At 62.6% G+C, this 53,395-nt stretch carries 52 protein-coding genes and 1 pseudogene (1 of these 53 cut by a window edge); 29 read left to right on the forward strand and 24 right to left on the reverse strand.

What is annotated here, in order from left to right; all coding sequences use genetic code 11:
* The 9 genes from tssA to BUA41_RS12290 all read left to right on the forward strand — a co-directional run.
* On the forward strand, positions 1 to 1,028 hold the 3' portion of the coding sequence (gene tssA, locus BUA41_RS12250) for a type VI secretion system protein TssA (RefSeq protein ID WP_072823237.1). It extends 427 nt beyond the left edge of the window; 1,028 of the gene's 1,455 nt are visible here — the last part of the coding sequence; its start codon lies off the left edge, out of view; the stop codon is at positions 1,026 to 1,028.
* Positions 1,029 to 1,057: 29 nt separating this feature from the next.
* Positions 1,058 to 4,723 (forward strand): type VI secretion system membrane subunit TssM, encoded by a 3,666-nt coding sequence (gene tssM, locus BUA41_RS12255; protein WP_072823239.1) that lies wholly within the window; start codon positions 1,058 to 1,060, stop codon positions 4,721 to 4,723.
* The gene (locus BUA41_RS12260) at positions 4,707 to 5,297 is read left to right on the forward strand and encodes a GNAT family N-acetyltransferase (protein ID WP_072823241.1); all 591 of its coding nucleotides are present in this window, start codon (positions 4,707 to 4,709) and stop codon (positions 5,295 to 5,297) included. The genes tssM and BUA41_RS12260 overlap by 17 nt, the downstream gene beginning before the upstream one ends.
* A gap of 54 nt (positions 5,298 to 5,351) precedes the next feature.
* Positions 5,352 to 7,391 carry a type VI secretion system Vgr family protein gene (locus BUA41_RS12265; RefSeq protein WP_245791911.1) on the forward strand — a complete coding sequence of 680 codons (2,040 nt, stop codon included), beginning with the start codon at positions 5,352 to 5,354 and terminating at the stop codon, positions 7,389 to 7,391.
* Positions 7,388 to 8,314: a DUF4123 domain-containing protein gene (locus tag BUA41_RS12270; protein ID WP_072823245.1), complete on the forward strand. Its 927-nt coding sequence runs from the start codon at positions 7,388 to 7,390 to the stop codon at positions 8,312 to 8,314. Before BUA41_RS12265 ends, BUA41_RS12270 begins: the two co-directional genes overlap by 4 nt.
* The gene (locus BUA41_RS12275; RefSeq protein ID WP_072823247.1) at positions 8,311 to 11,856 is read left to right on the forward strand and encodes a toxin VasX; all 3,546 of its coding nucleotides are present in this window, start codon (positions 8,311 to 8,313) and stop codon (positions 11,854 to 11,856) included. Before BUA41_RS12270 ends, BUA41_RS12275 begins: the two co-directional genes overlap by 4 nt.
* Before the next feature lie 17 nt (positions 11,857 to 11,873).
* Entirely contained in the window at positions 11,874 to 13,010 is a 1,137-nt protein-coding gene (locus BUA41_RS19500) for a hypothetical protein (protein WP_072823249.1), read from the forward strand.
* A 129-nt stretch (positions 13,011 to 13,139) separates the two neighbouring features.
* Positions 13,140 to 14,201 carry a hypothetical protein gene (locus BUA41_RS12285; RefSeq protein ID WP_139249117.1) on the forward strand — a complete coding sequence of 354 codons (1,062 nt, stop codon included), beginning with the start codon at positions 13,140 to 13,142 and terminating at the stop codon, positions 14,199 to 14,201.
* Positions 14,202 to 14,209: 8 nt separating this feature from the next.
* The gene (locus BUA41_RS12290; RefSeq protein ID WP_175546964.1) at positions 14,210 to 15,418 is read left to right on the forward strand and encodes a DUF6708 domain-containing protein; all 1,209 of its coding nucleotides are present in this window, start codon (positions 14,210 to 14,212) and stop codon (positions 15,416 to 15,418) included.
* Between the two features lie 271 nt (positions 15,419 to 15,689).
* Here the strand turns inward: BUA41_RS12290 and BUA41_RS12295 are convergent, their stop codons facing one another.
* The 5 genes from BUA41_RS12295 to trmB all read right to left on the reverse strand — a co-directional run bounded on the left by BUA41_RS12295 (position 15,690) and on the right by trmB (position 19,155).
* Positions 15,690 to 16,115, reverse strand: coding sequence for an MAPEG family protein (locus tag BUA41_RS12295; RefSeq protein ID WP_072823255.1), 426 nt, complete (start codon positions 16,113 to 16,115; stop codon positions 15,690 to 15,692).
* 79 nt (positions 16,116 to 16,194) lie between these two features.
* On the reverse strand, positions 16,195 to 17,637 hold the full coding sequence (gene dacB / locus BUA41_RS12300; RefSeq protein ID WP_072823257.1) for a D-alanyl-D-alanine carboxypeptidase/D-alanyl-D-alanine endopeptidase: 1,443 nt from the start codon (positions 17,635 to 17,637) through the stop codon (positions 16,195 to 16,197).
* Between the two features lie 30 nt (positions 17,638 to 17,667).
* On the reverse strand, positions 17,668 to 17,997 hold the full coding sequence (locus tag BUA41_RS12305; protein ID WP_072823259.1) for a DMT family transporter: 330 nt from the start codon (positions 17,995 to 17,997) through the stop codon (positions 17,668 to 17,670).
* A complete protein-coding gene (locus tag BUA41_RS12310) occupies positions 17,997 to 18,413 on the reverse strand; it encodes a PACE efflux transporter (protein WP_072823260.1) in 417 nt (138 codons plus the stop codon). The genes BUA41_RS12305 and BUA41_RS12310 overlap by 1 nt, the downstream gene beginning before the upstream one ends.
* 58 nt (positions 18,414 to 18,471) lie before the next feature.
* Positions 18,472 to 19,155 carry a tRNA (guanine(46)-N(7))-methyltransferase TrmB gene (gene trmB, locus BUA41_RS12315; protein ID WP_072823262.1) on the reverse strand — a complete coding sequence of 228 codons (684 nt, stop codon included), beginning with the start codon at positions 19,153 to 19,155 and terminating at the stop codon, positions 18,472 to 18,474.
* A gap of 195 nt (positions 19,156 to 19,350) precedes the next feature.
* Here trmB and BUA41_RS12320 point away from each other — a divergent pair, with 195 nt between their 5' ends.
* The 3 genes from BUA41_RS12320 to BUA41_RS12330 all read left to right on the forward strand — a co-directional run bounded on the left by BUA41_RS12320 (position 19,351) and on the right by BUA41_RS12330 (position 22,126).
* Positions 19,351 to 21,252 (forward strand): beta-ketoacyl synthase, encoded by a 1,902-nt coding sequence (locus tag BUA41_RS12320; protein WP_072823264.1) that lies wholly within the window; start codon positions 19,351 to 19,353, stop codon positions 21,250 to 21,252.
* Between the two features lie 91 nt (positions 21,253 to 21,343).
* Positions 21,344 to 21,838 carry a pantetheine-phosphate adenylyltransferase gene (gene coaD, locus BUA41_RS12325; protein WP_072823266.1) on the forward strand — a complete coding sequence of 165 codons (495 nt, stop codon included), beginning with the start codon at positions 21,344 to 21,346 and terminating at the stop codon, positions 21,836 to 21,838.
* A 39-nt stretch (positions 21,839 to 21,877) separates the two neighbouring features.
* Positions 21,878 to 22,126, forward strand: a complete 249-nt coding sequence (locus BUA41_RS12330; RefSeq protein ID WP_072823268.1) for a YfhL family 4Fe-4S dicluster ferredoxin — start codon at positions 21,878 to 21,880, stop codon at positions 22,124 to 22,126.
* A 74-nt stretch (positions 22,127 to 22,200) separates the two neighbouring features.
* Here the strand turns inward: BUA41_RS12330 and BUA41_RS12335 are convergent, their stop codons facing one another.
* From BUA41_RS12335 to BUA41_RS12365, 7 genes and pseudogenes are all read right to left on the reverse strand, one after another.
* Positions 22,201 to 23,616, reverse strand: coding sequence for an alginate export family protein (locus BUA41_RS12335; RefSeq protein WP_072823270.1), 1,416 nt, complete (start codon positions 23,614 to 23,616; stop codon positions 22,201 to 22,203).
* 183 nt (positions 23,617 to 23,799) lie between these two features.
* A pseudogene (locus tag BUA41_RS19740) lies at positions 23,800 to 23,967 on the reverse strand (transposase); the annotation flags it as partial.
* Positions 23,968 to 24,007: 40 nt separating this feature from the next.
* Complete coding sequence (gene merB / locus BUA41_RS12345) at positions 24,008 to 24,646, reverse strand: organomercurial lyase MerB (RefSeq protein ID WP_072823275.1); 639 nt, start codon at positions 24,644 to 24,646, stop codon at positions 24,008 to 24,010.
* Positions 24,647 to 24,657: 11 nt separating this feature from the next.
* On the reverse strand, positions 24,658 to 26,298 hold the full coding sequence (gene merA, locus BUA41_RS12350; RefSeq protein WP_072823277.1) for a mercury(II) reductase: 1,641 nt from the start codon (positions 26,296 to 26,298) through the stop codon (positions 24,658 to 24,660).
* Positions 26,299 to 26,307: 9 nt separating this feature from the next.
* On the reverse strand, positions 26,308 to 26,538 hold the full coding sequence (gene merF / locus BUA41_RS12355) for a mercury resistance system transport protein MerF (protein ID WP_072823279.1): 231 nt from the start codon (positions 26,536 to 26,538) through the stop codon (positions 26,308 to 26,310).
* Positions 26,535 to 26,843: a mercury resistance system periplasmic binding protein MerP gene (merP, locus tag BUA41_RS12360; RefSeq protein ID WP_072823281.1), complete on the reverse strand. Its 309-nt coding sequence runs from the start codon at positions 26,841 to 26,843 to the stop codon at positions 26,535 to 26,537. Before merP ends, merF begins: the two co-directional genes overlap by 4 nt.
* Before the next feature lie 30 nt (positions 26,844 to 26,873).
* The gene (locus tag BUA41_RS12365) at positions 26,874 to 27,293 is read right to left on the reverse strand and encodes a mercuric transporter MerT family protein (protein ID WP_072823283.1); all 420 of its coding nucleotides are present in this window, start codon (positions 27,291 to 27,293) and stop codon (positions 26,874 to 26,876) included.
* Positions 27,294 to 27,373: 80 nt separating this feature from the next.
* Here BUA41_RS12365 and BUA41_RS12370 point away from each other — a divergent pair, with 80 nt between their 5' ends.
* The 5 genes from BUA41_RS12370 (at position 27,374) to BUA41_RS12390 (ending at position 32,237) form a co-directional block, all read left to right on the forward strand.
* On the forward strand, positions 27,374 to 27,772 hold the full coding sequence (locus BUA41_RS12370) for a MerR family transcriptional regulator (protein WP_072823285.1): 399 nt from the start codon (positions 27,374 to 27,376) through the stop codon (positions 27,770 to 27,772).
* 165 nt (positions 27,773 to 27,937) lie between these two features.
* Complete coding sequence (locus tag BUA41_RS12375; RefSeq protein WP_072823359.1) at positions 27,938 to 29,257, forward strand: MATE family efflux transporter; 1,320 nt, start codon at positions 27,938 to 27,940, stop codon at positions 29,255 to 29,257.
* Positions 29,258 to 29,371: 114 nt separating this feature from the next.
* Positions 29,372 to 30,682, forward strand: coding sequence for a short-chain fatty acid transporter (locus BUA41_RS12380; protein ID WP_072823287.1), 1,311 nt, complete (start codon positions 29,372 to 29,374; stop codon positions 30,680 to 30,682).
* 12 nt (positions 30,683 to 30,694) lie between these two features.
* Positions 30,695 to 31,210 (forward strand): acyl-CoA thioesterase, encoded by a 516-nt coding sequence (locus BUA41_RS12385; RefSeq protein WP_072823289.1) that lies wholly within the window; start codon positions 30,695 to 30,697, stop codon positions 31,208 to 31,210.
* A gap of 25 nt (positions 31,211 to 31,235) precedes the next feature.
* On the forward strand, positions 31,236 to 32,237 hold the full coding sequence (locus tag BUA41_RS12390; protein WP_072823292.1) for an ion transporter: 1,002 nt from the start codon (positions 31,236 to 31,238) through the stop codon (positions 32,235 to 32,237).
* 3 nt (positions 32,238 to 32,240) lie between these two features.
* Here BUA41_RS12390 and BUA41_RS12395 read toward each other — a convergent pair whose 3' ends face one another.
* Positions 32,241 to 33,284, reverse strand: a complete 1,044-nt coding sequence (locus BUA41_RS12395; protein ID WP_072823294.1) for a hypothetical protein — start codon at positions 33,282 to 33,284, stop codon at positions 32,241 to 32,243.
* A gap of 181 nt (positions 33,285 to 33,465) precedes the next feature.
* Here BUA41_RS12395 and BUA41_RS12400 point away from each other — a divergent pair, with 181 nt between their 5' ends.
* Both BUA41_RS12400 and BUA41_RS12405 read left to right on the forward strand, forming a co-directional pair.
* On the forward strand, positions 33,466 to 34,698 hold the full coding sequence (locus tag BUA41_RS12400) for an EAL and HDOD domain-containing protein (RefSeq protein WP_072823296.1): 1,233 nt from the start codon (positions 33,466 to 33,468) through the stop codon (positions 34,696 to 34,698).
* A gap of 132 nt (positions 34,699 to 34,830) precedes the next feature.
* Entirely contained in the window at positions 34,831 to 36,036 is a 1,206-nt protein-coding gene (locus BUA41_RS12405; RefSeq protein ID WP_072823298.1) for an EAL and HDOD domain-containing protein, read from the forward strand.
* 18 nt (positions 36,037 to 36,054) lie between these two features.
* Here BUA41_RS12405 and BUA41_RS12410 read toward each other — a convergent pair whose 3' ends face one another.
* Positions 36,055 to 36,375: an I78 family peptidase inhibitor gene (locus tag BUA41_RS12410; protein WP_084671520.1), complete on the reverse strand. Its 321-nt coding sequence runs from the start codon at positions 36,373 to 36,375 to the stop codon at positions 36,055 to 36,057.
* 204 nt (positions 36,376 to 36,579) lie between these two features.
* Between BUA41_RS12410 and osmF the strand changes: the two genes are divergently transcribed.
* Genes osmF through BUA41_RS12430 form a run of 4 tightly spaced genes read left to right on the forward strand, consistent with a single transcriptional unit; the run spans position 36,580 to position 40,529 of the window.
* A complete protein-coding gene (gene osmF, locus BUA41_RS12415) occupies positions 36,580 to 37,497 on the forward strand; it encodes a glycine betaine ABC transporter substrate-binding protein OsmF (RefSeq protein WP_072823302.1) in 918 nt (305 codons plus the stop codon).
* 28 nt (positions 37,498 to 37,525) lie between these two features.
* Positions 37,526 to 38,713 (forward strand): ABC transporter permease, encoded by a 1,188-nt coding sequence (locus BUA41_RS12420; protein WP_245791913.1) that lies wholly within the window; start codon positions 37,526 to 37,528, stop codon positions 38,711 to 38,713.
* Complete coding sequence (locus BUA41_RS12425) at positions 38,710 to 39,777, forward strand: ABC transporter ATP-binding protein (RefSeq protein ID WP_072823304.1); 1,068 nt, start codon at positions 38,710 to 38,712, stop codon at positions 39,775 to 39,777. The genes BUA41_RS12420 and BUA41_RS12425 overlap by 4 nt, the downstream gene beginning before the upstream one ends.
* A complete protein-coding gene (locus BUA41_RS12430) occupies positions 39,774 to 40,529 on the forward strand; it encodes an ABC transporter permease (RefSeq protein ID WP_072823306.1) in 756 nt (251 codons plus the stop codon). Before BUA41_RS12425 ends, BUA41_RS12430 begins: the two co-directional genes overlap by 4 nt.
* Positions 40,530 to 40,585: 56 nt before the next feature.
* Here BUA41_RS12430 and BUA41_RS12435 read toward each other — a convergent pair whose 3' ends face one another.
* The 3 genes from BUA41_RS12435 to BUA41_RS12445 form a co-directional block, all read right to left on the reverse strand.
* Positions 40,586 to 40,717 carry an entericidin A/B family lipoprotein gene (locus BUA41_RS12435; RefSeq protein ID WP_072823308.1) on the reverse strand — a complete coding sequence of 44 codons (132 nt, stop codon included), beginning with the start codon at positions 40,715 to 40,717 and terminating at the stop codon, positions 40,586 to 40,588.
* 130 nt (positions 40,718 to 40,847) lie between these two features.
* Positions 40,848 to 40,979, reverse strand: a complete 132-nt coding sequence (locus tag BUA41_RS12440) for an entericidin A/B family lipoprotein (RefSeq protein WP_072823310.1) — start codon at positions 40,977 to 40,979, stop codon at positions 40,848 to 40,850.
* A gap of 107 nt (positions 40,980 to 41,086) precedes the next feature.
* A complete protein-coding gene (locus BUA41_RS12445; RefSeq protein WP_072823312.1) occupies positions 41,087 to 41,833 on the reverse strand; it encodes a sulfite exporter TauE/SafE family protein in 747 nt (248 codons plus the stop codon).
* 111 nt (positions 41,834 to 41,944) lie between these two features.
* On the opposite strand from BUA41_RS12445, the gene BUA41_RS12450 reads away from it, so the two are divergent.
* Positions 41,945 to 42,370, forward strand: a complete 426-nt coding sequence (locus BUA41_RS12450; protein WP_072823314.1) for an HIT domain-containing protein — start codon at positions 41,945 to 41,947, stop codon at positions 42,368 to 42,370.
* A gap of 23 nt (positions 42,371 to 42,393) precedes the next feature.
* Here the strand turns inward: BUA41_RS12450 and BUA41_RS12455 are convergent, their stop codons facing one another.
* The 3 genes from BUA41_RS12455 to BUA41_RS12465 form a co-directional block, all read right to left on the reverse strand.
* Positions 42,394 to 42,753 (reverse strand): hypothetical protein, encoded by a 360-nt coding sequence (locus tag BUA41_RS12455; protein WP_072823316.1) that lies wholly within the window; start codon positions 42,751 to 42,753, stop codon positions 42,394 to 42,396.
* Entirely contained in the window at positions 42,750 to 43,316 is a 567-nt protein-coding gene (locus tag BUA41_RS12460; RefSeq protein WP_072823318.1) for a hypothetical protein, read from the reverse strand. The genes BUA41_RS12455 and BUA41_RS12460 overlap by 4 nt, the downstream gene beginning before the upstream one ends.
* 70 nt (positions 43,317 to 43,386) lie before the next feature.
* Positions 43,387 to 44,061 (reverse strand): Fe2+-dependent dioxygenase, encoded by a 675-nt coding sequence (locus tag BUA41_RS12465; protein WP_072823320.1) that lies wholly within the window; start codon positions 44,059 to 44,061, stop codon positions 43,387 to 43,389.
* A 109-nt stretch (positions 44,062 to 44,170) separates the two neighbouring features.
* Between BUA41_RS12465 and BUA41_RS19285 the strand changes: the two genes are divergently transcribed.
* Positions 44,171 to 45,148 (forward strand): 4-helix bundle domain-containing protein, encoded by a 978-nt coding sequence (locus BUA41_RS19285; RefSeq protein WP_072823322.1) that lies wholly within the window; start codon positions 44,171 to 44,173, stop codon positions 45,146 to 45,148.
* A gap of 152 nt (positions 45,149 to 45,300) precedes the next feature.
* Positions 45,301 to 45,774, forward strand: a complete 474-nt coding sequence (locus tag BUA41_RS12475) for a Dps family protein (protein ID WP_072823324.1) — start codon at positions 45,301 to 45,303, stop codon at positions 45,772 to 45,774.
* A 52-nt stretch (positions 45,775 to 45,826) separates the two neighbouring features.
* Here the strand turns inward: BUA41_RS12475 and BUA41_RS12480 are convergent, their stop codons facing one another.
* Entirely contained in the window at positions 45,827 to 47,278 is a 1,452-nt protein-coding gene (locus BUA41_RS12480) for a DNA recombination protein RmuC (RefSeq protein ID WP_245791914.1), read from the reverse strand.
* Between the two features lie 201 nt (positions 47,279 to 47,479).
* Here BUA41_RS12480 and BUA41_RS12485 point away from each other — a divergent pair, with 201 nt between their 5' ends.
* Together BUA41_RS12485 and BUA41_RS12490 are read left to right on the forward strand one after the other, a co-directional pair.
* Complete coding sequence (locus tag BUA41_RS12485; RefSeq protein ID WP_072823327.1) at positions 47,480 to 48,043, forward strand: type 1 glutamine amidotransferase domain-containing protein; 564 nt, start codon at positions 47,480 to 47,482, stop codon at positions 48,041 to 48,043.
* A gap of 97 nt (positions 48,044 to 48,140) precedes the next feature.
* Positions 48,141 to 49,247 (forward strand): App1 family protein phosphatidate phosphatase, encoded by a 1,107-nt coding sequence (locus BUA41_RS12490; RefSeq protein ID WP_072823329.1) that lies wholly within the window; start codon positions 48,141 to 48,143, stop codon positions 49,245 to 49,247.
* On the opposite strand, the gene BUA41_RS12495 is transcribed toward BUA41_RS12490, so the two are convergent.
* The 3 genes from BUA41_RS12495 to BUA41_RS12505 are packed head-to-tail and all read right to left on the reverse strand — an operon-like array spanning position 49,226 to position 52,813.
* Positions 49,226 to 50,725, reverse strand: a complete 1,500-nt coding sequence (locus tag BUA41_RS12495; protein WP_072823331.1) for an aminoacyl-histidine dipeptidase — start codon at positions 50,723 to 50,725, stop codon at positions 49,226 to 49,228. The two genes, BUA41_RS12490 and BUA41_RS12495, sit on opposite strands and share 22 nt — an antisense overlap.
* Before the next feature lie 43 nt (positions 50,726 to 50,768).
* On the reverse strand, positions 50,769 to 52,106 hold the full coding sequence (locus BUA41_RS12500; protein WP_175546967.1) for a sensor histidine kinase: 1,338 nt from the start codon (positions 52,104 to 52,106) through the stop codon (positions 50,769 to 50,771).
* A gap of 41 nt (positions 52,107 to 52,147) precedes the next feature.
* Positions 52,148 to 52,813 (reverse strand): response regulator, encoded by a 666-nt coding sequence (locus BUA41_RS12505; protein ID WP_245791915.1) that lies wholly within the window; start codon positions 52,811 to 52,813, stop codon positions 52,148 to 52,150.
* Positions 52,814 to 53,096: 283 nt separating this feature from the next.
* On the opposite strand from BUA41_RS12505, the gene BUA41_RS12510 reads away from it, so the two are divergent.
* Positions 53,097 to 53,309 (forward strand): hypothetical protein, encoded by a 213-nt coding sequence (locus BUA41_RS12510; protein ID WP_139249118.1) that lies wholly within the window; start codon positions 53,097 to 53,099, stop codon positions 53,307 to 53,309.
* Positions 53,310 to 53,395: the final 86 nt, after the last annotated feature.

Here is a 53,395-nt window from a genome sequence, read left to right on the forward strand (position 1 = left end):
TGGATTTCTGCGGCACCCCGACCGAGCATCGGCTTTGCGAGGAGGCCTGCCTAGCCCTGATCGACGCTGCGCAAGCCCGGGAGTTGCCGACAGAAAATCTTGACGAACTCAAGCGCACCCTCGAAGGCGCGAGGCAGTCCGAGCCGGCATCTGCCCAAGGCACGGCGGCGACTGAACGAGGTAGGGATAAAAGTCGCCATACCGGAACCTCTCATGACGACCCTGCCCCCTCGCGGGCGCCAGAAGGTCGCCTGGAAAGCAGCAACGAGCGGGGTAACCGCCAGGCACTGCTCAAGATGGCCGATTTTATCAACGAGCAATCCCCCGGCGAACCGCTGGGCTATCGCCTGCGCCGCCATGCCCTGTGGCATGCCATTCATGCCCTGCCCGGCACCCGGGACGGCGAACGCACGGAGCTTGTTCCGGTCTCGGCGGACCGCATCGCCAATTATCGCGACGCCCTGGCCCGTAATGCCGATTCGGCGCTATGGCGGCGCATCGAGGCGAGCCTGGCGGTCAGCCCCTATTGGCTCGAAGGCCATCGGCTGAGTGCCGAAGTCGCCAACGCCCTGGGGCATGCCGATTGTGCGACGGCAATTCGCGAGGAAGTCGTGCGTTTCGTCGAACGTCTGCCCGGTCTCGAAGCGCTGACCTTCAATGACGGCACCCCTTTCATCGACGACGCCACCCGGGAGTGGCTCGATAGGGCGCCCACCGGCTCAGGTCCGCGAAATTACCATGGCAGCGGCGACCCCTGGCAAATCGGCTTGGCAGAAGCGCACGACCGTCTTGCCGAGGAAGGACTGCAAGCGGCCCTCGGGGTGCTCGATCGAGGTCTCGCCGAGGCACGCTGGCCCAGGGATCGCGCCTACTGGCGACTGGCCAGCGCCGAGCTGCTCGAGGCAGCAGGACTCGACGCCCTGGCTCGACAACATTACCAGGCGCTGCAACACGCCCTGGCGGATATCGATCTGGCGCGCTGGGAGCCGGCCTTGGTGGCCCATCTCGACAAGTCGCTGAAGAACTGACAATAGCAAGGTACAGGGGAAAGACAACGATGTGGTCACGAGTCAAGAGCGGGTTGCGCCGCTTGGTGCCCGGGCTGGCGAAGGCAGACAGTCAAGCCGACCAGGTGAAGATGCAAGGCAATCGTACTCAATCGCTTCGCCAGGACGCCCGGCGTCTCTCGGTGATCCCATGGCTGCTGCTGGCAGGGATCGCCCTGGCGGCCATCTGGTGGCTGGGGCCATTGTGGGTGGTAGGTGAATCGCGGCCGCTGGTTCCATGGCACAATCGACTGCTGGCCAGCCTGGCCCTGGGCGTCATCGTCAGCGTGGTCTGGGGTGTGCGACTATCGCGTCGCTTGCAAGAGTTCCGCGATGCCGATGAGCACAAGGAGCTGCTGCAGCATGACCCGGTTCGAGGCGATGTCGAGCGGCAGGAAACCTCGCTCAATGCCACGTTGGCGGAACTCACCGCGAGTCTCGGTGGCGGCAGAAAGGCACGTTACAAGCTGCCCTGGTATCTGGTCATGGGCGTCGAGAATGCCGGCAAGACCAGCCTGATCAACCGTTCCGGCCAGAATTTCTCGCTGACCCACGTGCTGAAAGTCTCCGGCCAGGGCAAGCGCAACCGCCACGGCTTCGACTGGTGGATAGGCGATAAAGCAGTACTCATCGACCCGGATGGCGAACTGCTTACCCAAAAGGCCCTGACGGGTGGTGAACCCGCCGAGCCCGAGAGCCGTCTTTGGGATCACTTCATCACCTGGCTGGAGCGTGAACGCACTCGCCGCCCCCTGGACGGTATCGTTCTGGTGCTCGATCTGGCGAACCTGAGCCATGCCAAGGTTGGCGTGAGGAAGGCTTACGCCGCCCTGATGCGGGCACGCATGCGTGAGCTGATGGAACGACTGTCGACGCGCCTGCCGGTCTACGTCACCTTCAGCAAGATGGACCTGTTGCACGGCTTCGACGATTTCTTCCGCCACTATTCCCGTGACGAGCGCCGTGCCCCGCTCGGCTTTACCTTCAGTGCCGCGTCGCTGGATCAGCCGGAACGTTGGGAAGAGGAGTTCGCCACCGCCTACGACGGCATGCTCGAACGCCTCAACGCTCGTCTGCCGGCTCTGCTCGCGGAGTGCCGCGACGGCGAGGAGCGCCAATCCGTATTCCGTTTCGTGCGCCAGTTGGCCGGCTTGCGTGACGTGCTGCTCGGTTTCCTCCAGGAAGCCTTGGCCAGCGATCGCTTCTCCACTGCCGCCATGGTGCGTGGCACCTATTTCACCTCGGTCTACCAGCAGGGCGTGCCGGAAGACCCCTTCGTCGATGCGGCGGCGCGACGCTATGGCATGGCCGATAGCGTGCAGTCCGCCCATCGGGCGGCACGTTCAGCCCTGTTCTTCAGCGAAGAGCTGTTCGACAAGATCATCTATCCCGAAGCCGGGCTTGCGGGCGACAACGCCAGGGCCTCACGCCGTCGCCATCGCCTACACAGGGCCAGCGTGATGGCCTGCCTGTTCGGCGGCGCAGTGCTGGTCGGTGGCTGGAGTCACTTCTACCAGAAGAATGCCCTGGCCCTGGCAGCGGTGGAAGAAAAGGCGCACGACTTCACCACGAGCCGTCCTGCCGAATTGCAATCCGGGGCCCACACGGGCCACGTGCTGCTCGACACCCTAGACCGCCTGCGCGGTGCCACCCTGGAATTCGGCGATTTTCGGGCACATATGCCCGTAATTGCCGACATGGGGCTCTACCAGGGCAACAGGGTCGGTCGCGAGGTCGAGGGCGCCTACCTGGCGACCCTCGAGTATCGTTTCCTGCCGGCCCTGATGATCGACATCATGGACGAAATGAACCGCGCCCAGCCCAACAGCAACGAGAAACTCGCCTTGCTGCGCGTATTGCGCATGCTCTCCGACGCCAGCGGTCGCCAGCCCGAGCGCGTGCACGAGGTCATGGCCAACCGCTGGCGGCAGGAATTCCCCCACCAGGGAAGCGTGCAGCAACGCCTGCTGGCACACCTCGACTATGCCATGGCCTATACCGACCTGGAGGGGGACGCGAACGCAGGACAACCCGGCGCCATCACCGCCATGACGCCACTGCGAGGCAGTATCGAAGCCGCCCAGCGCGAACTTGCCCAAATCCCCATGGCAGAGCGCGTCTATCGTGCCCTGGCCGCAGGCAGTACCCAACGCAGCGCTGCCAGCCTCGATCTTCGCCAGGGAATCGGTCCCGCCTGGAGCACCGTGTTCCGGGCCCGCAACGACGACCCTCGAAACGTGCTCATCCCTGGCCTGGCGACTCGGGACGGGTTCGAACACTACTTTCTTCCCAAGCTCGACCAGGCTACCGAACTGGCGTTGATCGATCTTTGGGTACTGGGCCGCCGCGAGAACATCGATTTCAGCGACGCCGACAAGCGTCATCTGAGGGACGCCCTGCGCGAACTCTATGTCAGCGACTACAGCATCACCTGGCGTGAGGCCCTGGCCCAGGTAGAACTGGTGCCTTTTCAGGACATCGACCAGGCCGTGGTGGTCATGGACAGCCTGCTAGGCGCCAGCCGCCCGCTGGATCGTCTGCTTGGCGAGGTGGCCCGCAATACCGAGCTCTATCCGCAGTTGCCGATCGACGACGATACCGCGCGTCAGGCATTGGAGCGTTCGCTCCGCTATCAGTTGGCTGGTGAAATCGACAGGTCTTTCAGTGACCTCAACCACCTGATGACCGCCCAGAACGACAATCCTGCCGACATCGTCGAGATCAAGCGCGTCATCGCCGATCTGCGCGACTATCTACGCCAGGTGCAAGGCGCCAACGATCCCGGTCGGACCGCCTTCGTCATCGCCCGCGACCGTTTGGTGCTTGGTGGCGAGGACCCCATAGGTGCTCTCGGGCGCATCGCCAAGGAAACGCCCGCGCCGGTGGATCGCATGCTTGCCGAGCTGGCGGATCAGAGCTGGCAGCTGTTACTGAACGACGCCCTACGCCATCTCGAGCGCCAGTGGCTCGACGATGTCGTCGCCCCCTACGAGCAACGTCTCGCCGGCCGTTATCCGCTGGCTCCCGATGCTCGCCGCGATGTCGCTCTGGAGGACTTCGAGCGCTTCTTTGGCCCGAAAGGCATCCTGATCAGCTTCTATCAGGACAACCTGCGCCCCTTCCTGGAAGGCGCCTCGGAACAGCTCCGCGACAACAACGGCAACCCGCTCCTGCGTGACAGCGTGCTCGCCTCTCTCGAACGTGCCAAACGCATTCGTGAGGCCTACTTCGACACCGATGGCCTGCTCGATGTCGAGTTCAGCCTCGAGCCTGTCAATCTCACACCGGACAAGCGGCGCAGCGTGATCAGTGTCGACGGCCAGCTGATCGAGTATCTGCACGGCCCGCGCAGCAACGTGCCGATGATCTGGCCCAACAGCCTGCGCCACCTCAATGAGAGCCGGGTGACCCTGGTACCCAGCCAGATCAATCGCTCGCCCCGCAGCCTGCGCCGTCAAGGGGCCTGGGCCTGGTTCCGCCTCCTCGACGAGGCAGATATCACCGGGGCCAGCGAGCATGAACTGGAACTGCGCTTCAACGTCGACGGCGGCACCATGCATTACCGACTGCATTCCGATCGCTCCCCCAACCCGTTCACCCGGCCGTTGACGGCGGGCTTCAGCCTGCCCACCGCGCTCTATGGCCAAGGAGGCGTCAACGATGCTGACGAGACTTGAGCGCTTGTTGCGACGCCAGAACGGCAAACGTGCAGCCGGCCCCCTTCAACCCGCCGACCCGTCATTCGGACTGAACTTGCTGGAAAACGCCCATGGCGACGACATCGAGATCTTTCTCGTCGCCGCGCGACATGCTGCCGCGCTTGGTCAGGCCCCCTGGATACTTCGCGATCGAGCGCATCTCGACACCCTCGGGCGGGCACTCGCTTTCACCCTTCAGTACGGCCTCTGGCTACAGCGAAACGACATGGGTGTCGAGCACTGGCAAGGGCAGTTGCTTGCCTTGCGCCCTTCCGGCGCGCCGCCCATTGGACTGGTACTGGCTTGCCGGCCGGACGACGAGGCCGCTTGGCAGTTGCGCTTTTTCTGCATCGACACCCCCTGGCTGGGCAAGGGCTACGGCGCTCGCCTGTTGCGTGCCGCCCGTCGTAGCTTGAGCGGCGTCCCTCTGCATGCCCGCCTGCCCTTGTGCTGTGTTGCGGCAGTCAAGAGCCTGGAAGCCGCCGGTTTCCAGCGCATGCATGTCGATGCCACCGATATCGCCAGCTTCGAAGCCCCCGCCGAGTGGGATTGATCGATCATGAACGACCGAAGAATCAAGGGGGAACGACCCATGGGACGCAGGAGCATGCAATTCACCCTCACCCGGGGCGATGGCGCCTCGAATGATGCCGGCGCCGACCTGGCGGTCGTCGACTTCCATCTCGAGGAAGCGCTCTCCCGGCCCTTCGAACTCACGGTGAATCTGGCCAGCCCCCGGCCCGATCTTGCCGCCGACGACTGGCTCGAACGCGAGGTGACCCTCACCGTGTGGCAGGACGGCAAAGCCCTGCGCCGCGTGCATGGCGTGGTCGCCGAGTTCGCCCAAGGCGATCGCGGCCACCGCCGCACCTTCTACACGCTTCTCGTCAGGCCGGCCCTGTGGCGGCTCTCCCTGCGCCACAACTCGCGTATCTTCCAGAACGCCTCGCCGCTGACCCTCATCAATACCCTGCTTGCCGAGCGCGGCATCAAGGATGCGACCTTCGCGGCGACCCGGGAGCCCGTCGAGCGCGAATACTGCGTGCAGTACCGCGAGACGGACCTTGCCTTCATCGAGCGCCTGGCCGCCGAGGAAGGCCTGTGCTATTTCCACGAATTCGACGAGCGAGCGGGTGGCGCCCATCGCCTGGTATTCGCCGACGATCCCAAGAGGCTCGGGAACCTGGGGCCACGGACCTACCACAGCCGCGCCGGCGGGACGGCGCCGGTCCACCATGTGCGGCGACTGCGCCAGGTTGCCCGGGTGCGACCGGCCTCGGCCATGCTGAAGGACTACTCCTTCAAGCAACCGGCATATGCGCAATTACATGAACAGGTCGGCAGTGCTCTGGAAGAACACGCGCAAAGAACCGACTACGAGCACTTCGACTATCCTGGGCGCTACAAGGCGGATGCCTCGGGCCAGGCGTTCACCAAGACCCGCCTGGAACGCCTGCGCCACGACGCCCTCACCGTGAACGCCGAAAGCGATCTACCCGAACTGCGGCCCGGGACCCGTTTCACCCTCGCCGGGCACGATAACGACGCGCTGAACCGTGACTGGCAAGTCATCGAGGTGGTCCACGACGGCAGCCAGCCCCAGGCGCTCGAAGAAGACGCCGTCGGCGGTGACGGCATGACTAAATACACCAACACCCTGGTGCTGATGCCTGCCGACCGGGCCTGGCGGCCAGCGCAAGATACAAAGCCGCGCGTCGATGGCCCCCAGGTGGCCTTCGTGGTTGGCCCCGAAGGCGAGGAGATTCACTGCGACGAACACGGCCGGGTCAAGGTGCGCTTCCCCTGGGATCGCTATGCCAAACCCGATGACACGGCCAGTGCCTGGATTCGCGTCGCCCAGGGCTGGGCCGGCGGTGGTTATGGGTCGATCGCGATACCGCGCATCGGCCACGAGGTGATCGTTTCCTTCCTCGAGGGCGACCCGGACCAGCCGCTGATCACCGGGCGCACCTATCACGCGGTGAATACCCCGCCCTACGCCCTGCCGGAGCACAAGACGCGCACCGTAATTCGCACCCAGACTCACCAGGGCGAGGGCTTCAACGAACTGCGCTTCGAGGATGCCCAGGACAACGAGCAGATCTGGATTCATGCCCAGAAGGATCTGGAGCTGATCACCGAAAACGATCGCACCGAGGAGATTCGCCGCGACAGCCATCTCAGGGTCAAGCGCGACCGACTCACCGGGATCGAGCACGACGAGCACCTCCACGTAAACGGCGAACGGCGCGAGAAGATCGACGGCGATGATCACCGGATCGTCGGCCAGACAAGCCACGAGAAATATGGCCGTGCCCAGCTCATCGAGGCGGGCAGCGAGATTCACCACAAGGCCGGCATGAAAGTCGTCATCGAAGCCGGCGCCGAGATCACCCTCAAGGCCGGCAGCAGCTTTCTCAAGCTCGACCCCAGCGGGGTGACGATCGTCGGCGCCGCGGTGAAGATCAACTCCGGCGGTAGCCCGGGCAGTGGCAGCGGCCAGGGCGCGCTGGAGCCGCTGGTGGCGGCGGAGGTGGAGGCAGCGCCGCAGTTCAAACCGGTACAGGCGCCGCAGCATGCTGCTCTTCTTCAGCAACGCGCACTCTGCCCGGTCTGTGAACCCAGTGGAGACGAAGCAGCCTCATGAGCACGACCTGGCCATTGGTACATGGGTTGTCACCCTCGCACTGGCGCTGGCCCGCTGACCAAAGCGTGCTGTTACTGCTCGATGGTGTCCGTGTGAGCGGGTTGGCGCGCAAGCTCTACGAATGGTCGGATGGCGCGATGGACGCCGAGCTGCTGTATGCCGGCACGCCCTGGGCGACGGTTCAGGAGGTGTCCCCCTGGCTGATCGCATTGCCTCATTTGCATGACCCGATTATCGCGATGTTCCTTGAGGAGGGAGCAGGCGACGAAGGGGGGTATCTGATCGTCAGCGATGCGTCGCTGGTCGAGGTCGCCGATCATCTGCGGCAATTGATCCAGGTCCGTCACCCTATGGATATTCCCATGCTACTGCGCCTGGCCGATCCGGCGGTGATTCATGCCTTGCTGCCTGAAGAGCCTTCTATGGGTCTGGCCCCTTGGGGGCCCATCACCCAGATCGTGGTGCCGGATGCCGTGGTGGGCGTATGGCGGGCCTGGTCGCCAGACACAGAAGTCGCGCAGGTGTGCTCTCCCATCGAACCGCCAGGCTATCGGTTGAACGAGGCTCAGCTACAGCGCCTGCAGGCCTGTGATCGCCGCGCGGATATTCGCCAACTGGCGAGCTTCGTCGAGACACATTGCGCGGGCTGGCTGAGCGACCTCACGCCTCAGGCACGTCACGCGCATCTATCGGCGCTCGTGACGCAAGGGCGGTCCTGGGGCTTTACCTCGCTGCGCGAGTGGTCGCTGCTCTGCACCGTGCTGGCACGGCTCGACATTCCCTCGCTGGACGACGCCAGGCTTTCCGAGAGAACACGCCATCTGCTTGCAGCTGTGGGTACCGGTACAGGCCTGGAGCGGCTGGAAGCGGCATTGACGAACATGAATGACATAACCAATAACACCTCAAGGAGTCTGTCATGACATCCTTTCAGCGACCCGCCGACGACCGCCACGATGGCGCGTTGGCCGCCTACGAGCAGCCGTGTCGTGACAGCGAAGAAGGCGCCAACTGCCCATTGCTGGAGCGCAAGGTCCAGCTATTGCCGCTACGCTACGGGATCGTCGAGGAGCTCCTTCCCGGCATCGGCATGCCCTATACGCTCGACGCCCGCCCGCTGGGCATTCGCCTGCTGCGCAACGGCTATCTTTATGTGCTGGACTCGACCGACAACTCACTCGCGGAGTACGAATTTCGCGACCAAGGCAACACCATCAGCGGCAAGCTCGAGTACCAGACCGATCGCACACTGTATGTCGGCTTCTCCGAAGTCCCATGGACCGAACGCAAGCGCGCCCAGGTACGTAACAGCACCAAGGATCGCGATGCCTTCATGCAGATGGTCGATCTCTCCGGTGCCAATCCCATTACCGGGGGCGGGGCTCAGCTCATTACCACTTCCCAGGCCGAACAGTGGGTCGCCGAGTTTGCCGAAGACGTCCAACCCGCCGCCATCGAAGACGGCCATGAACAGGAAGGCGAGCCCTATCACTGGGAGAACGAGCCCTACTACCACAAGACACGCCTGGGCAAGCTACTCAAGCAGCACCGGGTCGCCGATCGCGATGAATGCCTGTGCCTGATCTTGCGTGATGACCTCGGCGTGATGCGCGATCTGGCGAACCACCAAGACCACGTGGTCGACTGGGTCGAGACCTGGGCGAATGAAAACGACGGGCGCACCGAGCGCGATTATCTGCTCGGCTGTTACATCGAGTCGATCACCCAGTTGAGCAGCGACGAACTTGAGGCGCTGGCCAGCGCGGAAAAAGATACTGAGCGCCAGCCAATGTGGGACGACCTCACGGCGATGGACGATACGTCTCGGGAACAAACACGCCAGTCCATACTCGACTACCTAAACGATAATACGCCACTGCTACGGCCCAACGATCCCGATTTGCCTTCTGAGCTGAGAGCCCAGATTCTCGAGAACTCAAAAGGTGTCGACCGCGCCGATTATGCCTATCAGGGCGGCAGCGCTGATTATCGTGACGTCATCCAGCGTCGACAGGCGACCACTATCCAGCGTTATCAGGCACGCCAGGCATTGCAGGAAGCCGACCCGGGCTTTGTTGGTGCGCACCTGGACAGGCTGGTCAATGCCAAGCGTGAGCATGATCGCCGCGTTCACGATATTCTCGAGGGTGCCAATTTCGGTCAGCGCGGCATCAATGAGCTGATCAACCGGCCCAGGATGGATGCCTTTGTCGACCAGCAGCGCGAGAAGCTCGCCCGCTGGAATACTCTGCTCGACCGCATCACCGCCGACCGGGTCGACATGCTGTGCAGCGATCGCTTCCATGTGGCCGCCTGGCATTTCGATGCCCAAGACAACCAACAACTGGAAGCCGCCTTTGCCGCCGAATACAGTTGCATGCGGGATATCTGCCGTAGCGATGAGGCCAATGAACAGATATATGCCTGGCTAGAAGACAACCCACATAATGACCGCCCATTGCTGTACACCTTGTCGCTTGAGGAACAGACGACACTGACCAAGCAGTATGCCGACATCTTCGCGGCCGGCTATAAAGTCATTACCAATGCCCCCGAGTGGCTGGAAAAGCTTAAAAATATCGAACACGGCAGTCTACCGGATATTGCCTCCCTGCCTGAGAATGTCCACGCTCTCGCCGATGGCGCACGCGCCAACCTGAACCCGGCATTGGGAATTGGCATTGCAAAAGCTCTGGAACCGCTTTATCAGGTGACAGGCCATGCACTACCTCCACTGGAAGCGCTATTTCGCCCCATGCCAAGATTGCTGGCAGCGCGCATCCTCGATGCCACCGCCCGTGGAGATTTCGAGTTCCAGGTCTCTTCCACCGAGGAACTGCATGATTTTCGCGCCACCCTCCAGCGAGTTCTCGGGTTGCGTGAACGGCTTCTTTACGTCAATCGTCGACATGATCAAACCAAGGCAAGACGAGGGCATCGCTCTGCCGAGGCGCGGGACTTGCTCGGTGAACGACGCGCAATACAACGCCAGCTCGCCACGCAAGAAGAAGCCTTGGCCCGAGCGCTCAGCCCTGTGGCGGATTCTTCGGGTGAGCGTATCTCTCTTGCAGAGGGTAGTGCCGGTCGCGCAGGTCTAACGCTGGTATTGCCCGCCAACCAGCAGCAGCACGTCAGCGGAATGGTTCGCAACCTGCGTCAGGGCATCAACAGCGCCCCACGAATGGCCCTGGCCGGCGACGGCCTGGCGCTGGCTATTTTTATGGTACAGGCAGTCAATCTATGGGGCGCGATCGAGGCATTAAACCAATTGTCAAATCGTGATGGGGAAAGTCCAGATTACTTGGCTCGAAAGAGGCAGGCGTGGGCGGCATTCTTCGCTACGGGAGCAGCAGGGTTTCTTGCCGCCCAAGGGGTTGGCCATACCGCCTTGAGCACCCAAGCACGGGTGCTAGGCCAGGCGCTTCAGAAAACCGCTTCCGAAAAAGTTTATACCCAACTCGGCAAACTGCATCTCGGGTTAGGATTCGCGGGCTATGGCGCGGGGTTCCTTGCCGCTGGTTACAATCTCTATTCCAATCATGGCAACTGGCAAAGTGCCGTGCGCAGCGGCAACCATAAAGCTCAGGGTGCCGCATTGTTAGCCATGAGTGGTAACGCCAGCATGATGGGTGCTTATGGCTATGGTTTTGGAAGCAACGTACTCGCAGGGCTTGCCGTGCGTAGTGGTAAGATCACTTGGGCCATGGCGGGTGCCCGTCTGGCAAACGTATTCGGGCGCGTCAACCTGATTGGCCTTGCCGCCACCGTGCTGGAACTCGGCGGCACCTGGTTATACAACCGTCACAATCTCAGCGCCCACGATACCTGGTTACAGCACACACCCTGGGGACAAGAAGCTGGCGACGAATCTCTTGACTATTATTTGCAGACATTACGGGCCAGTGTCCAGCCAACGCATATCACTCTTGAGCCGCACTATGCCGATACCGGCATGGGGGGCTGGTTCAATCACGCCACGCGTTGGGCGCGCGATCCAAGCCACTACACCTTGAAGCTGACATTGCCCAGCATTACCCGGCAAATGCTCCAGGCTCCACTCGACGGCCAAGCTCCGGTCAGGTTGTCGTTCAGGGTATCACTGGTGCAGCCGGCCAAATTCAACCAGCGCACTGGCATCACACTCGCATCGGAGCGCTGGGTGCCCACCGAGTCACTGACCGACGCTCTAACGCTTCGACTGGCAACGGATCAACCGGGCATCAGCCTGGTCGGAGCTATTGCAGCTCATGAACGCACATCACATGGCTACAAAACCGAGCACATCGTCGTCGGTATTCGCGTCGAATGGCTCGATGGCACAGGCAGTTATGGCAACCCCAGTGATCAAACCATCTATCTCGATCCAGCCGGCGGTACGGGCCCGGACAAGCGATATACTCCGGGCGATGTCGATATCAGGCGTATGCAACAGGATTGGCAACGCCTTGATATCGGGTCGTGGTAACCAGGAAGGAAAAAACAATGAGCCGTGACACATCCACCAAGGACTTGCCCAAGCCAGAGCTGAATCAACCTCGCCGCGCCGGCGACAGCGAGCGTCAGTCCGGCAGCCGGATCACTTATCTGGCGCCGTTACCGTTGCCGACCGGCTATCCGAAGAGGGATTATCTCAAGGCCATCGACGAGATCAACGATACCTGGCTGGACTATGGCGCCGGCTGGCCTACGGTATTTGGTTGGCAACTGATTCTGGGGGGCACTGTCGGCCTTTTACTGATGTGCGTAGCTATTATTCCGTTACTAATGTCGGCCATGACCTATAGCGAGGCTTACCCTTTCATGGGTGAATTAGCAATCAACGTCGATATGGGCATTACCACTGCCTTCTGGGGTGGAGGAGCACTATTTCTCATCGCACTCTCGGTTGTTTTTTATGCCCACCAGCAACGCAAAAGTATCATCCCGGTACGTTTCAACCGCGAGCGTCGCGAAGTGTGCTTTGTACCGGAAGGCCTCCAAGGACATGAAGCGCCGGTTTTCGTGCCCTGGGAATCGTTGATGGCCTGGGTGATCGAGGGCCGCGGCGCTAGCGAGTACGGCGCGATGCAGCAATATGGCTTTGGACTAGGCTATGCACATCCCAAGACCGGGAAGTGGCTGACGCTGGAGTTCATGACGCCCGGCCTGCCACTGGCCATCAGCAGTTGGGAAGCGATTCGCGCCTATATGGAGTACGAAGTGAACTCGCTACGCGAAATCCAGGACCCTGAAGGGTTGCGAGGCCCCGACGACCCTCCCTACGAAGGTCTGCACACCTTGCGCAACGCTCGCCGGAATCTCAATGAGCGACGCCGCAACGGTGAGGTGGGCTGGTTATATGCGCTATGCTGGTACCTGTTCGATATCATTGAGTTGTGGAACCTGCCCGGCTATCTGGCCGAGTGGGAAACCCGCCGTCTCAAGAAAACCCGGCCCAAGCTACGTCCTCAAGCAATGGAGGAATGGTCGAAGCCGCTCCCCGAAGAACATTGGGCCCCACCTAGCGAAGGACTGACGCGCCTTTCAGCCGAGGTAACTCGGCTGCGGGAACAACAACCCAATCGTTCGATTGACCAGATCTTTGCCGAGGTTTATCAGCAGGAAAGGCTCACGGCGTAACAGGATGAACACTACGTCCCCTGGCTTCGTCTTCCGCCATGACGTGGGAACGCCAGAACATCAGGCGAGACGCGGGCGAGTCGTTGGGGCGCTGGTGACCGCCGGAGCTGCAGGATTTCTTGCCGCTCAATGGGTTGGTCATACAGCGCTGACTACCCAGGCTCGAGTGCTAGGTCAGGCGCTGCAAAAAAAGCCGCTTCTGAACGTGTTTATACCCAGCTCGGCAAACTGCATCTAGGGCTCGGATTCGTGGGTTATTTATCAGGCTTCATCACTGCGAGTTACAGTCTCTATTCCAATCATGGCAACTGGCAAAGTGCCGTGCGCTACGGCAACCAGAATTCCCAACATGCCGCAATGGCCAGCGTATTGGGGGCCAGTGGCATGCTAGGCGCCAATGCCTATGGCTTGGCCAGCACCCTCCATGCGGGGGCGTCGGTGATGCTAAAAAGGGCCACCTGGGCCGCCGCAGGCGCTCGCTTGAGCACGGTCTTCGCGCGCTTCAATCTCGCCGGGGCGCTCTTCACGGTGCTGGAGCTGGGCGGAAGCTGGCTCTACAACTATTACAGCACCAGCCGCCACGACAACTGGTTGCTCGGCACCCCTTGGAGCCGCGATCCCGAGACGAAAACCGATGTCTCGCTACACGACTACCAGCATCAGCTTCAAGCGTTGGCACAAGCGCCCAAGATCAACGTCAGCATCGAGAACCACGACAGCTGGTGGAAAGCGGCCCTTACCGGGCCAAAATCGATCGCCCTCGCCCTATCCTCACCGGCCATTGGTTTGAATGATTTGCTTGCTCCACTTGGCGGTCAGGCAAGCGTCAAGCTCTCGTTGGCGGGTTATCAGGTGCAGCCAGAATATCATGGCCGCAACTACGCACCCGAATATTGGGTCGTCGCGACGGACAAGGTGACCGCGGAGATTGAGTTTACTGAAGATGCCCCTCTGGTCTTGCGCTTTGCACTGCCCGAGCCTGCCTCGACACCCTATGGCCGTCGTACCCGCGACCTGGTCATCGCCGTTCGACTGGAGCGTCTGAATGACGATGGACAGTACCAGGGCCACGAGTATCATATCCGCGTCACGCCGCACGGGGGAGAAGGTGATTACACCCCCTCTGAAGTCGCCATCCGCGGCCAAAGCGCACCCTGGTACATCATCGATCCACTTTTTCTGACTTCATAAGGTAGCCCATGGCCGCTAGCGAACCTCAAACGCCGCCGCCCGATATCCATCAGACCTATCGGGCTGGTGATATCACCCCTTTCCCGACGGGCAAGCGCACCTTCCTGTCGCCCTTGCCGTTGCCCACCAAGACGGCGCCACTGGATTTCAATCACGTGATCGGGGAACTCAACGATACCTATCTGGATATCGGGGGGGGGTTACCCACGGCATTTACTTGGCAACTGACGTTAGGTGGGCCTTTTACTAGCTTTTTAATAATGGCTTTAATTTTTCCTCTTTTTTCTGCCACGTTGACGTCAGGCGAAGGGTACTCTTTCTCGAGTGAATTCATGGCTTTTTTTGAGGTTGGATTCGAGCAGGGAAGTTGGGCAGGGGGGCTAACGCTTGCCCTCGCCTTGATCATCAAATGCCATCACCACCTCAAAGCCCGCAGCGCTCTTCCCACCCGCTTCAACCGTCAGCGCCGTGAAGTCTATTTCGTGCCCGAGGATGGCAAGACACCCATCGTGGTGCCCTGGGAGTCCGTCGCTGCCTGGATCACCCAAGCTCAGGGCGTGACCCAATACGGCGTGCAGCGCCAGTATGGCCTGGGCATCGGGTTCTACGATCCCGCCACGCAGCAACCCCATCACCTGGAAATGCCCATGCCCGGCTTGCCCTTGGCACTCGGCCTGTGGGAGGCGATCCGTGGTTACATGGAATATGAGGTGAACTCGCTGCAGGAGATTCAGGACCCCCACGGCCTGCAACGCCCCGGTGATCCTCCCCATGAAGGCGTGCATACCTTCTACAACGCCCGGGATCGCCTGCATCGGCGTTATCGCGACAACGAGATCGGCCTGTTCCGAGTGACCATGTGGTACCTGTGGCACATTCTCGATCTCTGGACGATCCCGCACCATGTCACCGAGTGGGAAATCCGCGCGCTGCAAAAGGCCGGTCGCAAGGCGTTGCCCGAGGCCATGCAGGCCTGGTCACAACCGCTTCCCGAAAGCGAATGGGCCCAACCCAGCGAAGAACTCAAACGCCTTTCCGCCCAGGTTGATGCGCTTTACCAGCGGCGTCCACCCGGTGATATCACCGCGATCTTTGCCGAGGTTTATGAGAAAGAAAAAGCTAACGGCGTGAGGGGGCCTGGAGGTGTCTACGAAACCCGGGGCGATTCAGAGGTGTACTTCCCACAACCACTGACACAGGCGGCCCGACGCCGATGATGACCCGATCTTGACCCTCACCCCATATCAGGACCGGCTATCAGTAGAAATTCCGGCGGTGTTTCGCTGGAAGTCTCCGTTCGACAGAGACTTCCAGCGAACTCCTCAGGCATTAGCCAGTTCAAGGATGAATAAAACCAGGTCGACGAGTGGTGCTTCCTGGTGGAAACCCTCTATCGGTCTGCCGTCCGGCTGAAGCCTGGGATGCCACGTACTCACAATACTACTGCTGAAGATGCCCATGCCCGCTGCAGACCGCTCATCATGCCTTTTACCCCATCAACGCCGTCACGATCTGCCAGCACATCCCGAACAGACAGAGGATGCCAACCCCGTAGGCGATGGTGCGCCAGGGCTGAAGCGCCATCAGGTAGAAGATGGTGTGCAGGATTCGTGCTGCCGTGAAGGTCATGAACAGCCAGCCCGCGGCGCCCGGGCTGGCGCCGACCCAGCCGTAGGCGACGCCGAGGGCCAGGAAGATGGGGATGTTTTCCAGGTCGTTGCGCCAGGCCATGGCGGCGCGTTGCACCGGCGCCAACTCTTCATCGAGAGGCGTACGCCCGACGAATCGGGCGTCTTCCGGGGTCTTGAAGGCTTGCTTGCCGATGCGGTGATAGGCCTGGTAGAGGGAGTTGGCAAACATCTTGAAGAACAGCACCACCGCACTGATCGCGTACCAATAGGCGACGTCACTCATCGGCTCCCTCTCCTCTGCCTGTGTCAACATCCCGTCGATGCCTTCAAGCGTAGCTTTTATCACCCACGCTGCACGTCATTCAATTGTCGAGAATCATGGCCGTCAGGTCCTGGGCGAGAGGGTCGAGCACTTCCGACCAGGAGAGGTAGGGCGTGCTATGGTTGCCGTTGATCAGCACGCTGAAGCTGCCCCAGCGCCCGCTGCGGGTACGGAAGTAGCCGCCGATCGAGCGCACCGCGAACGGCTGGTTGAGGGTGCCGGTCTTGATCATCACGTGATGCTGGAACACCTCGCTGCCACGTCGGATGAAACGCATCGGGCCATTGGCGGGCGTTTGCATGCCGGCCACGAAGGAAGGAAACAGCGCTGCCCGTCGGTACATGGCCTCGAGCAGCTTGTTGACGCCTCGGGCCGAGGTGCGGTTCTCGGTGGTTAGTCCGCTGCCGCTGAGCAGGGTCAGCGGGCCATGCCCCGGCAACGCTTCGGCGAACCGTTCCAGGGTCCGCCCGGCCTGGACCAGAGAGGCGCGCGGCACCTCGACCAGGTCGAGACTCAGCATGTCGGCCATGAAGTTATTGGAGTGATTCAGGGTGCTCAGCAGCAGGGTCTGCAGCGTCTCGCTCTCGACCGCCGCGAGTTCACGGCTGGAAGAAGGCGGTGGCGTGGTGCTGGTGGCATGGCCGCCGCCGACCTCGACCCCGGCCTGTTCGAGCAGGGCAAGCAGGGTCAGCCCCGTCTGGCGCCCGGGGTCGGAGCTGGAGCGATAGAGTGGATGCTGGTTGCTGTTCAGCGCGATCTGGCCGCCGAGGACCAACCTGTCCACGTCATCGCGGGTGACACGTTCGGCCTCGAGCCGGGTGTTCTGCCCTGTCGCCACGGTCGTGACGCGATTTTCCATCTCGACCAGAGGAGTCAGGATGTCGCAGCTCATGACCCGGGCCGGGGCGCCGACCCGGGCACCGGGCAGCACGCTCGCGCACCAGTTGCCATAGTTGATGCCGGCGGACGACAGGAGCGCGTCATAGGAATTGCTCGAGCGCCAGCGCGAATCGCAGCGATCGGTGGTGATGCATTCGACGGGGCCGAAGCGCCACTGGCTGACGATGACATCACCGTTCACCGCCGTCACCCCTTGCTGGCGCAGCCCCTGGATCAGGCGCCAGAGATCCTCCGAAGTGAGCGCCGGGTCGCCACCGCCTTCGAGCACCAGATCGCCCTGCAATACCCCTTGCCCATCGAGGGTGCCGCTGGAGACCAGCCGCGTCGTGAAGCGGTGCTGAGGCCCCCAGCGCTCCAGTGCCGCGGCGGCGAGATAAAGCTTGGAGACCGAGGCCGGGGACAGGCGACGCTCGGGGTCGATCTCGCCGAGCACCTTGCCGCTGTCGAGCATCTGGGCCTGGGCGCCTATCGCGAAGCCCCTGTCGGCCAGGCGGGCGACATGGTCGAACCCGGCAGCCATGAGCTTGAGGGGCAGGCCAGCGAGCAGGAGCGCGGCAAGCAGCGCAACGAAGGGGCGAAGCATGAAAGAGACCTGAAATGAAGTACGCATGAACTAGTGGGCCGAGACGTTGGAGAACGCCTGGATGACGACCACGCCTCCGACGATCATCGCCAGGCCCAGCACCGCGGGAAGATCGAGCCGTTCCTTGAAGACGACGACACCGATCAGCGTCACCAACACGATGCCAAGCCCCGCCCAGAAGGCGTAGGCGATGCCCACCGGGACCGTGCGCAGCACCAGGGTGAGCATGTAGAAGGCGAGCCCGTAGCCCGTGACCACCAGCACACTCGGCCAGAAGCGGGTGAATTCCTCGGAGGACTTGAGCGCGGAGGTCGCCAGCACCTCGGCGACGATCGCCACGAACAGATAGAAATAGGCCATCACATGGCTCCCTGTGCCAGTCGACGACGCATCCAGGCATCGAAGGCAGTATTGAATATCAGCGCATAGAACAAAAAGAACAGCATGAAGCCCAGGTCCAGCCAGAAGGCCTCGACGATGCCGATCCCCAGCCACCAGGCAACGCCGGGCAGCGTCACGATCAACAGGCCGAGTTCGAATCCTAGCGCTTGAGCGCTTCGCTGCAGCAGTGTCCGCCGACGGGTGGGCACCCAGTGATCGAACAGGCGATTCCACACCAGATTCCAGAGCATGGCAAGGGTCGATATCGCCGCGGCCAACAGTCCCAATTCGCCGATCCCGTGTCCCGTCAGCCAGCTTGAAAGCGGCGTCACGATGACCAGACCACCGGCCTCGAACAGGGATGTATGCAGTAACCGCTCACCCCAACTGCGCATTGCTTCTTCTCCCTTCCTTCATCTTCGATCCCCATGGGTCCACACCACATCGAAGCGCTCAGGTAGGTACCAGCCCGGGACGATACGGGAGGTCGACGATCAACTTCCAGAGTCGCTGGCCGCTTTCGTGGTACTTGCGCTCGAAGGGGGTGAGGTAATCCCCCGCGGGGTCGTGCTCGACCACGTCGGGCACCACGTCGGACGCCAGACGCGTCGCCTCGGCGAATTCCTCGAGGTAGAGCCGCCAGTTGGACCGCAGTTCGAGCCGCCCCCCCAGGGCCTGGATCACCGGGAACACCGGGTGCCCCTGCCAGCGCATCTTGAGGTGCCCCGACTTGGGGTACGGATTGGGATACAGCAGATAGTGGCGTGCCGGCTGCCAGCCGGCGGCCAGCACCAGGCGCCAGAAGTCGACCAGGTCGGCACGCACGAGGCAAGCGTTGTCGGGAAGCGTGCCATGCTGCCGAGCGAGACGATCGGCGCTGCGATCGATGCCGATCACCGCATGATCCGGGTAAGCGCAGGCCAATCGACGCGTCGACACTCCCGTGCCGCAACCGGCATCGAGTATCAGGGCGCGCTCTTGCGCCGACAGCCACGCCCGCGCCTCGTCGAAGGCCCGCCGGGTGTGCTCGGCCACCGGCTTGCGCAGCGGGTGCGTCAGTGCTCGGTCGACACGCCGCGACAGATCCTGGTGCACTCCGTGCTGATTGGTGACGATGGATCGCGAATTGGCGTGCATACTGATGATGAAGCAACAAGAAGAATGGCCGACAAGTCTATCAGCCCCCGGGCGTAACCCCCAGATGGCGTGTCACATGGCCTTGCATGACGGGGCTGCGGGCCAGGTGCTATCATCTCGCACCAGAATCGCACAGATAGAGAACCAACAGCACACGAGGGACGCGGCTTGTCACAACTACCGGTGATTGTCGGCATGGGCGGTGTCAACGCTGCCGGCAGGAGCTCGGGCCATCAGGCGTTTCGCCGCACGGTGCTCGATGCCTTGCCCCAGGACGACCAGGCGCAGACGCTGATAGGACTGGCAGCGATGATGCAGTTGATCCTGCGCCAGGAGGACGGTTCCTGGCGGGATCGCCAGGGCGACCGCGTGGAAGCCGACGAGATCGTCAGCCGCTACCGTCAGACGATTCTCGAGCGCACCCTCATTCGGCGCATCGAGGCGTCCCTGTTCGATGTCGAGGGGATTCCCGCCAATCGTGCCAGCCGGCTCCAGTTCGATACGCCCCTGGTCTTCAAGGTGCGACGCCGCCAGCTCCCCCAGCCGGTTCCCGCCGACTGGCGGGTGCGCGAGATCGACGGCCGTCAGGTGGAGGTCAGCGTGCCGCCGGGCAGCCTCGACGTGCTGTTCCCCGAGCGCCGTGCCGCTCTGGTACGCGCCGCCGGCCAGTTGCCCAGCGGCTTCGAACCCGGCGCCCTCTATCGCAGCGTGCACCATCCGCGCGGGCTGTCCATGGCGGTGTTCGGGGCCAGCGACTGCCTGGGCCAGAGCGGCCTGGACTGGGCCACGCTGCGCGACAGCCTGGACCCGGACCAGATCGCCGTGTATGCCGGCAACTCCATCGGCCAGCTCGACGACCAGGGCTGGGGCGGCCTGCTCAAGAGCTATGTCTCGGGGGGCCGCGCCACCTCCAAGCAGATGCCGCTGGGCTATGGTCAGATGCCAGCGGATTTCCTGAACGCCTATGTGCTGGGCAGTGTCGGCCCCACCGGCGCCATCCAGGGCGCCTGTGCCACCTTCCTGTACAACTTGCGCCTGGGGGTCGAGGACATCCGCAGCGGTCGCCGCCGAGTGGTGATGGTCGGTACCAGCGATGCCCCGATCACGCCGGAGATCATCGAAGGCTTTCGCACCATGGGCGCCCTGGCCGATGACGACAGCCTCAAGGCGCTGGATGCCCTCACCCTGCTCACCGATGCCGACTATCAGCGTGCCTGCCGCCCGTTTGCCCGCAACTGCGGCTTCACCATCGCCGAGGCCAGCCAGTTCCTGCTGCTGATGGACGACGGCCTGGCCCTGGAAACCGGCGCCCAGATCCTCGGTTCGGTTCCCGGCGTGTTCACCAATGCGGATGGCTGGAAGCGCTCGATCTCGGCACCGGGAATCGGCAACTACATCACCCTGGGCAAGGCGGTCGCCCTGGCCCGCGAGATCCTGGGCGAGCGCGCGGTTCGGGAGCGCAGCTTTCTCCATGCCCATGCCACCAGCACGCCCAAGAACCGGATCACCGAGTCCCATGTGCTCGACGAGATCGCTCGGGCCAACGACATCACCGCCTGGCCGGTGGCCGGCATCAAGACCTTCGTCGGCCATTCCCAGGGCAGCGCAGCCGGCGACCAGCTGGCCAGCGCCCTGGGCAGTTTCGCCTACGGTCTGATTCCCGGGCTGCCGTACCTGGATGCCGTTGCCGATGACGTGCACGGCGAACGGCTTCGCCTCTTTCGCGATCCGCTGCCCTTCGAGGCCGATGCCGCCTTCATCAATTCCAAGGGCTTCGGTGGCAACAACGCCACCGGCGTGGTGCTGTCGCCACGCACCACCGAGCGCCTGCTTGCCAAGCGTCATGGCCAAGCCGCCCTCGAGGCCTGGAAACAGCGCCGGGAGACCGTCATGGCTGCCAGTGACCGCTATTGCCAGCGCGCCGACGCGGCAGACTTCGATGTCATCTACCGTTTCGGTCACGACGTGCTGGAGGGGCCGGAACTGGATATCGACAGGCACCGCATTCATATTCCCGGCTACGCCCGAGCGGTGTCTCTGGACGTGGACAACCCCTTCGGCCACCTCGACGACGACGCCCCTCAGGGCGAATCTTGAAAAACGGGCCTCGGCCCCGACTATGCGTGTCGGCTCGCCTCGATTAACCTGCAGCCATGCGATATCACCTGACCCGGCAAAGGACGCGCCCATGAACATCGTGGTCTACCCTGGCACCTTCGACCCCATCACCAACGGTCATTTCGATCTGATCGAGCGTGCCGCACGCATGTTCGACAGGATCGTGGTCGCGGTCGCGGAGAGTCCGGGCAAGCAGCCGGCCCTGGATATCGATACCCGGATCGCCTTGATCGAAGAGGTGGTCGACGGCCTCGACAACGTCGAGGTGGTGGGTTTCAGCTGCCTGCTGACCGAACTGCTCGACCAGCAGGGGGCGCGCATCATCCTGCGCGGCCTTCGCGCAGTTTCCGACTTCGAGTACGAACTGCAACTGGCCAACATGAACCGCGCCCAGGCTCCGCATGTCGAAAGCCTGTTCCTCACCCCCGCGGTGGAGAACTCCTACATCTCCGCCACCATCGTGCGAGAGATCGCCCGGCTGGGCGGCGACATCAGCAAGCTGGTACACCCGCGGGTCGCCGATGCCCTGCGCGCGCGTTATCATGCACCTCAGAATTCAGGTTAGTGGTGGCTACTCGTCGCCACACCAGCGAGGACTCGAATCATGGCCCTGATGATCACCGACGAATGCATCAACTGCGACGTCTGTGAACCCGAATGCCCCAACGGTGCCATTTCACCCGGGGAAGAGATCTACGTCATCGACCCCAACCTGTGCACCGAATGCGTCGGGCACTACGACGAGCCGCAGTGCCAGCAGGTCTGCCCCGTGGACTGCATCCCGCTCGATCCCGAGCGCAAGGAGACTCATGACCAGCTGATGAAGAAGTATCACATCATCACCGCCGCCTGAGTCTTTTATCACTCTGCTTGGAGTCTCCACGTTCGACGCCGTATCATTGGCTGCAGTAGACCTGCCGGCAATTTCTAGAAGCGGTAGTACGTGTATATCTCGAACAGCTGTGACGTCTCGTCGTTGCCCGCAAACCGCTCGTCGGCGCCCTCGTCCGGGAACGCCACGGCATAGACCGCCGAGACCGAGAACTTGTCGGTGATCGACCAGTCGGCATAGAGGTTGACCTCCTTGGCAAAATCGCTATCGCTCGCCCCCGCCGCCTCGACATCGTGGTAGCGGAAACGGTAGCCGATCAAGCCTGTCTCCAGGTCGTCCCGAGGCTGGATCGATGCCTTGACCATGTCGATGTCGAGGTTGCTGTTGAACAGCATGTACTCGCCGACGATCTCGCCCATGAACCAGTTGCCCCAGCCACCGGCAAAGTCGTAGAACAGCGTGTCGTAGTTTTCGCTGAATTCCGCCCGGCGGTACATGAACTGCGGCCGTAACGGCGCATTCTTGAATGTATAGGTCGCCTGCAGGTACCAGCCGTCCTCGTCGGTATTCTCATCGTCGTTTTTCTGATGCACCCATTGCCCGCCCAGGGACAGGTTGGGCACATTGGCAAGCGGTATCCCCTTGGCGCGCAGGTTGTAGACCTCCATGCCGTCGCGGATGGGGATATCGCTGTCGTAGACGTCCAGATAGGCCGCCCCGAACTTGGCCCGCTCGCCCCAGGTGTAGTCCACGTTGGTACCGTTGAGGCTGGTCTCGTTGTCGGGCCCGCCACTGACGTACTGGTCCGCCTTCAGGTAGAAAAGATCACCGTGCCAACCATGGCTATCGATGGTGGCAACCGCGCTTCGCGCGAAGGCCTCGCTCGGGCCGACATAATAACCGGCATACTTGCCAAGATCGGTGTAGCCGTCCCCCACCAGGAAGCCATCGCCAAAGATGAATTTCTGGCGGCCGAAGGAGAGCGTGACCGCGTCTTCACCCAAGGCATCCGCCCACAGCGTGCCGCTTTGCCAGCCCAGATAAGCTCGGTCGATGCGACCCTGCTCCGGATGATTCGGTGTCGTGCCAGCAGCATCGCCGTAGCGGCTGCCGCGCGTCAGGGCGTAACTGCCTTGCACCCCGCTAAACAGGGTACCGCTATCCGGGATGTCCCACTCACCCAGCACGCCGGGCTTGGCCGCGGCCTCCCACCAGGCTGGGCTTTTCTGAGTCGGCGCAGCGCCATCGATGCTGCGATCCGAACCGAAATTGACGTCATCGGTGACGATGCCAGCGGCATAGAGCGACAAGCCGGCCTTGAGCCGCACATCACCGTCGACGCTCTCGTAGAAGGTATGCTCCGAGGAGAGCGGCCGGATACCGGCATCCAGATAGTCGATATCGGTCACGGCGGCAAGCGCCTGGGGTGACGCGACGGCCAGACAGCACAGCACCCCCAGGCGACCACGCGCCGGAGTCTCTGCGGGGGGTAAGGAGGCATGATGTTTCATATGGCGGTCGTCCCTGTTCTATCATTGTCGCTTCCTTGCATGACGCTGCGCCCTCCAAAGAACGCGGCATCATTGATAACCCTAGGCCACCGATCCGGTTTCGCAACTTTCGTGACAAAAAAGGTTCATCGCATTTTGCCGGGAAACGCAGCTTTGATCTTCAGGAAGAAGTACGTCGCCCGCGTCCTGCTGCCGCTGCTCCGCAGGCTTAGCGTAGCGCTTCATCCCCTGATAGAGACTGTAGCCGGATACCCCCAGCCGGGCGGCCACTTCCGTGACGGGATGGCCTCGTTCCGTCACCTGCTTGACGGCTTCGATCTTGAATTCTTCGGTGTATCGCTGGCGGCTCATGGGACCTCATTGGTGCCTTCAGTATAAGGCCTGGAGGTGTCTAGAATACCCGGGGCGATTCACTCCCTGCTTTGTCGAGCAATTGCCGGGCAATGGCCTGGCCCAGTTCGAAACCTTCCTGGACAGTCACAATGCTCGCGTGCGGTTTGTCACGGGACCATGCCTCCCCGGCAGATCGAGAAGCAAAAAAGTGGACATCGCAACAGAAGGCACTGCGAATGTCGCCCTCCGTGGCCACGGACACCAGCGAGAGGACCGCGTCCTCTGGCTGAAGCGAAAGTACCTCCTGCGGTATCACCGTCAAGGTGACCGGCTTGTGGGTGTGGGGACAATGCGACCGAACCCGTGCGGGTTCGCCAATGACACTCGGAAACATCAAGGCGTCGAGTGCACACCAGGTGTAGAGCGGCTGATCGTTTATCACAAACGCATGCGGCGTTTCACGCAGGGTGACGCCGTAGCCGACCAGCCGTCCCTGACCGTCATACTCGACGGTTCCACAAGGCAGCTGTTCCAGCACCTGCACCACCTGGTCCGTCGTCCAGTTGAGCGACGCCGCAAGCCGCTCAAGAGTGACCGGACGACCCTGGGCCAGCTCACGCAATAGCGCCACATGAAGCGTGGCCTCCGCTTCTCCGGTCAGGCCCAGCCGATTCACGATTTCACGCCTATCATTCACGGGGCCTTGCCTTATCCCGCACAGCAGGATAATTGTTTGACATCCTTGGTGAACGTCTGAGCGCACAGCTTCAGGCCTTCCACCATCGTCAGGTACGGGAACAGCTCATCGGCAATCTCGTTGACGGTCATGCCCGCACGTAGCGCCATCACGGCGGTCTGGATCAGTTCGCCGGCCTCACCTGCCACGGACTGCACGCCCAGTAACCGTCCGCTTTCCCGTTCCGCGACCAGTTTGATGAAGCCTCCGGTATCAAAGTTGACCAGGGCCCGCGGCACGTTGTCGAGGGTCAGAGTGCGGCTGTCGGTGACGTAGCCTCTTGCCTCGGCGTCGGCTTCGGCTTCGGATAGCCCGACAGTTGCAATCTGCGGATCGGTAAAGACCACCTCAGGCATGGCGCTGAGATCCAGCCGTGCATTGCCACCGGTCATATTGACCGCTGCCCGACTGCCGCCCGCGGCGGCGACATAAACGAACTGCGGCTGGTCGGTGCAGTCCCCAGCCGCATAGATGTCGGGCACGGTGGTACGCAGACAGTCATCGACTAAAATTGACCCGCGGGCAGTCTCGACGCCAATGGCCTCCAGGTTCAGCCGGTCTGTATTCGGTGTACGCCCCACGGCTACCAGCAGCCGATCAGCTCTTAGTTCCCCGGCGTTCGTGTCGAGCACGAACTCCTCGTTGGCATAACGGATCTGGCTCGCCTGGGTGTCGTTCAGAACCTTGATACCCTCGGCTTTGAACGCGGTTTCGATGGCCTCGCCTACGGCCGGGTCCTCCCGAGACAACAGCCGGCTGCGCGCCAGAATGGTCACTTCGCTGCCCAGCCGGGCAAACGCCTGGGCCAGCTCCACTGCCACGACGGACGCACCGATGACAACCAGTCGATCCGGAATGGTGTCGCTGGCCAGTGCCGTGGTGGAGGTCCAGTAAGGCGTATCGGACAGGCCCGGAACTGGGGGAATGGTTGGTCGCGCACCAGTACCAATGAACGCTCTGTCAAAGTGTACCTCGCTTTCCGTCCCGTCGGCTCCAGTCACTGTCAGCGTATTGGCGTCGGTAAAACCGCCCTCACCCCGCAGGACAGTGATCGCCGGATTGTCGTCGAGAATTCCCTCATACTTGGCGTGACGAAGCTCATCGACCCTGGCTTGTTGCTGGGCCAACAACCGGGGCCGGTCAATTGACGGTTCGGCCGCTGCAATGCCCTCGTCGAACGGAGTGGTTCGGCGCACGTGGGCAATGTTAGCGGCGCGGATCATGATCTTCGAGGGCACGCAGCCGATATTGACACAGGTGCCCCCGATGGTGCCTTGTTCAATGAGGGTGACACGCCCCCCCCGCTCGACACTTTTCAACGCCGCTGCCATGGCAGACCCGCCACTGCCGATGACGGCAATATGCAGACCTTGTTCGCTGCCTCGGTCACTACTGGCTCGCTCTGTGGCCTGCGTCAGCTCGGCGCCGTAGCCTTTGGCACGGATCGTCTCGAGCAGACGCTCGGTACCCACCTCGCCCGGGCGCGTTATCACCGCGCGGCTCTGGTCATAGGACACATCAGTCTCGACACCGGGTAGCGCATTGAGCGCTGCCTGGATCGAGCCGGCGCAACTCGTGCAAGTCATGCCGGTAATCGTAATCGTGGTTCGCATCACTTTTCCTCAGGAATCGTCATTGCAGCCGCCGCTGCGGCTCGTATTACGGCGGTACAGGGCATAGATGGTGAGCCCGATGAAGATTGCCAGCGCTGGAAAAAGCACATAGTCGAGATATCCCAACCAAGCCGACAATCCCACCGTCGCGAATAACACCACCAGCACGGGCGTGAAGCAGCACAACGCTACCAGCACCGTGCCCACAACCCCAGTCGTGAGAAGACTGGGCTTCTTCATTGCGCTTGCTCTTCAGCTTTCTCAGTGGCCAGGCGCGACGGATAGCCCGCATTGGTGGTGGCGGCGATCAGATCCGCCACACTTGTTTCGGTATCCTCGAAGGTCACCGTGGCGGACTTGCCCTCGAAGGAAGCCGTTACCTCTTTTACGCCTGGCACCTGGCCAAGCGATTTCTTGACAGTGTAGGGGCAGGTCGAACAGGTCATGTTGTCAACCGCCAGGGTAACGGTTTGCTGAGCGGCGGAGGTCGTGCCGATACTCGCCACGGACAAGACAAGCGTGCCAACCAAGGTACGAATTTTCATGGTGAAAGACTCCAGAAGTTAGAAAGTTGTTTAGCCAAGGAAAAGCGGGGCGATGTAGGGCCAGGCGAGCACCACCACGACGAGCAGTGTCGCGCTCCACAACGCGATCTTGATCACGCGCTCGGCCAGCGGCGTGCCGCAGTAGCCATCTGTGCTGCAGGCATCAGTACGGCAGGCGTCCATGGGCTTGCGGTAAACGTCGTAGAAGCCAACACCGAGCATGCCCAGGGTGAAGAGAAGAAAAACCGGCTGGTAGGGTTCAAGCGCCGTGAGATTGCTCATCCAGGCTCCGCCGATGCCCAGTGAGAGCAACACCACCGGCAGAATGCAGCAGGAGGAAGCGAGTATCGCGCCAATCACACTCCCGCTTGCCAATAGCCCCTTGCGCCCTGATCGGCTCGTCTTGGCTTGCTCACTTCGATCAAGCGTCTGGCCTTTGCTGGCTTCCATCGTGATCCTCTTTGCCATAGAGACATTTGTCTCTACAGTAGCCCCTGTAGCTACTACAGGATCAAGAGGGAATATAGGTCATGTCATTACGCCGAGGGGAGCTAGCCAAGCGGACCGGCTGCAACATCGAGACCATTCGCTACTATGAGCGCATTGGGCTTCTGCCGGATCCGCCCCGAAGTGAAAACGGCTTCCGTAGCTATGAAGAGCGCCACCTCACGCGGCTGACGTTTATCCGTCGAGCGCGCGAACTGGGGTTTACCCTCGAAGAGGTGCAGGATCTTCTAAGATTGGTTGATGGCGGGAATTACACTTGCGCTCAAGTACAGGAACTCGCGCTTAGGCATGCCGATGAAATTCAGCGCAAGATAGATGACCTGCATCGCATGCAACACGCCTTAAAAGAGATGTCGGCCCAGTGCCGCGGAGAGGAAGTCCCCAAATGCCCCATCGTAGAGATCCTTTCTGAGACCTCCTAGCCGAATACCCATTACTGCAGTGTGTTACATCTTTGGCCTCTTCGCATCAGAGCGATTTTAAGTAATCTTTCTGACCGCCGCCTCCTTCTCTTTCATGCTGATCGGCGAAGAACCCAAAAAAAGGCGCCCCGTTTGACCATCACCTCCCCCGACAAGCGCGTCTGGATGCTGGCCTGGCCGATCATCCTGTCGAACATCACGGTGCCGCTGCTCGGCCTGGTGGATACCGCCGTCGTCGGCCATCTGCCCGAATCGCGCTACCTGGCCGGGGTGACCCTGGGTGCGACGCTGTTCAGCTTCCTCTACTGGGGGTTCGGGTTCCTGCGCATGGGCACCACCGGCCTGACCTCCCAGGCCGTGGGACGCGAGGACGACGGCGCGATCCGCAACCTGCTGGGCCAGGCCCTGATAATGGCCACGATCATCGGCATCTTGCTGATCCTGCTTTCGACCCCGCTGATAACGCTGGGGCTATGGCTGCTCGACGGCAGCGAGCAGGCCACCCGTCTCGCCAGGGAATACGCCGGGATCCGCATCCTCTCGGCGCCGGCAGTACTTGCCAATTACGCCATCCTGGGGTGGTTTCTCGGCCAGCAGAACAGCCGCGTGACCCTGCTGATCATGGTGGTGACCAATAGCGTCAATATCGTGCTGGACCTGCTCTTCGTGGTGGGCCTGGGCATGACCAGCGATGGTGTGGCCTGGGCCACGGTGATCGCCGACTACACCGCGCTGGTGCTTGGCCTGGGGCTGGTGGTACGCCAGTTGCGCCTTTTGCAGGGGAATTTCCTGCGCGATCGGCTCGTCAAGCTCGCCGCCTACGGCGAGCTCATCCAGGTCAACGCACACCTGTTCGTGCGCACCCTGGGGCTGCTGTTCGCGATGGCCTTCTTCACCTCCCGGGGGGCCAGTCAGGGCGATGTGATCCTCGCCGCCAACGCCGTGCTCCTGCAGTTCATCATGCTGACCTCCTACGGCCTGGATGGCTTTGCCCATGCCGCCGAGGCACTCATCGGGCGAGCCTTTGGTCGCCGCGCCTGGAACGAGTTTCATGATTTCGTCGGTGCGGCAACACGCTTCTCGCTGCTCACCGCCGGCGGCGCCATGCTGGCCTTTGCCCTGGCGGGCAACCTGCTGATCGCCCTGCTCACCGACCTGGAACCGGTGCGCGAGACGGCGGCGGAGTATCTGCCCTGGATGATCGCCATGCCGGCCCTGGCGGTGTGGAGCTATCTGCTCGACGGGGTCTTCATCGGCGCCACCGCCACCCGGGAGATGCGCAACAGCATCTTCGTCGGCCTGGCGGTCTATCTGCCGCTGTGGTGGCTGACCCAGCATCTGGGCTCGGGCCTGGGCAATCATGGGCTATGGCTTGCCTTCACGGGCTTCACGCTGGTGCGCTCGCTGACCCTGGGAGGCTACTACCTGCACTATCGTCGCCACTACTGGCATGGCGCGGCGCCGGCTGCCCGCTCGCAACGTTGACCGGCTGCGACCAGAGTGGCACAGGCAGCCAACGTTTTTTACGCTACGTTACCTAAAGCCTGATCGTGATCTGCTGATACAACGCCTAGAACGAACAATCACACGAGAACCGCCATGCTCAAGTTCCTGTCCCGGCCGGCCGTCAGGCTGGTCGAACGCTACCTGCCCGACCCCTATATCTTCGTGTTGCTGCTGACCCTGGTGGCCGCCGCCGCCGCCATCGGCGTGGAACGCCAGACACCCCTGGCGGTGTTGCGCTACTGGGGCGATGGCTTCTGGGACCTGCTGACCTTCTCGATGCAGATGCTGCTGGTGCTGGTCACCGGCTTCATGCTGGCAAGTTCGCCCCCGGTCAAGCGTCAGCTGGCGACACTCGCCACCAAGGCAGGTACGCCGGCCAGGGCCATCGTGCTGGTCACCCTGGTCTCGCTGGCGGCAAGCTGGATCAACTGGGGCTTCGGCCTGGTGGTCGGGGCGCTGTTCGCCAAGGAACTGGCCAAGCAGATTCGTGTCGATTACCGGCTGCTGATCGCCAGCGCCTACTCCGGCTTCATCGTCTGGCATGGCGGCCTGGCCGGCTCGATTCCGCTGGTCATCGCCACCGAGGGGCACTTCGCCGCCGATCGCATCGGCGTCATCTCCACCACCGAGACGATCTTCTCCTGGTTCAACCTGGCCATCGTCCTGGTGCTGTTCGTCGTCGTGCCGCTGGTCAATCGACTGATGCTGCCCGACGAAAACGAGAGCGTCTACGTCGATGCCGACAAGCTCGACGAGGGCCCGCCCCGCCGGCTCAGGGCATCGCGGCCGGCGGAGCATCTCGAGAACAGCGTGACCCTGGCCTGGCTGGTGGGGATCCCGGGTCTGCTGTTCCTGCTCGACCATTTCCTGCTGCGCGGCGGCGGCCTCAACCTCAACGTGGTCAACTTCTCCTTCCTGTTCCTCGCCATCGTGCTGCACCGAACGCCCCGCCACCTGCTCGACAGCCTCTACGAGGCGGTGAAGGGCGGCGCGGGTATCGTCATCCAGTTTCCCTTCTATGCCGGCATCATGGCGATCATGGTGCAGTCCGGGCTAGCCGAGACGCTCTCGAAAGGCTTCGTTTCCATCGCCACCGCCGATACGCTACCCTTCTGGTCGTTCATCAGCGCCGGGGTGGTCAATCTCTTCGTACCCTCCGGGGGCGGCCAGTGGGCCGTCCAGGCACCGGTGATGCTGCCCGCGGCAGAGGCGCTGGGCGCTAGCGTACCGCGCATCGCCATGGCCGTGGCCTGGGGCGACGCCTGGACCAACCTGCTGCAACCCTTCTGGGCATTGCCGGTGCTCGCCATCGCGGGGCTGAAGGCCAAGGACATCATGGGCTTCTGCCTGATCCAACTGTTCGTCACCGGGGCGATCATCAGCCTAGGACTCACCTTTCTCTGAGGGAACATGAGCATGATAGCCGACGCCCTGCCCGGCCAGCACGAATTGACCATGACCGTGCTGATGACCCCCGACATGGCCAACTTCAGCGGCAAGGTGCACGGTGGCGCCATCCTCAAGAAGCTCGACGAGGTCGCCTATGCCTGCGCCAGCCGCTACTCGGGCAGCTACGTGGTGACCCTCTCCGTGGACCAGGTGCTGTTCAAGCAACCGATCAACGTCGGCGAGCTGGTGACGTTTCTGGCCTCGGTCAATCACGTCGGCACCTCCTCGATGGAGATCGGCGTCAAGGTGATCGCCGAGTCGATCCAGGAGAAAGTCATCCGCCATACCAACAGCTGCTACCTGACCATGGTCGCGGTGGACAAGGCGGGGCGCCCGGCACGGGTCCCGCCCTTGCGGCTCGAGACACCGCTGCAGAAGCTGCGTTTCGACAAGGCGGCCATGCGCAAGAAGCTACGCAAGCAGGCGGAAGAGGAAGAGCGGCTGACCAACGAACATCACTACGGTGAACAGCCCGCCGGCTGATACGCCATAAGCACAGGGAGGTGCCATGACAGCGGCGACGACGCAGGACACGCGCTCGAACCGGGAGCGGCTGCATCTGGTCTGGGACGTGCTGATCATGGTGCTGGTGGTCATCAACCTGGCGCTGCTGCTGTTCGACAGCCTGTTCCTGATCGGCCCGCTGAATACCGGCTTCGAGGCGATCGCGCCGGGGCTGCACCAGGCCTACGACGAGACGATCCACGCCAACTTCTTCACCATCGACCTGGTCTTCGTCAGCATCTTCATTCTCGACGTGCTGCTCGGCTGGGCAGTGGCGATCGTCGAACGCCGCTATCATCGCTGGTTCTTCTACCCCTTCATGCACTGGTACGACGTGCTGGGGTGCATTCCCCTGGCAGGGCTGCGCTGGCTACGCGCCTTGCGGATATTCTCGCTGCTGTTTCGCCTGCAGAAGCTGGGCATGATCGACGTGCGCCGGTGGTCGCTGTATGCCGGATTCGCGAAGTACTACGACATCCTGCTCGAGGAGCTCTCCGATCGGGTGACGATTCGCCTCATCGGCAGCATGCAGGACGAGATACGCCACAGCGATGCCCTCTCCAGCCGTCTTTCGCAGGAGGTACTGAAGCCGCGCAAGCATCAGCTGGTGGCGGAGATCGCCCAGCGCCTGGAAGAGGCGCTGGGTAGCAGCTACGCGAACAATCGCGCGCTGATCGTCCGCTACATCAGTGCCCTGGTCGGGCGCACCATGCACGAAAACCCGGAGATCCGGCGGCTGCGTCGCCTGCCCTTCGGCGAGCAGCTCACCGATGCGCTGGATCACACCGTCACCGGCGTCGCCAGCCAGCTGGTTCACGAGGCGGTGACCGGGCTCAATTCGCCGGAGTTCCGGGAACTGCTGGAACGCCTGGCCGAAAGCGGTTTCGACGTACTTCTCGAACCGGATCAGCGCAGCGACCGCATCACCGAGCAGGTACTGATCGACAGCCTGGAACTGATCAAGGAGCAGGTGGCCACCAAGCAGTGGCAGGCCAAGTATGAGTGACGATCAGCCGTGCATGTCGAGCAGCGTATAGGGCGCCTCGCAGGCATGACGCTCGTCGCGCTCGTCGATGGACCCCAGCCCCATGTGGCGGTCGTTGTCGTAGGCGACGAACAGCCGTGTCTCGTCGAGCACCGCCAGGCCTTCGGCCTTGTGCTCGAACTCGAACAGTTTTCCAGAGGCCTCGGTGACCGGCTCGGGAGGCTTGCCGGCTGCAAAGTCGTCCAGCGAAACGATCCATAGATAGCCGCCGATGTGCTCGACGCCGTCGACCTCGTTCTCGAAGCTGGTCAGTAGATAGAGCCGGTCGTTGAACGGGTCGTACTCCAGGCTAGACAGCCCGCAGACGTAGCGCACCCCGTCGTACTGACCAGGATCGAACTGATAGAGACTGCGCAGCTTATCGACGAATTCCAGATTGCCCTTGTCGTTGATCCGGTAATGCGCCCCCACCACCCGGCAGACGTAGTCGAAGTCGTCGTGGGCGTCGCCCTGCTCGCGCACCCCGAACAGCAGCAGCCCATCGCCCCGCTCGCCGGGAATCGCCGCCAGCCCCTCGATCTTGTAGTAGGGCGTGCCGATGGCCGCGCCCAGCTTGGTGCGCAGCTCAAGCGAGCCCTCGACGCCGTCGCGCGGGTCGGGATCGACGGTCTGTACCCTGTTCGGCTCTCCCAGGGGCCAGATCAGCAGATGATTGTAGTCATTGAGGGCGTGACTCTCGTCATCGATACGATCGAAGCCGGTGGTCGCGAGCACATGGCGGCCGTCTGCCGTGAGGGCAAAATCCTCGTACTTGGTGGCCCGCTTGATGGTCTCGGTGGTGAAGTATTGCAGTGAGTTCTCATCCGGCACGCCCTGATGATCGATGTCCACGGCGAACACCGCCGAGCGCTCGTCACCGGGAATCGGCTTGTCGCTGGCCAGGATCAGGCGGCGGCCATCGTAGACCGCCGCCGACACCTCGACGTTGGCCAACCTGTCGCGTTCATCGCGCAGCCCGGCGGGAAAACAATGGAGGGTGCCGTGGGAAAAAACGGTCGCGCGGGTCATGAGGGCCTCTTGTGCGAGCGGGTTCTTCCTATACTTGGAGATACGAGGGGCCGAATGCAAGGAAGCGAAGCAGAATCGAGCGACATGATCCAAGTTATACTTTGGCTGGAAAATCGATACTCCCTTATATATATTGAGATTTTTCTTCCTTGCCCTACGCCGCCTCGCGGAGGCTTCCCTCATGAACAAGTCGACCGGGGCCACGGAGGTCACCATACTGTTCGCGCGCCAGCCCATCTATGATCGGCAGCACAGGCTTGCCGGCTGCGAGCTGCTGTTTCGCCCCTGCCCGAGGGCCGAGGCGCTGACCGAACCCTTCGATGGCGATCTCGCCACTCGTCAGGTGATCCTCAATGCCTTCCGGGAAACCGACATTCGCAAGGTATGCGAGAACACCCCGGCCTACATCAACTTCACGGCGAATGCCCTGCGGGGCGAGATTCCCTTCGACCCGGGCGACATCGTCATCGAGATCCTCGAAACCGTGGAAGCCACCGATGAGGTCGTCGCCGCCATCGAGCACTACAGACAACGCCGTTACGCCATCGCCCTGGACGATTATCGCCTGACGGATGCCGGCCATCCACTGCTGCCCTTCGCCGATATCGTCAAGCTCGACTACCCGCATTACGGCGATGACGAACTGCCCGCCCTGGTGACGCAGCTACGGCATCGCTACCCGTATCTGAAGATCCTGGCCGAGAAGATCGAGACCCTGGAGGATTTTCTATATTGCCGAGAGGCGGGCTGCGATCTCTTCCAGGGGTACTACCTGGCCCGGCCTTCCCGGGTGGAACGCGAGCGACTGTCCGAGAAGCATTTCGAGATTCTGCAGCTGCTCGCCGAGCTCAATCGCGTCGATGCCAGCCAGGACGAACTGGCCGAGACCATCGGCAGCGACGACTTCCTCGAGGAGCAACTGCTGGGGATCGTCAACAGCACCCACTTCGACTGCCGTGAAAAGATCACCTCGGTAGCGATGGCCATCGACGCCTTGGGCCAGCGTCGCATCCGCAACCTGGCCAGCATGCTGGCGCTGGCCAAACTGGATGACAAGCCTTGTTCACTGCAAAAACTCGCCCTGGATCGGGGCGAGTTGTGCCAGGGGCTCGCCGACAACCTTGCCGAGACACCCATCTCGGGATTCACCGTGGGCCTGTTTTCCATCCTGGATGCCTTCTTCCAGCGCTCTCTCGACGAGATCTTCGACAGTCTTCCTCTTCCGCGCGTGCTCAAGGAGGCCGTCCTCGAGCATCGCGGCCCCATGGGGCTGATACTGGCCACGACACTGCACCTCGAGCAGGGCGAACTCGAGGATCTCGACTGGGCGGCCCTTGCCGAACAGGGCCTGACCCCGGAACAGGTCAGTCATGCCCAGCAGCAGGCCATCGAGAACAGCGACATGTTTTTCTGAGCGATCATAAGCTAACAATAATTAAGCACCATTCCTTAAAGCATCCGATGGGGAAGTCGATAACATTGGTTAGCCACCTACAACTAGACCATCGGGCCTCTATACATGCATGCACTGAACGAGTCCGCGAACATGACCGTGCTGTTCGCGCGCCAGCCCATCTACGATCGTGAACTCCTGCAGGCCGGGTGCGAGCTGCTGTTTCGCCCCTGCGCCGGGGTCGACGCCCTCGTCGAGCCCTTCGATGGCGACCTGGCCACCCAGCAGGTCATGCTCAGCGCCTTCACGGAGAGCAACATCCGCGAAGTGTGCGAAAACACACCGGCCTTCATCAACTTCACCGCCAACACCCTGAAGGCGGAAATTCCCTTCAGCGCCAGCGAGATGGTCATCGAGATCCTCGAGACCGTGGAGATCGACGAGGAGATCATGGCAGCCATCAGGCGCTGCCGGGAGCAGGGCTACTCGGTGGCCCTGGACGACTACCGCCTGAAGAACGCCGACCATCCGCTGCTGCCCCTTGCCGATATCGTCAAGCTCGATTACCCGCATTACTCCGCCGACGAGATGCTCCAGGTCGTGACGCTGCTCAAGCGCAGGCATCCTCATCTGACGATCCTTGCCGAGAAGGTCGAGACCTACGAGGAGTTCCTGAATTGCCATCAGGCCGGGTGCGACCTCTTCCAGGGCTATTTCCTGGCGCGCCCCGCCCCGGTGGAGGGGCTGCGCATCCCGCACAACCGCCTGGCGATATTGAGACTGCTGGCCGAACTCAATCGTGACGACGCCAGCCTCCGCGAATTGACCGACGCCATACGTCAGGACCCCTTCATGAGCGTGCGCCTGATGAAGATGGTCAACAGCGCCTACTACCATCGCACCGAGGACATCACCTCGGTGCAGATGGCGGTGACCTTGCTGGGACAGCGGCGCATACGCAACCTGGCCAGCATGCTGGCGCTCTCCAAGCTCGACGACAAGCCTCATGCACTGCAGAAACTGGCGCTCGCCCGCGGCTATCTATGCGAGGAGCTGGCAACCAACCTCGTGAGCAGTTCCGCCTCCGGCTTCACCGTCGGCCTGTTTTCCTGTCTCGACGCCTTCTTCGATCATCCGCTGAAAGCGGTGCTCAAGGAGCTGCCGTTGCACGCCTCGATCAAGCAGGCCATTCTCGAGCATCGTGGCCCCCTCGGCCTGGTTCTGGCGACGGCCCAGCATCTCGAACGCGGCGAGCTGGAAGCCATCGACTGGACGGCACTCGGCGAGCAGGGCTTGACCCCGGAGCTTGTCAGCCACGCCCAGCAGCAGGCCATAGGCCTCGCCAATATGCACCTATGAGACGGGGTCCGACCGGTCTCAGCCGCAGCGCAAGTCGCTGATGCGCCCCTCTTCATCGAGGTAGATGTTCAGGCGCGTCTGGCGGTAGTCGAGCGTGAAGCCTTCCCCGGGCTCGATGACGCGCACCTCGCTCGCGTCGCTCTGGCTCGCGAGCGCCTGATTCAACGCCTCGCTGTGGGTGCGGCCCAGATAGCCCTGAAGGCCGGAAGCGTCGCACCTATCGCTGTTCCCCGGCGCATCCATGGGCGGCGGGCGCGGTGCATCCTCCGGCGCAGGCCCCGTCGCGCAGGCACTCAGCCAGAGCACTGACGCCAATCCAAAGCATATCGTCCTGAGCATGACTCCTGCCTCCCCGACGGATCCAGCATTACCTGAGTTAAGTTCCCAAGTTGCCTCTAAGATGCTGAAAATTGGTGTTTCCTATCAAGGATAGGCTAGTCTGAGTATCTGTCAGGGCAAGGAGAGCCGATTCCGGCAAATGACCTCGGCCCGATATCGCCACGGCGCGTTTCAACCGCATCGCAGATTAGAGGACGGACACTTATGATCAGGTTTGCCAACCTAGTCGGTATTGCCCTGGGAACGGCGCTGACGATGAGCCAGGCAGCGGCGGCCGAGCCGATTCGTGTCGCATCGAAGATCGATACCGAAGGCGCCCTGCTCGGCAACATGATGATTGCACTGCTCGAGAACGCGGACTATCCGGTCGAGAACAAGCTGCAACTGGGCCCGACCAATATCGTGCGCACGGCGCTACTCGAGAACGAGATCGACATGTACCCCGAGTACACCGGCAACGGTGCCTTCTTCACCGGCACGACCGATGACCCTGCCTGGAAGGACCTCGAAAAGGGCTTTGACAAGATTCGCCAGGCGGATCTCGAGGAGAACAATGTGGTGTGGCTGCAACCCGCTCCGGCCAACAACACCTGGGCCATCGCGGTGCGCCAGAATCTGGCCGAGGAGCATGGCCTCGAGACCATGGAGGACTTCGGCGAGTGGATCGGCAACGGGGGCGAGGTCAAGCTGGCCGCTTCCGCGGAATTCGTCGACAGTGAGGCCGCCCTGCCGAGCTTCCAGCAGACCTACGACTTCGAACTGAGCCAGGATCAGCTGCTGGTGCTCTCCGGAGGCAACACCGCCGCGACCATTCGCGCCGCCGCAGAGGGCACCAGCGGTACCAATGCGGCCATGGTCTATGGCACCGACGGCGCCATCCAGCCCGCCGGGCTGCGCGTCATGGACGATACCCAGGGCGTGCAGATGGTCTATGCCCCGGCCGTGGTGGTCCGCCAGCCCGTGCTCGAGGCCAATCCCGAGCTCGAGGAATTGTTCTTGCCGGTCTTCGACTCCTTGGATCGCGAGACGTTGCAGAAACTCAACGGCCGAATCCAGGTCGAGGGGCAGCCCGCCAGGCAGGTCGCCCAGGACTACCTGAAAGAGAACGGCTTCCTGGAATAAGGGCCTGAGCCAGGTGCATTCAACGAAGGTGTCCAAGGGAGAGTCCGAGGGCCTGGTGGCCAACCGGGTCCTGCTGACCCTGCTGGTGGCCGCCCTGATAGGGGCTGCGCTATTGCCGTTTGCGGCCATGGCGCCCAATCGGCTTGTCTCGGGCCAGTCGGTGGGCCTGGTCAGCGCCCTCCTGGCCTGGCAGTGGGGAACGCTGGGCCTGCTGGCCGTGCTGCTGGGGCTCTGTGCACTTTCCCGGCCCTTCTCCTTGCCGGCGGCCTATCGCCTGGTGCTGGTGGCCGCGCCGCTATGGCTGCTGCTGGTGCTTTACGGGCTTGGGAGCTACGCCGATCGCGCCCTGGAGGATGCCTCTTCCGCGGCCCGGATCTCTCAGGGGGCGGCCTTCTGGATTGTCGCCTTCTGCCCGGTCCTGATGATCGTCGATGCCTTCCAGCGCCTGCACACCAACCTCGCACTGCGCAGCCTCTATGCCGCCTTGCTCGCGGGCAGCGTCGCGGCCATGTTCGCCCTGGACGTGTTCGATGGGTTGGCGATCCTGCGCGAATATGCCAACAACCGCGAGCTGTTCGCGGCGGAGTTCGCCACGCATCTGCGGCTGGTGGCCTCGGCGCTCGGGCCAGCCCTGGCGATCGGCCTGCCGCTGGGGCTGCTCGCCCACCGTCGCAGCGGCGCCCGCGGCCCGCTGTTCGGGCTGCTCAACTTCTTCCAGACGATTCCGTCGATTGCCCTGTTCGCCCTGCTGGTCGCCCCTCTGGCGGCACTCAGCGAGGCGCTTCCGTTCCTGCGCGCCCTGGGGGTGAAGGGCATCGGCGCGACTCCCGCGATCATCGCCCTGATCATGTATGCCCTGCTGCCTATCGTGCGCAACACCTATGCCGGGTTTGCCGGTGTCGCCGCCACCACCCTGGAGGCGGCGCGCGGCATGGGCATGACATCGCGCCAGATCCTCTGGCGAGTGGAGATTCCGCTGGCCTTGCCGGTGATCCTCTCTGGGCTGCGCATCGTCACCGTGCAGGCCATCGGCCTGACCGTGGTGGCGGCCCTGATCGGCGCCGGCGGGCTGGGATCGTTCATCTTCCAGGGGCTGGGGCAGTACGCCATCGATCTGGTGCTGCTCGGCGCGGTCCCGACCATCGCCCTGGCCGTGGTGGCCGACTTCCTGTTGCAGATTCTGGTCGCGATCAGCAAACCCGCGGGGGCCCGATGATTGAACTACAAGGATTGACCAAGACCTACGCCGGCAAGGACGTGGTCGAGGAGGTGTCGCTACGGGTCGAGAGCGGCGAGTTCGGGGTGCTGATCGGCCCTTCGGGCTGCGGCAAGTCGACGACCCTGCGCATGATCAACCGACTGATTCCCATCACTCGCGGTCGCATCCTGCTGGGCGACGAGGACGTCACCGAGCTGCCCCCGGAACAGCTGCGCCGTCGCATCGGTTATGCCATCCAGTCGACGGGGCTGTTCCCGCACTGGACGGTGGCGGAAAACATCGCCGTGGTGCCCGGCCTGCTCAAATGGCCGAAGCAGCGCATCGACGCGCGTATCGACGAACTACTCAACCTGTTCCATCTCGATGCCGGTGAATTTCGCCACAAGTACCCGCATCAGCTCTCGGGGGGCCAGGCCCAGCGCGTCGGGGTCGCCCGGGCGCTGGCGGCGGACCCGGAAGCCCTGTTGATGGATGAACCCTTCGGGGCGGTCGATCCGTTGACCCGGGACGTGCTGCAGAACGAGATGCTCCGTGTCCACCGGCAGACCGGCAAGACCATCGTCTTCGTCACCCACGACATGGACGAAGCCCTCAAGCTGGCCTCGCGCATCGCCATCCTCAATGCCGGACGACTGGTGCAGTACGACCGCCCCATCGAGCTGCTGACCCAGCCCGCCGATGAGTTCGTGCGCAACTTCATCGGCAAGGCGGATCTCGGGCTCAAGCTGCTGTCGCGCCGCTGGGTGTACCAGTATCAGCAGTCCGCCGAGATTCTAGAGCAACCCTCGTCCTTCCATCACGATCGTTCCTCGGTGACCCATGGCTGGGAGATCGACGACCAGGGGCGTCCGCTCTGCCTGCACGGCGGGCGTTTGTATGCCGAGGAGAGCGAACAGCGCACCCGGGTGACCCACGAGTGGAGCGCGACCCCGGACATGACCATGAAGGAAGCCCTGTCGCGCATGGTCTGGTTCCGCGTCATGGTGTTGCCGGTGCTGGACGAGCAGGAACGCTTGATCGGCGAGGTCGCCATGCAGGGCGTCATGGGGCGCGAGCCATGAGGGCAGTGACGCTGCGCGCGCCGACCCAGGGGCGTACCTGGCTGCTGGTCGGGCTCAGCGTCCTGCTGGTCGTGTTGGTGCTGTTCATGGAGGCACTGAAGCCGCTGTTTCAGTTCGCTTTCCCGGATCTCCAGTCGCCGCTCTACGATCGCGAGAGCTTCCTGCAACTGACCCTGGACCATCTTTTGCTGGTGCTGGTCTCCTCGGTCATCTCGGTGAGCGTCGGGGTGGGGGCGGGCCTGTTCGTGACACGCCGTGGCGGACGCGAGTTCGAGCCGCTGGTCTCCTCCCTGGCGGCCATCGGCCAGACCTTCCCGCCCGCCGCGGTGCTGGCCATCGTCGTGCCCCTGGCGGGCTTCGGCTTTGTGCCCACCATCGTCGCACTGACGCTCTACGGCCTGCTGCCGGTCGTCCAGAACACCATCGCGGGGCTGGGGACCGTGCCGGCCACCACCTTGGAGGCGGCGCGCGGCACCGGCATGAGCCGGGCGCAGATCCTGCTGCGCGTCGAGCTGCCGCTGGCCATGCGGGTGATCATTGCCGGGGTACGGGTGTCGGTGATCATCAACATCGGTACCGCCACCATCGGCTCGACGGTGGGCGCCCAGAGTCTCGGCACGCCGATCATCGCCGGGCTGGTGGGCAACAATATCGCCTACGTGATACAGGGAGCGGTGCTGGTGGGGTTGCTGGCGATCGTGACCGACCTGTTCTTCGAACGCCTGGAGCGACGTTTCAGCTTCGGAGGGTGAAAGAGTAGATCAATGCCGCCCGGTGCTGCCGGGCGGCGTCTCATGTCAACCAGGCATCAACTGCTGGATTCCTGAATTTCCTCGCCACCTTGCTCGATATCTTCGCCGGCACCCTCGAGGGTGTTGCACCCCGTCAGCAGGCCGGCACCCATCAACAGGGTAAAGGTCAGCGCCAAAAGCTTCTTCATGATGTCCTCCTTAACGTCGAAGTGATCCACTTTCGTGGCCAGACTTCAGGCCATGGTGGCCGAGCCACCCTCCCGCAGCCTAACAGGTAACGCCTGGTCACGCACAACGGCGGGTGGGGGCGTTTTCCGGCTAGCTGGCCTTTTCCTGAATGGCTTCACCGCCTCGCTCGATGTCTTCACCGGCACCCCGGATGGTGTTGCAGCCCGAAAGGGATGCCATCACCAGCAGTACGATGGCCAATACGGCTTGGGTCCGCTTCATGTCCTTTCTCCCTGAGTCGCCCAATGATGTATATCAGTTATTGTCTATTCCGCGAGGGACGACAAGTGGCAACATCAACGCAGTGACGGGCGTTCCGCGTCCGGCCTTCAGAAGAACAGCAAGCGCAGGACGATTGCGGCGATGACCACCAGGGTCAGCCGCTTGACCCACAGGGCGCCCCGAGGCCCCATGTTGACCTTCACCGCCAGCCAGGCGCCGCTCATGCTGCCCACGGCCAGCAACAGGCCGTACCCCCAGCGCACCTGATCGTCGAGCATGAACAACGCCAGCGCCGGCAGGGTGTAGATCAGGATGATGAACACCTTGAACACGTTGACCTGGGCCAGGTCGATCCTGAGCAGTCGATAGAGTACCGCGATGAACAGCACGCCGACCCCGACCTGGATGAACCCCCCATACATGCCGATGGCGAACATGGCGAGATGGACAACCGGCGTCAGCCGGTCCGGGGTCAGGGCGCGGGTCTCGAGTCTGGGCTGGGGCAGCAGCATCATGACCGAGGCGCCCGCCATCGCCACGATCAATACCGCCTCGAACAGCACGTCCGACACCCGCAGGGCCAGCCAGGCACCAACCAGGGCACCGGCCACGGCGGGGATCGACAGACGAAGGCTGACGCCGAGCTCTCGAGCCCCGGCACGAAAGAAGCTACCCACGGCACTCACGCTCTGCAGCACGATGCTCACCCGGTTGGTGCCGTTGGCCTCCTGGGCCGGCAGGCCCAGAAACATCAGCAGCGGCAGCGTGAGCATCGAGCCCCCGGCCGCCAGCACGTTGATGAACCCTGCCACTCCCCCGATCAGCACCAGCGCCAGTGCTTCGAGCAGGCTCATTGTCTCTCCTCGTTGTTCATCTCACCCATCGGCCGGCTTTCCCGATCGTCCTCGACGTTCTATGGTGCGGGCTAACGATAGCACGCCCCCACCCCTGCCCGGAGCCTTTGCATGAGCGACTTCAGCCTTCATCCTCGCCTGGCCGCGGATACCCACCCGCTGACCGACCTGACGCTGTGTCAGGTTCGCCTGATGGACGATGCACGCTTCCTCTGGTTGATACTGGTGCCCCGCCGCCCCGGCATCCGCGAGGTCTATGAACTCGACGAGCGTGACCAGGCCCGCCTGTGGCAGGAAGCGACAGGAGTGGGAAAGGCCGTTCAGACAGCCTTTGAGGGGGATAAGCTGAACCTGGCAACCCTGGGCAACCAGGTACCGCAACTGCATCTGCATGTGATCCTGCGACGCCAGGACGATGCCGCCTGGCCGGCACCGGTCTGGGGCGTCGGCCAGGCGCAGCCCTATGCTCCGGAGCGGCTGGACGAACTGCGCGAGCGACTCCTGGCGGTGGTGGAAGCGGCATTCGAGGCCGATTGAAGATCAGCCAGGCACGGCCCGGCTCACTGATCGCGCTCCAGTCGCGAGGTGATCTCCACCAGCAATGGATCGAAGCGGTACGGCTCGATGGCCTGCCCGCCCTGACGCCCCGAGAGCGCCAGCCGGGTTCCCGCGGGGATCGCGCTGGTGGCCAAGCGCACCTCATAGCCCGGGCGTGAAGCGAACACCGCATCGATCCTTCCCAGTTGGGCATCGGCAAAGCGGATCACGAAGCCGCGCTCGACCAGCACATCGAGTCCCGTGCGCAAGACGTGCTCACTGCCGGCATCGACCTCGACCTGGCGCTCGGGGGGCGCCGCCGGTGTGCTGGCACAGCCTGCCAGCCATACCATCAGCAACATGACTCGGACGTTAGGCTTCATTGCTGGCTCTCCAGGGCACGCACCCGGGACTCGATGGAGGCGCTGAGTTCGCGACAGAAATCACTGCGGTTCTCGGTACCGGCGTGGCGCACATAGCCTCCCGCATCGACGACGCTGGCATCCCGGGTGATGCTCACCTCCTGTTCACCCACGATCACCGACAAACGCTCGATCTCGATGGGATCATCACTGTAACGGGTCCCGAAGCCGGTGCCGAAGCCCACGGAAACCCCGGACCCCCGGCTTCCCACGCTGCCCCATATCCCGCTGCCGCCGAATAGCGGCCTGTCCACGGCCCCGAGCCCGGGCAGGCGAGTGGTGCGCTCGGCACTGACCACCCCCAGGCGAGGCTCGGTATGGCGAATGGCGTAGCCGCGCGCTTCCAGTGCCTCGACCGATGCCCTGATCCAGAGTTCACGAGGCGCCTGGTCGCTGCGGGTCCAGGTGCAGGGGACAGGCAATGGCTCGACGTTGCGGGCCAGGGGGTCCGGGGCGGCCAGCGTCTGACACCCCGCCAGCACCAGCACGAAGAAAGGCAATGACAAGTGCAAGAGACGATACATGGCGTTTCCTCGCGATTCGTGACTCGACACGCCGGAGTGCATCCGACCCCTTGAGCATAGTCGCGACCGGCTAGATTTCGATCCACAGTCGCTGCAGGTTGGCCAGCGACTTGCTGATCAAGTCGAACTCCCGGGACTTGCCTTCGCGCTCGAAGAGCTGACGACGCGCGGTGTCCAGGTCGAAAAGGATTTCCCGGGCTCCAGGATCGCGCACCTGACTCTGCACCCAGCCGATCGCCGCCAGGCGCTGCCCACGGGTCACCGGCTCGACCCGGTGCAGCGTCGACGACGGGTAGAGGATCATCGAGCCTGCCGGCAACTTGTAGCGCTGTTCGCCGGCGGTGGTGTCGGTCACCAGTTCGCCACCGTCGTAGGTTTCCGGCGATTCCAGAAACAGGGTGAATGAGAGGTCGGTACGTACCGACTGCTCGCCGCCCATCACCGGATCATCCACGTGGTTGCCGTAGTGCATGCCCTGCTGATAGCGGCTGAAGCGGACCGGCGTCATGCGCGCCGGCCGTGCCGCCATCTGGAAAAGCGGATGGCGGCGAATGCACTCGCCCACCCTCTCTCGCCAGCGCTGCACCTCGGCCGAGCCTGCATCCGCCTGCTCGTTGCGCTTGACTTCCCGAGCATGCCAGCCCGCCGTCTTGCGGCCATCGACGTACAGCTCATCCGTGGCCAATTCGTTCCTCAAGGCTGTCAGGGTCGGGGAATCGAGCACATCGGCTATGCACAGAATCATCGTGTTCTCCAGGTGGTGTTGATAATGCAAATAACTCTTGCTTAGTTTATCTTATCCTTCACGCCCCAGGCGTCTCGTCTTGACAAGATAAAATTTTCAGGAGTCCCTGATGACGGAACATCGACTTAAACTGTGGGTCGGGGTCGGCATGGCCACCTTCATCGGCGCGGCCAGCCAGTCGGCCTGGGCCGATGATGCCGCGGCCGAGGCCGACACCAAGCAGGCCGACATGCAGCATCAGCCGTCGCAAGGCGGTGAAGGTGGCGAAGGCCACGGCGGTGAAGGTGGCGAAGGCCACGGTGGTGAAGGCGGCGAAGGTCACGGTGGCGAGGGAGGAAACAGTTATGTCTTCAGCCACTTCCCCGCTGCGGGAGGTGGTGAAGGCGGCGAAGGTGGCGAAGGCGGCGAAGGTGGCGAAGGCGGCGGCGCCACAGTCGATGCCATGACCTCGCCCGGCGTTTACTACACCCAGCTCGCCTTCATGGAAGGTCATCTGCAAATCAGCCAGGATCTCTATGCCGATGGCCATGCGATGCAGGGTACCCCGCACCTGAGCCACCCGCTGGCGGAGCACTACCCGGACGTGGAAAAGGCCCTCGAGGCCCGCGAGCAGGGCGCCCTCGAGGAGGCGCTGCGCCAGCTCTCCCAGAAGGCGGAACAGACCGACGACTGGAAGCAGCTCGAACCGGCCTATCAGCGTGCTCGGGATGCCATCGACGCCGCCCAGGCCAATGTCGACGAGACCAAGCGCAGCGAACCGCGCTTCATCAGCGACGTGACCCTGGCCTTGCTCAAGAAGGCGGGCGCCGAGTACGAAGAGGCGGTGAAAGGCGATGAATTCGTCAATCGCACCGAATACCAGGACGGGCGTGGTTTCGTCCTGGTAGCCCAGGAACTCTGGCGCGACCAGGCCCAGGCCCTCAAGGAAAAGGACGCCGAGGCCTATCAGAAGGCCCAGGATCGATTGAAGGCGCTGGAGCGCGTATGGCCGACTACCCAGCCTCCCGAGAAGCCGGTCGTGTCGGCTGACGAGTTGCATGCCGACATCGCGCGCTTCGAGCTGGCGACTTCCGCATTCCGTTATTGACTTCAGGCATCTACGGCGTCGTCCTCGTCCCGGTTCGAGGCGACGCCTTACGATAGGCAATAGCTATTCGGTCAATGGTCCTAATTGGCTTTTTACCGATAAGCCAATACCCTATCGTGAGACCATGTTTCAGTAACCCAAGGAGGAAGATTATGCCGGACATCAACGCCATCGGGCTGCATGAAAGCAGCGCCAGCCAATTGGCGGACAAGCTCAACACGCTGCTGGCCAATTACCAGATCTTCTACATGAACGTGCGCGGCTACCACTGGAACGTGAAGGGTCAGCAGTTCTTCGAACTGCACACCAAGTTCGAGGAACTCTACACGGATCTTCTGACCAAGGTGGATGAGGTCGCCGAACGCATCCTGACCCTGGGCCATCAGCCGGTGCACGCCTACAGCGACTATGTGCAAATGGCATCCATCGAGGAAGACAAGAACGTGCAGGATGGCGAAGCCTGCGTGCGCGGCATCCTCAAGGGCTATCAGGTGTTGATCGAACGGCAACGCGAGATCCTCAGCCTGGCCTCGGACGCCGACGACGAAGGCACGGCTTCCATGGCGGGCGATTACATCCGCGAGCAGGAAAAGACTGTGTGGATGCTCAACGCCTACCTGGGCTGAGCCATCGAATGTTCCACTGCCCGCTGCCGCCCTGATCGATGGCAGCGAGGCTTCATGTGGAGTAGTCGCTCTCCTCGGCAGAGCCGGACAGGGAGCGGCGTTCTTCTTCGCCCCCCTCTTCCCCTTCCTCGCCATCGAGTTGCGCATTGCGCAGCGTCTGTTCGGGCAAGGCCTTCTTCATGCGCACCCCGAGGCGTTCAAGCTCGACGGCCTGGCTGACCAGGTTGCCCTGGCCGGTCTTGAGACGCCCCATGGCCTGGCCATAACTGCCCTGGGCGCGCTCCAGATGGCGTCCCACGTCCTCGAGGCTTTCCGCGAAGCCGCTGAACTTGTCGAGCAGCCGCCCGGCACGTTCGGCGATCAGCCGTGCATTCTCGTTCTGCCGCTCGAGGCTCCACAGGCTGGCCACGGTACGCAGGCTGGCCAGCAGGGTGGTGGGCGTGACCACCACCACATGGCGGGAGAAGGCATCCTGGAACAGCATCTCGTCGTGCTCGAAGGCCAGGGCGAAGGCCGGCTCCACCGGCATGAACAGGAAGACGAAATCCGGCGACTTGAGCCCCGGAAGACGCGCGTAGTCGCGCCGCGCGAGGGAGTCGATATGATAGCGAAGCGCCTGGACGTGCGCCTTGAGCGCCCCTTGGCGCGTCGCCTCGTTTTCGGCGTTGACGTAGCTCACGTAGGCGTTGAGCGACACCTTGGCGTCGATGATCAGATGCTTGTCATCGGGCAGATAGATGACCGCATCGGGGCGTTGGCGCCCCGCCTCGCCCTGGATCGACACCTCGCGTCGATACTCGATGTCGCGCCTGAGGCCCGAGCGTTCCAGTACCGTTTCCAGCACCATCTCGCCCCAGTTGCCCTGCATCTTCTTGTCGCCCTTGAGGGCCTTTGCCAGATTGGCGGCCTCCTCGCCCATCTGTCGATTGAGGCCGGCCAACTGTTCGATCTGCGCCTTGAGGGTGGTCCGCTCCCGGGTATCCTGACCGTGCAGTTCCTCGACCCGGCGCTGGAAGCTGCCCACCTGCTCGCGAAACGGCTTGAGCAAGGCTTCCAGGCTCTCACGGCTCTGGCTGGCGAAGCGCTGCTGGCGATCGTCGAAGATGCGCCCGGCCAGCATCTCGAAATCCTGCTTGAGTCGTTCCCGGGCCTCCTCGAGCAGGGCCAGCTTCTCGGCATGATGGGTACGCTGCTGATCGCGTTCGACCTCGAGACGCCCGCAACGCTCCCGGGACGCGGCGAGACGCTCATTGAGGTCGGCCAGACGGCCATCCCGCTCGGCAAGCTGCTCGCGAGCGCTGTCGAGCTGGGCATCGCTATGCGCCAGTTCCTGTTCCAGGCGACGACACTGCCCCTCCGCCGTCTCCAGGCGCCGATTCAATGACTCGCGAAGGCGCGCCTGGCGTCGTGAGCGTATCAGCCAGATGCCACCGAGCAGCATCGCCGCCAGCAGCCCCCCGAGCGCGGTCGCCTGCAGGGCCGACAGCTGCGCTAGCAGCGCCACGGGGTCGGCTCCGAAAAACATTGTCGAACCTTCGCCATCTTCTATCCTTCAGTGGCCACCGGGCATTCGGTAGCAGTGGGTACATTTTGAAACAGGTCGTGCCCTTGTGATCCTCGCCACCATCCCAACCTTTCACTCTACGGCGCGGTCCTGCACCGTGCTCTTCATTTGCTTCAGGCAATGTGCCGCAAGGAGGTAGCCATGAGCCAGCAACTCACCGGTAAGCGTGTCGCCATTCTCGCCACCCACGGCTTCGAGGAATCGGAACTCTCGGTGCCCAAGGCCAAGCTGGATAGCCAAGGCATCACGGTGCATGTCATCGCTCCGGATTCCCAGGGTATCCGGGCCTGGGCCGGCAATGACTGGGGCGACACCTACGACGTCGACAAGCCCCTCGACGAGGCCGATTCTACCGATTACCACGCTCTGGTGTTACCCGGCGGCCTGTTCAATCCGGATACCCTGCGCCAGAACGACAAGGCGCTCGATTTCGTGCGTCATTTCTTCGAGGCAGGCAAGCCGGTCGGCGCCATCTGTCACGCCCCTTGGATACTGATCAATGCCGAGGTGGTGAAAGGACGCAAGATGACCTCGTTCCCCTCGGTCGCTCAGGATCTTCGCAATGCCGGCGCCGACTGGGTCGATGAAGAAGTCGTCGTCGACAGCGGCCTGGTCACCAGCCGCAAACCCGACGATCTCGATGCCTTCTGTAGCAAGTTGCTCGAAGAGATCGGCGAAGGGCGGCACTCGAAGCAGCACGCTTGATAGCTTCTCTTCTGCGACTCACGCCTGTCTCCTGCATGAGGCAGGCGTTTTTGTGTATGCTTTTTTAGTATTCCCTGCCGCCGCCTCGAGGTCATCCATGCCGCATACTCCCCGCCCGGTCAGCAAGGCGTTGAGAAAGATCCTGCGCGTCGCGGCGCGTCCGATGAAATCGGACAAGGGACGTGGCGGCATCGTCGTCAACGCCTATCGCGGCTATGGCTCGCAGACCGAAGTCTTCGTCATGGGGCGTGTTTTCCGACAATTACGCATCGGTATTCCGGCGCCCGAAGGTACGCTCTACCGGGACATCGTGGACGTTTTTCGTCGGGCCATGCGCTGGGGGGCCAAGCATGTCGAGGTCACCCTGGACCTCGAGGGCAACCGCGAGAAGGTGACCACCGACCGGGACGGCTATTTCGACGTTCACATGAAGATCGAAAAACCGCTACCCGCCGAAAGGATCTGGCACCAGGGCAAGCTCGACATCGTCATGCGCGACGCGCGCACCGTGAGCGGCGAGGTCGAAGTCTACATCCCGCCGTCGGCGGTGGACCTGGTAGTGATCAGCGATATCGACGACACCGTCATGTACACCGGGGTCGCCAACAAGCTCAAGATGATGTATCGGCTGTTCTTCGAGAAGGCCCATCAGCGCACGGCCTTTCCCGGGGTTGCCGACTTCTACCAGGCCCTGTTCGCCGGCGCCGACGGGCAACGGCGCCGACCGCTGCTCTATGTCTCCCGGGGGCCCTGGAGCATCTACGAGGTACTCGAGGAGTTCTTCCAGCGCAACCGGATTCCGGTCGGGCCGATCCTGTTCCTGCGCGAGTGGGGGCTGACCCTGCAGCGCCCGCTGCCGCGCAAGGCGGAGGATCACAAGTTAAGCCTGATCACGCAGATGCTCACGCTCTACGACGAGCTACCCTTCGTGCTGATCGGCGACAGCGGTCAGCACGATCCCGAAACCTACGCACGCATCGTGCGCGACTATCCGGGAAGAATCAGGGCAATCTATATTCGCAACGTCCATCACGATGCCTCCCGGGACGAGGCGATCGAGTACCTCGCCCGGGAGGTCGAAGAGGATGGCTGCTCGCTGCTGCTGGCCGCCGACAGCGTCAGCATGGCCGAGCACGCCCACGAACTGGGGCTGATCTCCACGGCCGGCTTGCAGGCGGTGCGTCAGGCACCCGACGAGGCCTGATGCTGCCCATGCAGCATTTGTTCGTCAGCCAACGCCTCGATCAGCTCACGCAACAGCCCCCAGAACTCCTCCACCGAATCGATCTCGACGCGCTCGTCCGGGGAGTGCGCCCCACGGATCTGCGGCCCGAAGGAGATCATCTCGAGGTGCGGGTACTTGCCCCCGAGGATGCCGCACTCGAGCCCCGCATGAATCACCTTGACCTCGGCATCGTTGCCCAGTCGCCGCTGGTGCAGCCGGCGAAAGCGAGCCAGGAGCGGACTCCCGGGATTCGGCGTCCAGCCCGGATAGGCATTCTCGATCCGGGTTTCTACCCCGATCAGACCGAACAAGGCGCGAAAGCGATCCCCCATATCCCGTGTGGCACTGTCGCGCAGCGAACGCACCAGGGCGCAGAGATGAAGATGCCCCGCTTCCAGGGCGACCACTCCCAGGTTGTTGGAGGTCTCCACCACCCCGGGCACCTCGATACTCATGCGCTCCACGCCGCAGGGCGCCGCATGCAATGCCGCGACCAGCAGATGACTGGCGGTGGCGGTCAGGGGATCGCCCGAGGGCGGGGCCACCGCCTCCAACGAGAGACGCAGGCCATCGTCGACCCCGGCCAGTTCGGTTGCCAGTTCCTGATGCAGCTCGCCGACACGGGCCTGGGCGGCCTCGCCTTCCTGAACATTCAGGGCCACGGTAGCGAAGGCTTCCCGGGGCAGCGCATTGCGCAGCGTCCCGCCCCGATAGTCGATCAACCGTACCCCGCAGGGTTCCAGGGTGCGCAACACACGGACCAGCAAGCGGTTGGCGTTCCCCCTCCCCTTGTGGATATCGATGCCCGAATGCCCTCCGATCAGGCCGGTCAGCGACAGCCTCCAGACTCGCTCATCCGCCTTCACGGGGCTGGTCGGCAGGTCGGCCGATACCAGCACGTCCGCACCGCCGGCACAGCCGATGTATACCTGGCCGCGATCCTCGGAATCCAGGTTGAGCAGAAAGCGCCCCTGCAGCCAGCCCTCGGCCAGGCCGAGCGCGCCGCCCATCGACGACTCTTCCTCGACGGTGAACAGCGCCTCGAGGTGGCCATGACGCAGGGAATCGTCCTCCAACACCGCCAGCGCCGCTGCCACACCCAGGCCATTGTCGGCACCCAGGGTGGTGCCCCGGGCGTGCAACCAGCCGTCCTCGACGTAGGTGTCGAGCGGGTCCCGGGTGAAGTCGTGAGGATGGTCGGAATTGGCCTGGGCCACCATATCCAGGTGCCCCTGCAGCACGACGCCCGGCGCCTGTTCGCACCCCGGCGTGGCCGGCTTGCGGATCAACAGGTTGCCCGCCGCGTCGCGTTCGTGATCGAGGCCACGCTCATCTGCCCAGCGCTCCAGCAGCGCCACCAGCGCGGCCTCCTGGCCGGAAGGCCTGGGCGTGTCGCACAGGGTACGGAAATGACGCCAGACGAGAGAGGGCGACAGATCGCGCAGATGTTCGTTCATGACTTTCTCCCCGGACTTTCTCGCAGAATTATAATGCATGGCATCAGGTAGCCAGTGGGAGCGTCACTACAGCTTGCGTTCCATTCTGTGCGGATAGCAACTCTACCTTGCCACCATGCCGTTTGGCGACGGCTTGCACGATGGTCAAGCCTAGGCCACTGTTCGAGCGTGAGTGCTCGTCACGTCGATAAAATGGATCGAAGGCCCGCTCACGATCAGCCTCGGCAATACCTGGGCCATGATCACGAACTCGGATGACAACCTCTTGGTCCTGAGCGTCGAGACGTATTTCGACTGCCGCGGCTCGGGGAGAGAAACGCACCGCATTGTCGACCAGGTTGGTGAACATTGCCTCGAGCAACGATGCATCGCCAGGCAGGGGCAGCCGGGATACCGAGGATGCGAAATTCAACGTAACCGCTGCATGCCCCACCCGCTCGCGACATGTCGTGACCACGTCCTCGACCAGTGCGACCAAATCGACTTCCTGTAGCGCATCCCGTGGCGCCGCCGGATCGTTGCGCGCCAACAGCAGCAATTGGTCCACCAGGCACGTCATGCGATCCACCGCACGTTGAATATTGTCCAGCGCACGATCACGCTGTTTCCGATCTTTGCTGCGCAAGACGACCTGCACTTGGGCCCGGCACCCAGCCAGGGGGGTACGCAATTCATGACCCGCCGCCCCGATGAATGCACGCTGCCGAATCAGCACATCCCGCATACGCTCAAGAAGTCGGTCGAGTTGAGCGACCAGGCCTCGCAGTTCGCGGGGTATTCTGTTCCGCTCGATATCCAAGGACTTGGGATCGTCAGGGACCTGACGCGCCACCGCACTTTCGAGTCGCCTGAGGGGTGCCAACCCTTGCCGCACCAACAGGATCGCAAAAGGCACAAACACCAGCAGCATCCAGATCAATGGCTTGAGGAACTGACGCTCAAGCTCCCTCGAGCGCGAGGCGATAGTCGTCTTGCTCACGGCCACGCGATAGATGAAGCCATGCTGTTCGCTGAATCGAGTGAGGACGCGCCAGGATTCATTATGGACGAGGCGGTCGTCGAACCCTTCTGAAGCCGCTCGCAGCGCCGGCGGGAACTCCCTTGAGCGCAGCACGACGCTGTTATCCCAGGCAAGTACTTCGAAACTGGGCGGCCGCGACCAAGCCGGTTCTCCATCAGAGGAAACCAAGTCACTTCCTACTGCCCGACGAAGATCTATTTCATCAAGGTCATTCTCGGGACGTTGGTCGGCCATCGTTATCTGAAGCATCGCGACACTGGTTCTGAGGTGATTGTCTATATCACGACCAGCCTCATGGTGGGCCGTCGAGCGTACGCTCACCCAGTCTGCCAGAGCGACCGCCAGCATCAGGATCAGCAACCAGCCAACCAACCGCCTCTTCAGGCTCGGCGAACGCCTTGTCATGTTGCCAGACGGTATCCGAGGCCACGCACGGTCTCAATGTGCCGTGCACCGATGTGATGACGCAACTTGTGAATAAGCACCTGTAGGCTGTTACTTTCCGGACCGTCTCCCCATCCATACAGACGCGTTTCCAACTGCTCCCGACTGACGAGACGTCCTGGTCGTTCCAGTAGCGCTTCAAGTGCGACAAACTCATGAGCGGACAGATCGACCGGCCGCTGATCAACCCATACTCTCTTGTCGGCGCGACTCATGCACACTGGCCCATGGCGCAGATAATCGTCGGTGTGGCGATTGGCGCGGCGCACCAGGGCACGCAGCCGCGCCTCAAGCTCGCCCAGGTCGACGGGCTTGACCATATAGTCGTCGGCGCCGAGATCGAGGCCAGCGATACAATCCTGCGTGGCCCCATAGGCGGTGAGGATCAACACCGGCCCCGGATAGTGAGCGGCACGCCAGCGCGAAAGTACCGACAAGCCCGAACTGCCGGGCAGGGCCAGATCCAGCACCACGACGTCGAAGGCATCCGCGTCAAGTGCATGTTCCGCCTCGCGTCCATCCGTCAACCACTCCACAGTGTGGCCGTCGAGGCGCAGCCCTTCGCAGAGCCCATCGCCGAGCACCGGATCGTCTTCGACAAGTAGAATACGCAACGGAGTCACTCCCTTGATGGCTGGTCATCCTTCCATGGACTTGAATCCAGGATTCAAGCATTGAGCCCAGAGGTGAAAACGACCGATCTATTTCAAGTTACAACATGCACGCCGTCAGCGCCGAAAATCATTGGCGCCGTTAAGGTTCAGTTAATGTTGCATGCCCAAGGTGAAACGACCGGTAAAAGCCGCAAAGCCATTTGCGCGCTCGCCGGCGAAGTACCAATTTTTTCTTGCAACCTGACGTTGCCAAGGAACGATTGCTCACTCGTTGAACATTGGAGGTATGACGATGACCCATTTCCCGCTCAAGACAACGCTGGCAGCCGCTATCGCAGCACTAGGCGTAAGTTCGGTCGCTCAAGCTCAGCAGTACGGTGATGGCGACGATGTCGTTGCAATCAACGACTGGAACTACGACGAACTCTACAACCAAAGCGGCTTCGACGCTGATTGGCTACTCGACCGGGACGTATCGACCCAGGACGAGGACGATATGAGTTAAGCTCATGTCTTGTGTATGGAGGGAAGAAGAGAGGGTGGCGTATCCTGCTGATTGATCACGCCAGATCACAACCAGCATAGGATGGA

It is taken from the genome of Modicisalibacter ilicicola DSM 19980 (assembly GCF_900128925.1).
Taxonomy (GTDB): domain Bacteria; phylum Pseudomonadota; class Gammaproteobacteria; order Pseudomonadales; family Halomonadaceae; genus Modicisalibacter; species Modicisalibacter ilicicola.

Bases quoted from the DNA above. Each gene is read 5' to 3' on its own strand.
- tssM (WP_072823239.1), top strand. From the start codon at position 1,058: ATGTGGTCACGAGTCAAGAGCGGGTTGCGCCGCTTGGTGCCCGGGCTG.
- BUA41_RS12260 (WP_072823241.1), top strand. From the start codon at position 4,707: ATGCTGACGAGACTTGAGCGCTTGTTGCGACGCCAGAACGGCAAACGT.
- BUA41_RS12265 (WP_245791911.1), top strand. From the start codon at position 5,352: ATGCAATTCACCCTCACCCGGGGCGATGGCGCCTCGAATGATGCCGGC.
- BUA41_RS12270 (WP_072823245.1), top strand. From the start codon at position 7,388: ATGAGCACGACCTGGCCATTGGTACATGGGTTGTCACCCTCGCACTGG.
- BUA41_RS12275 (WP_072823247.1), top strand. From the start codon at position 8,311: ATGACATCCTTTCAGCGACCCGCCGACGACCGCCACGATGGCGCGTTG.
- BUA41_RS19500 (WP_072823249.1), top strand. From the start codon at position 11,874: ATGAGCCGTGACACATCCACCAAGGACTTGCCCAAGCCAGAGCTGAAT.
- BUA41_RS12285 (WP_139249117.1), top strand. From the start codon at position 13,140: ATGGGTTGGTCATACAGCGCTGACTACCCAGGCTCGAGTGCTAGGTCA.
- BUA41_RS12290 (WP_175546964.1), top strand. From the start codon at position 14,210: ATGGCCGCTAGCGAACCTCAAACGCCGCCGCCCGATATCCATCAGACC.
- BUA41_RS12295 (WP_072823255.1), bottom strand. From the start codon at position 16,115: ATGAGTGACGTCGCCTATTGGTACGCGATCAGTGCGGTGGTGCTGTTC.
- dacB (WP_072823257.1), bottom strand. From the start codon at position 17,637: ATGCTTCGCCCCTTCGTTGCGCTGCTTGCCGCGCTCCTGCTCGCTGGC.
- BUA41_RS12305 (WP_072823259.1), bottom strand. From the start codon at position 17,997: ATGGCCTATTTCTATCTGTTCGTGGCGATCGTCGCCGAGGTGCTGGCG.
- BUA41_RS12310 (WP_072823260.1), bottom strand. From the start codon at position 18,413: ATGCGCAGTTGGGGTGAGCGGTTACTGCATACATCCCTGTTCGAGGCC.
- trmB (WP_072823262.1), bottom strand. From the start codon at position 19,155: ATGCACGCCAATTCGCGATCCATCGTCACCAATCAGCACGGAGTGCAC.
- BUA41_RS12320 (WP_072823264.1), top strand. From the start codon at position 19,351: ATGGGCGGTGTCAACGCTGCCGGCAGGAGCTCGGGCCATCAGGCGTTT.
- coaD (WP_072823266.1), top strand. From the start codon at position 21,344: ATGAACATCGTGGTCTACCCTGGCACCTTCGACCCCATCACCAACGGT.
- BUA41_RS12330 (WP_072823268.1), top strand. From the start codon at position 21,878: ATGGCCCTGATGATCACCGACGAATGCATCAACTGCGACGTCTGTGAA.
- BUA41_RS12335 (WP_072823270.1), bottom strand. From the start codon at position 23,616: ATGAAACATCATGCCTCCTTACCCCCCGCAGAGACTCCGGCGCGTGGT.
- merA (WP_072823277.1), bottom strand. From the start codon at position 26,298: ATGCGAACCACGATTACGATTACCGGCATGACTTGCACGAGTTGCGCC.
- merF (WP_072823279.1), bottom strand. From the start codon at position 26,538: ATGAAGAAGCCCAGTCTTCTCACGACTGGGGTTGTGGGCACGGTGCTG.
- merP (WP_072823281.1), bottom strand. From the start codon at position 26,843: ATGAAAATTCGTACCTTGGTTGGCACGCTTGTCTTGTCCGTGGCGAGT.
- BUA41_RS12365 (WP_072823283.1), bottom strand. From the start codon at position 27,293: ATGGAAGCCAGCAAAGGCCAGACGCTTGATCGAAGTGAGCAAGCCAAG.
- BUA41_RS12370 (WP_072823285.1), top strand. From the start codon at position 27,374: ATGTCATTACGCCGAGGGGAGCTAGCCAAGCGGACCGGCTGCAACATC.
- BUA41_RS12375 (WP_072823359.1), top strand. From the start codon at position 27,938: ATGCTGGCCTGGCCGATCATCCTGTCGAACATCACGGTGCCGCTGCTC.
- BUA41_RS12380 (WP_072823287.1), top strand. From the start codon at position 29,372: ATGCTCAAGTTCCTGTCCCGGCCGGCCGTCAGGCTGGTCGAACGCTAC.
- BUA41_RS12385 (WP_072823289.1), top strand. From the start codon at position 30,695: ATGATAGCCGACGCCCTGCCCGGCCAGCACGAATTGACCATGACCGTG.
- BUA41_RS12390 (WP_072823292.1), top strand. From the start codon at position 31,236: ATGACAGCGGCGACGACGCAGGACACGCGCTCGAACCGGGAGCGGCTG.
- BUA41_RS12395 (WP_072823294.1), bottom strand. From the start codon at position 33,284: ATGACCCGCGCGACCGTTTTTTCCCACGGCACCCTCCATTGTTTTCCC.
- BUA41_RS12400 (WP_072823296.1), top strand. From the start codon at position 33,466: ATGAACAAGTCGACCGGGGCCACGGAGGTCACCATACTGTTCGCGCGC.
- BUA41_RS12405 (WP_072823298.1), top strand. From the start codon at position 34,831: ATGACCGTGCTGTTCGCGCGCCAGCCCATCTACGATCGTGAACTCCTG.
- BUA41_RS12410 (WP_084671520.1), bottom strand. From the start codon at position 36,375: ATGCTCAGGACGATATGCTTTGGATTGGCGTCAGTGCTCTGGCTGAGT.
- osmF (WP_072823302.1), top strand. From the start codon at position 36,580: ATGATCAGGTTTGCCAACCTAGTCGGTATTGCCCTGGGAACGGCGCTG.
- BUA41_RS12425 (WP_072823304.1), top strand. From the start codon at position 38,710: ATGATTGAACTACAAGGATTGACCAAGACCTACGCCGGCAAGGACGTG.
- BUA41_RS12430 (WP_072823306.1), top strand. From the start codon at position 39,774: ATGAGGGCAGTGACGCTGCGCGCGCCGACCCAGGGGCGTACCTGGCTG.
- BUA41_RS12435 (WP_072823308.1), bottom strand. From the start codon at position 40,717: ATGAAGAAGCTTTTGGCGCTGACCTTTACCCTGTTGATGGGTGCCGGC.
- BUA41_RS12440 (WP_072823310.1), bottom strand. From the start codon at position 40,979: ATGAAGCGGACCCAAGCCGTATTGGCCATCGTACTGCTGGTGATGGCA.
- BUA41_RS12445 (WP_072823312.1), bottom strand. From the start codon at position 41,833: ATGAGCCTGCTCGAAGCACTGGCGCTGGTGCTGATCGGGGGAGTGGCA.
- BUA41_RS12450 (WP_072823314.1), top strand. From the start codon at position 41,945: ATGAGCGACTTCAGCCTTCATCCTCGCCTGGCCGCGGATACCCACCCG.
- BUA41_RS12455 (WP_072823316.1), bottom strand. From the start codon at position 42,753: ATGAAGCCTAACGTCCGAGTCATGTTGCTGATGGTATGGCTGGCAGGC.
- BUA41_RS12460 (WP_072823318.1), bottom strand. From the start codon at position 43,316: ATGTATCGTCTCTTGCACTTGTCATTGCCTTTCTTCGTGCTGGTGCTG.
- BUA41_RS12465 (WP_072823320.1), bottom strand. From the start codon at position 44,061: ATGATTCTGTGCATAGCCGATGTGCTCGATTCCCCGACCCTGACAGCC.
- BUA41_RS19285 (WP_072823322.1), top strand. From the start codon at position 44,171: ATGACGGAACATCGACTTAAACTGTGGGTCGGGGTCGGCATGGCCACC.
- BUA41_RS12475 (WP_072823324.1), top strand. From the start codon at position 45,301: ATGCCGGACATCAACGCCATCGGGCTGCATGAAAGCAGCGCCAGCCAA.
- BUA41_RS12485 (WP_072823327.1), top strand. From the start codon at position 47,480: ATGAGCCAGCAACTCACCGGTAAGCGTGTCGCCATTCTCGCCACCCAC.
- BUA41_RS12490 (WP_072823329.1), top strand. From the start codon at position 48,141: ATGCCGCATACTCCCCGCCCGGTCAGCAAGGCGTTGAGAAAGATCCTG.
- BUA41_RS12495 (WP_072823331.1), bottom strand. From the start codon at position 50,725: ATGAACGAACATCTGCGCGATCTGTCGCCCTCTCTCGTCTGGCGTCAT.
- BUA41_RS12510 (WP_139249118.1), top strand. From the start codon at position 53,097: ATGACCCATTTCCCGCTCAAGACAACGCTGGCAGCCGCTATCGCAGCA.